Below are 57,671 nucleotides of genomic sequence, written 5' to 3'. Positions count from 1 at the left end.
TTTCGTAATATTGCAGCGCGCGCTGCTCCAGCGTCAGATTGTCCACGATGTAACCGCGCGGATCGAATTTTCCCGCGGTGCAGCCGGCCCAGAAATCGGTCCAGCGCTCCTCGAAGCCGGCGGGATCGGTGAACTTGAGCCCGCAGCGATCGTCCCAATAGGGCACCGACGAGACGGGCGCGAACTGGACGCGGTGCGGGTAATAGTCGGGATCCCGCCACGGACCGCCGGGATCCCAGGCGAACACCGGCACGCCGCAGGACAGCGCCTGCTGGTAGGCAATGCCCTGGCTCTCGTTCTGGCACAGGAAGATCATCGCGCGCGAGCGTGCCAGCGCGGACCGGTAGTCCTCCTCCCTGTAGCTGCCGTAACGCAGCTCGGTGAAGGAGCGGCCTTCCCTCGTCAGCCTTGCGCGAACCGGCTCGAGCAGCTCCGGCACGTGCCGCTCGCGATCCAGGCTGACCTTGTCGTAGATCAGGACGTCGACGGTCTTGTCGCGCGGGCGCGACGGCGCCCAATGATCCGTGTCGATGCCGACGGGCCAGGCTTCCGTCTCAGGCCAATGCGGCCGGTACATCTCGGCATACCACGGACCGGGCACCAGGAATTTCCTGACTGGAAGCCGCCTGAACAGGTCAGGATCGTCGAACGGATGGTTGTAGGCACAAACGCCAAGCAGGATCGGGTTCTTCCACGCAAACTTGTCGAGCAGGAAGGCGCGGCCGATGATGCAGGCGACCTCTTCCTGATGCTGCGCGATGTAGCCGTAGTCGTTGACGCGATAGCGGATCCCGAGCCGGTCGAGCCCGGCGCAGAGATTGAGGAACACGCGCAGCTGCCCGCTCATGCGCGGCTCACCAAACAGCATCTTGCGCGCCATGCGACGCAGGTGGCGGTCGCCGGGAAACCAGCGATCGTCCTTGTCCTCGTAGAACAGGTTGAGGATCATGTCGTCGGGATCGTAGTCGAACGTCTTTGCGGGCACTTTCATCCATCCGCGGCATCAGGGCCGGTAGTTTCGCACGAGACCGGCTGTCGTACCTGTCGAAATCAGCGACAGACTTAACGCCCCGGGTTTAACGCTAATCTACGAAACCGATCATTTCGGCCGCGTTCGCAACACCGATCTGGTTCTTATCTGGGTATCATCTGCGCACGCCAGGATCGCGGCTGCAGGCCGCCTGGTTAACAGATCATTAAACACGATGAGCCCTCGCTTGCCTCTCGCCGAAGCCATGCTCGATGCAGCGACTACAGCCCCAGTGGCGGCGGACGCGCGTGCGACGTCGCCTGCCGTGTCGGTTGTCATCCCCGCGAAGAATGCCGCAGCCTATATCGGCGAAGCCATCGAGAGCGCGCTCATGCAGGGCGGCGTCAGCGAGATCATCGTCGTCGACGACGGCTCGACCGACGGCACCGACGCAATCGTCCGCGCCATCCGCGAGCCGCGGCTGCGCCTGATGCGGAACGACGCCAGCGGCGTGTCGGCCGCGCGCAACCTCGGTGCCCGCAACGCGCGCGGGGACTGGCTGCTCTTCCTCGATGCGGACGATCGCCTGCGGCCCGACGCGGTCAAGACATTGCTGGCGACGGCCAGGACCGCTCCGCAGGCGGTTCTGGTCTACGGCGACTACAACACCATCGACAGCGCCGGGCGATCGATCGGCCGCCGCGGTCTCTTGAAAGGACGGCTCAAGCCATCGGGCAATGTGCTGGAACGGCTCGCCGGCGGCAATTTCATCGTCAACGGCGGCATCATGCTGATTCGCGCAGATGCCTTCCACACCAGCGGCGGCTTCGACGCTTCACTGCGCTATTGCGAGGACTGGCACTGCTGGTGCCGGCTCGCCGCAACGGGCGAGTTCGCCTATGCGCCCAAGCTTCTGCTCGATTATCGGCTGCACACAGCCAATACGATGAATGCGGCAGCGCGGACGCCACAGGATTTCTTCCCGGCGGTGGCGCGCGTGTTCGGTGACGAGCTCATCCTAGGCAAGCTGCCGTCAGGCGCGGCAGCGCGGCTGCGGCAGGCGGCCGAGATCCATCTCGTCACCTATGCTGCGACGCAGGCGGTCCGCTTCGGGCGATATCGCGAGGCGCTTGCCTATCTCGGCATGGTCGGGCAGCGATCGCTCAAGGCGATGCCGCGGTCCGCGATCAAGATCGCGCTTTCCTGTCTTGGGATCTAGCGTCGCTGCGCCAACCCGTCAGGAGGGGATCTTCGAGGCCTGATAGGGCTTCGGATCGAAGCCGAAAGCTGCGAGCGCGGACCCGACAGCCACCAGCAAGGGATGCATCGCCACGACGGCCTTCGATGACGTCAGCAGGCGGAACGAGCGGATCAGAGACAGCGGCAGCCGTCCGAGCGTCTGCGCAAACAGGCGCGCCCGTGCCGACGCACCGTGCGCGGCCTTGGATCGCACACGATAGTTGATGACGCCGATGCGCAGGCCCCGCCTGGCGATCCAGCCGAAGCCAGTGCGGCTTTGCGGCACGGTCTCGGTGATGACGGCTTCCGCGGTCCAGTGGAAGATCATACCGGCATTGCGGCCGCGATAGAAGAAGTCGCAATCGCCGCCACCGAGAAAATTGAACTGCAGATCGAAGGCGGGGCTGCCGAGCCGCTCGAACGCAGCGCGCGTGATCAGGCAATTGCCGCAGCCATAGATCATCGGCACAGCACCGGTGTAATCGTAGGCAGGGCAAAAGGCGGGATGACGCGCGAGCCAGGGCTGGCTGTCATCGTCAAACACGGGCAGCACCGGTCCGCCGACGATGTCGGCACCGGTCGCCTCCGCCGTGCGAACCATCAGCTCGAGCCAATCGGGCGAAGCGATCTCGTCGTCGTCGATCATCAGGAAGCGGGTCGCGGCGGGAAACACCGCCTGCGCCGTCTCGAACGCGGCGTTGATCGCCCGGCAATTGCCCTGCCGCTTCTCGACCAGACAGATGCCCTGGAGTTTGCCTGACACGAGGTATTCCGCAGCCACCGGCGCGCTCGCGCGTGCTGCCGCATCGTTCTCAACCATGACCACCGCGAATGAGCGCGGGGTGCGCTGATTGACCAGCGAATCCAGCGTCAGCCGCAGATGTTCAGGTCGGCGGAAACAGGGAATGCAGACGACGATGCCGACCGAGAGGTCGATGACGCGCGAACTCGCCGCGATCTCCCTGAAGGGATCGCGCAACCTTTCCGAGATCCGGCTGGCGGACAAATCTGTCGGGATCAGCGTCATTGCGGTCTCAATGCCTGAGATATGTTGAGAAAGCCCTGCCTCGACTGTCCCGCGACGGCACCGCCGCACGGGACAGATGCGTCCCAATATGAGCGGCCTGCCCGCGTGATCAAATTGCACCGCGACGGCGATGTCGCGTCGGTGAGGCGTCCTATCATGCGCTTCGTCGCTTTAGCGTATTTTTCCGGCAGATTGCTTCGCGCCTCTGCAATTCGCAGTCCATCACGCGCCAGAAGCGCACGCATGGACGATGCCGTAGTTAACGTGGGGTCCGATTAACCCGGCTGTAAGCACCGCGATCGGTGATGCCCCGCGGCATCGGATTTGCTCTTCGAGGCCGCGCGATCTTTCCTGTAAATTTAAGTCGAACAAGCGCGGTTGGAAACAATGGGCAAGTCGGCCACGATCGATTTCGCGACGGCGACGCTGCCGAAGCTCGAAGCGTTCGACGGCGCCGCCGTGCTGCAGATGTCCGGCGCAGCGACTGTCACGTCGTTGTGCGGAGGCGCTGAGCCATGCGTGCGCTGATCGGCCGTCAAGCTACGATGCCGGACCGGTGCGCGCCGCCGGGCACGCATGGTAAAGAACCGTTAATCACTGGAGGGCTGCCGGCACCGGGGCGGCGCAACGACGCAGCAGAGGCGGCGTGCCCTTAAACGCTTTGTTTGCCATTTCGGTGAATAGTCCCTCAATGAGTATGGTTAATTTTCCCTGTTGCGTTGATTGCGCACCTATATCCCCGGTGCGAGGCGTAAAGCGAAGAGTAACCCCTCAGCCCGCGACCGTTGCAATGAAAGCTGGGGACTATGCTTGACTACAACCAGCCGATCGATCGGGCCAAAAATCCGACCGGGTCGGAAGCCCCGCGGCGGAGATCCGAGTCCAGCTTCAACGTGCTGGAGCTCGCCAGCCTGCTGTGGCGGCGCAAGACCGCGATTGCCTCCGCCGCACTGATCGGCGCGTGCCTCGCCGTCGCCGTCGGCAAGAGCCTGACACCCCGTTACACTGCGACCGCGCAGCTCTATGTCGATCCGCGCGAGCTTCAACTGGTCGATCGCGAGCTGACGCCGCGCGCGCAGGACGTCTCCGGCATGTCCATGCTGGTGGAGAGCCAGGCGCGCCTCATCACCTCCAACAGCGTGCTGCTGCAGGTAATCCAGCAGGCGGGTCTCGACAAGGATCCGGAATTCGGCGGCAGCGACGGCAAGAGCCTGGCTGCCTCCTTGCTCGGCCTGGTCGGCCTCCAGCTCCGCACGCCTTCCGCTGCGGAAGCCAAGGAGGTGCAGCTCGCCGCGCTCGACGCGCTGAACAGGCACATCACGATCCGCAAGACCGAAAAGAGCTTCATCGTCGACATCGAGGTCTGGTCGACCGATCCGGCGAAGGCGGCGATGCTGGCCAACACCCTGACCAACGCCTACCTCACGGAATCCCGCAACTCCCAGGCCATGGCGGCGCGGCGCGCCACCAGCGAATTGTCGGGCCGGCTGAAGGAGCTGCGCGAGCGGCTGCGCAATGCCGAGACCGCGCTTGCCAACTACAAAGCCCAGAACAATTTCGTCGGCACCCAGGATTCGCTGATCTCCGATCAGCAACTCTCCTCCAGCAACCAGCGCCTGTCCGCGGCCCGCGCAGCGACGATGGACGCCCAAGCTCGGCTGGACCAGATCGAGGCCAACAAGCGGACCGCCGCGGATGCGGGCGCAATCCCCGAAGCGCTGCAATCGCCGACCATCGCCAATTTGCGCGCGCAATATGCCGACGCCCGCAAGAAATATGCGGAGCAGACCGCCGAACTCGGACCCCGCCACCCGGCGCTGCGGCAGACCGAGAAGCAGGTCGAGGATCTCAAGCGCACCATCAACGAAGAGATCGATCGCTTCGCACTGTCCGCCAAGAACGACCTGACCCGCGCCCGCGATTACGAAGCCTCGCTCAACCGGGCGCTGGAGGTGCAGAAGCGACAGAGCGTGCAGCTGAGCCAGGCGGCGGTGCGCCTGCGCGAGCTCGAGCGCGAAGCCGACGCCAGCCGCGATGTCTACCAATCCTTCCTCAAGCGCTCGCGCGAGACCGAGGAACAGGAAACCCTGAACACCTCGGCCGCCCGCGTCATCGGCGAAGCCACCATACCGCAACGCCGCTCGTTCCCGCCGGGCATGGCCCTGTTCGCGATGATCGGCTTCGGCTTCGGCGCGCTCGCCGCCATCTTCTGGTTCGTCGCGGCCGAGCATCTGTTCAACGGCACGACCACCCCCGAACCGAGCCGCCGCGAACGCAAGCCTGCGCCCGGAATTGCGATGCCTGAGGTCGAAGCCACCGCGCCTCCGCCCGCGCTCGCGCTGGTCGAGAAGCCGCTGATCGCCCGGCTCCAGGAGGCGGACGTGATCCGCACGCTCGGCGCGATTCTTGCGACCGGCAGCGGCGTCGACCTGACCCGAATCGGCTGGCCGACACTCCGGCCCGGATTTCCGTTGACGACGCTGCTCAACGCGCTGCGCGACATGCGTGCGGCGACGGCGCGCCGCGCCGGCAGCAAGACGATGCCCGTGATTGCGCTGGTCGGAGCCGGCCAGACCTCGGGGCGCAGCGTGACCACGTTGAACTTCGCGCTCGCGGCCGCGCGCGACGGCAGCCGCGTGCTGATGATCGATGCCGACCATCAATCACACGCGCTCTCGAACAGGATCAAACGCCCAGGCAAGACCGAAACCGGCAAGGTGGGCTGGCTCTCGATCGTCAGCAAGGCCGCGCGCGAGATCAAGACCGTGAACGGCATCTCGGTGCTGCCGGCGACCAAGACCGATGCCGACAGGGCCACTGAGTCGATCCGCAAGGCAATTGCGCAGGCGCGCGCGGCCGGCGGTTATGACCTCGTCATTCTCGACGGTCCCGCGATGCCGCTCTCGGCCGCCGGCCGCAAGCTGCTCGATGTAGCTGACGCGCTGGTGGCGGTGCTGCCGACCAGCCACGACATCAACGACAGCATGGAAGAGATCCTGACCGCGCTCGGCGCCGCCCAGCGCAAGCTCGTCGGTGTCGTGCTCGACGAGCTCACCCCGGCAACCCAAACGCTCCAGCGAGGCAAACAATATGCTTGAGCGCCGCGTCAATCTCGAAGGTCGGGCCGCAACCGCCGACGTGCCCCGGATCACTATCGGTGGCCTGCGCATGGCCGCGCTCGACCTGGAAGCCACCGCCGACTTCATGATCGCGGCGACCGATCAACGTCACCGCATCAACCGGCCGCTGTACCTGACCTCCGCCAACGGCGAGGTGCTGGCGCGCTGCTCGACGGAGCCGCAGATCGAACGCCTGTTCCGCGGCGCCGATCTGATCAATGCCGACGGCCAGCCGCTGGTGGCGGCCTCGAAGCTGCAGTCCTGGTTTCCATTGCCGGAGCGCGTTGCCACGACCGACCTGTTCCATGTCGTCGCGCGCAAGGCGGAGGTGACCGGTCGCACCTTCTACATGTTCGGCGCCAGCGAGGAGGAGAACGCCGCGGCCGTCAGGCGTGTCCAGAACATGTATCCGAGGCTCAAGATCGTCGGATACAGCCATGGCTATCTCCATGGCGAGGCGCTGCGGGCCAAGGTCGACGAGATCAACGCGCTGGCGCCCGACTTCCTGTGGGTGGCGCTCGGCGTCCCCAGCGAGCAGGCTTTTGTCGAGGAATACACGCCGCGGCTGACCAATGTCGGCATCATCAAGACGTCAGGCGGCCTCTTCAACTTCCTGTCGGGCAGCCGCTCCCGCGCGCCGCGATGGATGCAGAGGGTCGGGCTTGAATGGGCCTGGCGTACCTGGCTCGAGCCGCGCCGTCTGTTCTGGCGCTATTTGACCACCAATCCCCGCGCGATCTATCTTCTCTTCAGCCGCAACCCGCCGATCAATCGCTGAGGCCTAAAGCGCGATGTGATTAGGATGAATCACAATCGCGCTTTTAGGTTATTGTTTGAGCATGATCTTTTCGGAAAACCGCTGCACACTTTTCCGGATCATGCTGTAGCGCATCCGCCTCGATTGCGTTGCGCAGCCGTCAGACGATTGCGCGTTTCAACACCGGTCGCGCCTCGTCCACGGCCAAGTCCGTCTCCGGCTGGAGCGGCGGCGCGATCGGCAGCTCGATCGGCCGCAGCAGCTCGGCCACCTGCTTGGCCGGCAACGGCTTGGAGATCAGGAAGCCCTGCATCTCGTCGCAGCCATGGGTGCGCAGGAACGCTTCCTGCTCGGCATTCTCGACGCCCTCGGCAACCACCGTCATGCCGAGCGCCTTGCCCATGCTGATGATGGCCTGCGCGATCGCCTGGTCCTCCGAATCCTGCGGCAGGTCGCGCACGAAGGAACGGTCGATCTTGATCGTGTCGATCGGGAAATGCTTCATCAGCGACATCGACGAATAGCCGGTGCCGAAATCGTCGATTGCCAAGCGGATGCCGCGGCTCTGGATCGCGTCGAGCACCTTCAGCGCACGCCCGACATTGCGCATCATCATGCTCTCGGTGACCTCGAGCTGGAGCAGCACCGGCGACATGCCGGACGCCGCCAGCGCTTCGTCGACGTCCTGCAACAGATGCTCGTCGGCGAACTGCCGCGGCGACAGGTTCACCGCCATCGACAACGGCAGCAGGCCGCGGCGCTGCCAGGCCATCGCCTGCGCGCAGGCTTCGTTCAGCACCCAGCGGCCGATCGGCACGATCAGGCCGGTTTCTTCCGCGAGCGGGATGAACTGCGCCGGCGAGACGTTGCCGAGATCGGGATGGTTCCAGCGGAGCAGCGCTTCCACGCCGGTGATCTGCCCCGTCTCCATGTCGACCTTGGGCTGGTAGTTCAGCGAGAACTGCTTCCGTTCGAGCGCCCGGCGCAACGCGCTTTCGAGCGACAAACGTTCGATCGACTGCGTCTTTACTTCCTTGGAGAAGAGGCGATAGCCGTTCTTGCCGTCTTCCTTGGCGAGGTACATCGCCATGTCGGCGTTCTTGGTCAACGTCTGTGCATCGGCGCCGTTGGCCGGATACATCGCGATGCCGATCGAGGCCGTGGTGTGGCATTCGTGACCGGCGAGCTCCATCGGCTCGGCGAGCGCGGCGAGCAGCCCGGCGGCGATGCGCTGGACATCGTCGATCTCGCCGCACTGATCGAGGATCACCACGAACTCGTCACCGCCGAGGCGCGCCACAACGTCGCTGGTCCGTAGCGCGCCGCGCAAGCGATTTGCCACCTCGAGCAGGAGCAAATCGCCGGCCTCGTGCCCGAGCGAGTCGTTGATGACCTTGAAGCGATCGAGATCGATAAACAGCACTGCGAAGCGCTGATCATGGCGCTGCGCGTCGTCGATCGCTTCGCGCAGCAGCCCGTTGAAGGTCTCGCGGTTCGGCAGATCGGTCAGGCTGTCGTGCGAGGCGAGGTATTCGATCCGCTCGTCGGCTTTGTTCTTCTCGTCGGCGCGATCGAAATTCTCCATCGCGAAAGAGACGTTGTCGGCGAGGCGCTGCAACAACTCGACGAACTCGGATGTGAAGGTGTCCTGTTCCGTCGACATGTAGATCATGACGCCAACGGCCTTGTCGTGCGTGATCAGCGGAAATGCCGCGCCGGAGCGCGCGCCATCGGTGCGGACGACAGCATGGAAGGCGCTGACGCGGCTGTCGTTGACATAGTCGTTAACGATGCAAGGCTTGCGCGTGCGGAACGCCGTCCCGCTCATGCCCCGCCCCTCGGGTCGGCCGGCGTCGACGGAGAGACGGACATTGCGGGTGGTCCCGGCGGAAGGTCCCGCGGCTGCCACGATCGCGAGCTGATCGCTGTCGGCACTGGCGAGCGCAATGGTCGTCGAGGTAAACTTGCCGCCGGTGGACGCGGCCCGGCAGACGAGCTCGAACAGCTCAGCGCGAGACTTGGCGCGCACAATCGCTTCATTGGTGGCGCTGAGTGCCGCGAACATGCGCGTCAGGCGCTCCTTCTGCGCTTCGGCCCGCGCACGTTCGTCGGCCCGATCGAAATTGTCGAGCGCAAAGGCGACATTGGCCTGCAGCCGCTGCAGCAGCTCGACAAATTCCGGCGTGAAGGTGCCGCGCTCCGGCGAGTTGAACACGAATACGCCCTCGATACGGTCGCCGTTGAACAGCGGCAACGCCGCGGCTGATCCGATGCCGTGGCGGCGGGCATTGTCCGCCCAGGGCTTGATCCGGTCGTCGGACAGCACGTCATTGCTGATGCAGGGCTGGCGGGTACGGAAAGCCGTTCCGGTCAACCCGCGGCCTTCGGGCACCTGATCCGAGGTCGAAAATCTGAAGTTGCGAACCGCATCTGCGTTCGGACCGTAACAGGCGGCGACGCGGAGCAGCTCGGCCTTGTGATCGACCAGCGCGATGGCGGCCGAGGTGAATTTGGCGCCTTTCGCCGTTGCTTCGCAGACGAGATCGAACAGCTCGGCACGCGAATGGGCGCGCAGGATCGCCTCGTTGGTCGCGCTCAGCGCCGCATACATGCGCGCCAGGCGTTCCTCCTCCTCGGCGATCCGGGCCTTCTCGGCCTCGCGGTCGAAATTGTCGATCGCAAAGCAGACATTCTCGGCGATGCGCAGCATCAACCCGACGACTTCGTCATCCTTGGCCCAGGACTGGCTGAGGAAGGCCAGGATGACGCCGATGCTTTGGCCGTGCTTGACCAGCGGCGCCGCGACAAGCGCGGCGACGCCGGTGTTGACGTTGGGCTGCTCCCACGGCGTTCCCTTGGTGCGACGCGCGAGATCGCGCTCGACAATGGGCTTCTGTGTTCGAAACACCTCGCCGGAAATGCCGCGGCCGTAGGGATTGTCGGGATCGGTGGAGTAATGGGTCCGCGCCGCGATCTCCAGATTCTCGCCGGTGCCGGCGACGGGCTTCAACCAATGCGAATCCGGCTCCTTCAGCAGAACGAAGGTCGCCAGCGACTTGCCGCCGTGCACGGAGGCGTCGCACACGAGCTGATACAGCTCCTGCTCGTTCTTTGCACGAAGGATGGCTTCGTTAGTCGCGCTGAGCGCGCCGAACATGCGGTTGAGCCGCCGCGTCGTCCGCTCGCTGGCCTGCCGCGCGGCCTCGCGCGCAAAATTCTCCAGCGCGTAGGAAATGTTGGTCGACATGCGCTCGAACAGCGACACCATCTGCTCGTTCAGCGAGTTGGCCTCGCTGCGGGTCACGTACAGCACACCGACGCTGCTGCCGTTACACAGAAGCGGTAACGCCGCCGCGGCGCCGATATTCGCTTTGGTCGCGCCCTCACGCCATGCCAGCGAGCGCGGATCGTTCAGATAGTCGTTGCTGATGCAGAGCTTCTGCGTGCGAAACGCTTCGCCGCCGACACCCAAGCCCTCGGGCGCGCCGGCTTCGGTGGTGATCTTGAGCGCGCGCAGGCGAGCCACATCGTCGCCACGCCCGGCAGCGAAACGCAGGTGCTGGCCGTCCGGCTGCACCAGGAACACGGCGACGGCCATGAAGTCTCCGCTGGAAAACCCGGCGTCGCAGACCATCTGGTACAGCTCCTCCGGCGATTTCGCGTAGAGGATCGCTTCGTTAATGGCGCTCAGCGCCGCAAAGGTGCGCGCGAGTGACGTCGACACGGTCTCAACTCCCGGGCATTTCTGCCGATTTTTCCCGGGTACCTTATGAATAGGGATCGCCTAAATGGTCGTTATTGCGGCAGGGAAACCGCCAATCAGAGTGAACGAGCAGCGAATGCTAGCTGAAAAATGTCCGGGAATAACGCCGCGCGGCAGGAGCCTTCGACCAAAGGCGCGCTCTGTTTACGAATTTGCAGCCCTGTATTGGTTTACGGGAGATTGATATCGCACCTCCGCTTTGAGACGATGGCATCCAACAACAGGTCCGTTAAAGGCACGAAAGCCGAGGAAACGCCATGCCGATCGTCAAGGCCGACCGTCTCACGCGCGTCAGCGCGGCGCTGCTCCGAGCCGCCGGCGCCTCCGAGGACTTCCAAATCGCCCTCGATCTGTCCTGACACATCCGGAGACAGCAGCATGGACAGGCAGATGGTCCTGGTCGGCTTCCTTCAGGCGCAGAACTGCACGAACTTGCCGAGCTCGTGGCGGCATCCGGACTCGCGCAGCGACTTCATGTCTGCGGATTATTACCAGGAGATCGCGAAAATTCTCGAAGCCGGCAAATTCCACATGGCCTTCTTCGACGATCGTCTCGCCATGCCGGACCGCTACGGCAACGACCACGCCCACACCGTCGAATACGGCATCCGCTGCGTGAAGATGGATCCGATTGTCGTGCTGACCACGATGGGCATGGTGACCGACAAGCTCGGCCTGGGGGCAACCTGCTCGACCACCTATTACGAGCCGTTCGACGTCGCGCGCCGCTTTGCCACGCTCGACCTGATGTCGGGCGGGCGCGCGGGCTGGAACGTCGTGACCTCGCTCAACGACGGCGAGGCGCTCAATATGGGACGGGACTCCCATCCCGAACATGATTCCCGCTACGACAAGGCCGACGAATTCATGGAGGTCGTGCTCGGCCATTGGGACACATGGGAGGACGGCGCGCTCATCATGGACAAAAAGACTGGCCGCTTTGCCGATCCGACCAAGGTGAAGCGGCTCGATCACAAGGGCGCGGCCTTCAAGTCCCGCGGGCCGTTCACCGTGCCGCGCTCACAGCAGGGCCATCCCGTCATCATCCAGGCCGGCGCATCCGGCCGCGGCCAGCGCTTTGCCGGACGGTGGGGCGAAGTCATCTTCACCGCCGCGCGCAATCTCCAGGGCGCCAAGGACGGTTACGCCGCCGTGCGCAGCGAGGCCGCCAAGGCCGGCCGCGATCCTGATCAGATGTTCCTCTGCAATCTGACCACTCCGGTCTGCGCTGCGACCCAGGCGGAGGCGGAAGACAAGATGGCGCTGATCAACAAGCTGCCGCTGGAGATCGACGCGCTGTCGCTGCTATCCGAAGCGCTCAACTACGATTTTGCTTCCAAGGGTCTCGACGAACCGCTGACGACGGACGACCTCAGGAGCATGCAGGGCATTCTGGGCATCCGCGACGGCGTGCTGAAGGCTTCGGGCAAGAGCAACCCGAGCGCGCGCGACTTTGTCACCTTCTCCGGCCGCGGCCACGTGCATGACGCCATGGTCGGCGGCCCCAAGGAAATCGCGGACAGGCTGGAAGAAATGTTCGTCGAGCGCGGCTGCGACGGCTTTGTCATCGCGGCGACGTACGTGCCCGGCTCCTATGCCGATTTCGCGCAGCATGTCGTGCCGGAGCTGCAGCGGCGCGGCCTGTTCCAGAAGGACTATCGCGGCAAGACGCTGCGGGAGAATCTCGGCTTGACGCGCCCGGCCGCCGGTGCCTGGAAAGTGCAGCCGCACGATGCCGCAGAATAACAACAAGGACAGAACATGCGCTGGCTGAAATTCACCGCCTCCGGCAAGACCTCCTGGGGCGTGGTCGAAGGCGATCAGGTGATAGCGGTCGACGGCGATCCCCTCAGTGAATGGCAACGCACGTCGCGCACGCATCCGCTGTCGAAGGTGAAGATCGAGCTGCCGCTGATCCCCCGCACCTTCTACTGCGTCGGGCTGAATTATCTGAAGCACCTCAAGGAAGCCGCCGACAAGGCCGGTACGGTGCCGGCCGTGCCTGATCGCCCCGAGATCGGCTACCGCGCCCAGAACGCGCTGATCGCGCATGACGAGGATGTCGTGATCCCGTCGTTTGCGACGGAGAAGATCCATTACGAGGGCGAACTCGTGGTCGTCATCGGCAAGAAAGTGAAGCATCTCACCGAAGCGAACGCGATGGAATGCGTGTTCGGCTACACCATCGGCAACGACGTCAGCGAGCGTTCATGGCAGAGGGCCGATCGCAGCCTGTGGCGCTCGAAGAATGCCGACACGTTCAAGCCGATGGGTCCCTGGATCGAGACCGAGGCTGATCTTGCGACGATGGAGACCATCGTGCGCGTCAATGGCAAGGAGACCAACCGCTTCGCGACGAACGACATGATCTTTGGCGTGGTGCCGTTCCTGGTCGAGCTGACCAAGTATTTCACCCTGTGGCCGGGTGATGTGATCTGGATGGGCACCGATGGCGCGTCACCTGACATCAAGCACGGCGATGTCGTGGAGATCGACATCACGGGTATCGGGACGTTGCGGAACAGGTTTGTGCGGGAAGGAAAGTAATCGACAGTGGCGCAGGGCGGGCAAAGGCGCTCTTGCGCCGTGCCCACCATCATTCTCCACCATGAAATAACGTGGGCACGCTTCGCTTTGCCCACCCTACGGCACCCCCGTGCCTCAAAACGGCAGCGCGACGCTGGTCTTGATTTCCTTCAGCACCACATTGCTGCGGACGTAGCGAATGCCGGGGATGCGGAACATGAACTCGTCGAGAAAACGATTGTAGGCCGCCATGTCCTGCACGACGACGCGCAGGTGATAATCGGCATCACCGGTGGTCGCAAAACACTCCAGCACCTCGCGGCGCGTCGTGACGCGCGAGACGAACTCGTCGACGAATTTGGCGTCGTGCCGCTCCAGCGAAACATGGAGGATGGCCGACATCGCAAAGCCCGCCTGCTCGCGCGCGATGAGGGCGGCATAGCCGCGGATGACGCCGCTGTCCTCGAGTGCGCGCACCCGGCGCCAGCAGGCCGAGGTCGACATGCCGACCTCATCGGCGAGCTGCTGGTTGGTGGCGCGACCGTCCTTCTGGAGATGAGCGAGAATCCTGATGTCCTGGTCTTCAATCATCGAGGGCCTCAAATTGATAAACTATACCACATTTTGGTCAAACTAGCAAAAATCTACCGATATCCCAGCTTAACTGGGAAAAAAAGGTAAGACCTACCAGTCCCCCCGGCCTAACCTTCGCTATCGGCAGGATGCCGCGCGAGGTCCACCATGGACGCCATTCCGTCACTCGATGCCTACGAGCTCTCCGACCGCTACGATCGCGAGGAGGGCCGCGTCTTCCTTACGGGCACGCAGGCCATTGTCCGCATCGCGCTCGATCAGGTGCGACGCGACCGTGCGGCGGGGCTCAACACCGCCGGCTTCATCTCCGGCTATCGCGGCTCGCCGCTCGGCGGCATCGATCTCGAACTCTGGCGCATCCAGCAGCGGCTTGAGAAAGACCGCATCGAATTCCTCCCCGCGGTGAACGAGGACCTCGCGGCAACCGCGGTGCTCGGCTCGCAACAGGTGGAGACGCAAGGAGAGCGCGAGGTCGATGGCGTGTTCGGGCTGTGGTACGGCAAGGGCCCCGGCGTCGACCGCTCTGGTGACGCGCTCAAGCACGGCAACGCTTACGGCTCCTCGCCACATGGCGGCGTGCTGGTCGTCGCCGGCGACGATCATGGCTGCGTGTCGTCCTCGATGCCGCACCAGTCCGACGTCGCCTTCATGAGCTGGTTCATGCCGACGCTGCACCCCGCAAGCGTCCACGAATATCTTGAATTCGGCGAATATGGCTATGCGTTGAGCCGCTTCTCCGGCATGTGGGTCGGCTTCAAGGCGATCTCGGAGATCGTGGAGTCAGGCGCCTCCGTCGTGCTGCGCCCGCCGCGCCTTTTTCGCACACCCGACTTCACGCCGCCGCCTGATGGCCTGCACTATCGCTGGCCCGATCTGCCGGGCCCGCAAATCGAGGAGCGGCTGGAGGCGAAGAAACACGCGGTGTACGCCTTCGCAAAAGCCAATCCGATCGATCGGCACATCTACGACATTCCAAACGCCACCTACGGCATCGTCACCACAGGCAAGGCGCATCTCGACCTGATGGAGGCGCTGCGGCTGATGGGCCTCGACGAGGCCGCCTGCCGCAGTATCGGCATCGATATCTACAAGGTCGGCATGGTCTGGCCGCTGGCGCTGCACGACGCCATGGATTTCGTGAAGGGCAAGCGCGAGATCCTCGTGGTCGAGGAGAAGCGCGGCATCATCGAGAGCCAGTTCAAGGAATATTTTTACGACTATCCCGGCAGCAAGCCCGAGCGCATGGTCGGCAAGCATGACGAAAACGGCGCACGACTGATCTCCTGGATCGGCGAGCTGTCGCCACGCGCCCTGGCTGGCGTGCTCGCCCGCCGGCTCGATCCGATGTTTCCAGGGCTCAATCTTGCCGCGCGTGCGGCCGCCCTGATGCCGGAAGCTGCGCGCACGATCAACGTCCTGGGCGCAACACGTACGCCGTATTTCTGCTCGGGTTGCCCGCACAACACCTCGACAAAAGTGCCCGAGGGCTCGAAGGCGCTGGCCGGCATCGGCTGCCATTTCATGGCGAGCTGGATGGACCGCGAGACCTCGTCGCTGATCCAGATGGGCGGCGAGGGCGTGAACTGGGCGGCATCGTCGCGATTTACCGGCCACAAGCATGTGTTCCAGAATCTCGGCGAGGGCACCTATTACCACTCCGGCTCGATGGCGATCCGTCAGGCGATCGCTGCGAAAGCCAACATCACCTACAAGATCCTGTTCAACGACGCCGTCGCCATGACCGGCGGCCAGCCGGTCGACGGCCCCGTCAGCGTCCATGCCATCGCGCACAGCGTCCGCGCCGAGGGTGTGACGCGCATCGCGCTGGTATCGGACGACCCCGCGCAGTTCTCGCCGGCGAACCTACCTGATGGCGTCACCATCCATCCGCGCGAGGAGATGGATGCGGTGCAGCGCGAGTTGCGCGAGGTCTCCGGCGTCTCCGTGCTGATCTACCAGCAGACCTGCGCCACCGAGAAACGGCGGCGGCGCAAGCGCGGGCAGATGGCCGATCCCAAGCGCTTCGCCTATATCAACGACCTGGTCTGCGAGGGCTGCGGCGACTGCTCGGTCGAGTCCAACTGCCTCAGCGTCGAGCCGAAGGAGACGCCGTTCGGCCGCAAGCGACAGATCAACCTGTCCGCCTGCAACAAGGACTTTTCCTGCCTTAACGGCTTCTGCCCGAGTTTCGTGACGGTCGAAGGCGCGACGCGGCGGAAGAAGAGCGCCAGCCAGATCGACGCGATCGGCCGCGCCGCCATGCTCCCCCTCCCCTCTTCCGCAACACTCGACCGGCCTTACGACCTGCTCGTGACCGGTGTCGGCGGCACCGGCGTGATCACGGTCGGCGCGCTGATCGGCATGGCCGCTCATCTCGAGCGACGCGGCGTCTCGGTGCTGGACTTCACCGGCTTTGCCCAGAAATTCGGTCCCGTGCTGAGCTACATCCGCCTGGCCGCAAGCCCTGAGGCGCTGCATCAAGTCCGTATCGACCAGGGTGCAGCCGACGCGCTGATCGGCTGCGACCTCGTGGTCAGCTCGTCGCCGAAGGCCTCCGGTACCTATCGCCGCGGCACGCGCGCGGCGATCAACACCGCAGAGATGCCGACAGGCGACGTCGTCCGCCTCCGCGACGCCGATCTCGCCTCGCCTGCGCGCCTGCGCGCCATCCGGCAGGTCATCGGCAACGACAATGTCGACAGCATCGACGCCAATGCGCTCGCCGAGCGCCTGCTCGGCGATGCCGTTTACGCCAATATCATCATGCTGGGCTTTGCCTGGCAGCGCGGACTGGTGCCGGTCTCGCTATCGGCGCTGCTGCGCGCAATCGAGCTCAATGCTGTCGCGATCGAGCGCAACAAGCAGGCCTTTGCGTGGGGCAGGATCGCTGCCGCCGATCCGGGCTTCCTGCCGCAGACGAAAGAAGCGCCGAAGGCCGAGACGCTCGACCAGATCATCCTCAGACGCTCCGATTTCCTCACAGCCTACCAGGATGACGCCTACGCGGCGCGCTACCGGGCGCTGGTCGGAAAAGTCCGCGAGGCCGAAGCCGGGCTCAACAGCGAGGCGCTGACCGAAGCCGTCGCGCGCGCCCTGTTCAAGCTCATGGCCTACAAGGACGAATATGAGGTCGCGCGTCTGCACATGCAAAGCGGCTTCCTCGATGAGCTGAAGCGCGAATTCGAGGACGGCTTCAGCGTGCAGTATCATCTCGCGCCGCCATTTCTGCCGTCCGGTCACGACGCGCGCGGCCGCGCGCGCAAGCGCGCTTTCGGCCAGTGGATCCAGCTGCCGCTCGCGGTATTGGCGCGGCTCAAGGCGCTGCGCGGAACGCCGTTCGATCCGTTCGGCTATGCGGCCGAGCGGCGAACCGAGCGCGAGCTGATTGCCTGGTACGAGAGCATCATCGCGCAAATGCTCGGCAAGCTCGACGCAGCTCATCTGCCCGATCTCATCGCCATCGCCAAAGCGCCGATGGAGATCCGCGGTTATGGGCCGGTGAAAGACATCGCCATCGCGAAAGTGAAGCCTGAGGTCGAGCAGCTGCTTGCGCGTCTTGCCGCATCTTCGCCGGCAACGATGCGCGCCGCCGGTTGACGCCATTCCCGATGGCGTGTTCGGGCGATTGCCGCCGTCGCGCCGATGCCTTCGTAGGGTGGGCAAAGCGCAAGCGTGCCCACCCTTTCTATCAATCGGAAAAGACGTGGGCACGGCGCTTTGCGCCTTTGCCCACCCTACGAATGTCTGCGTCTCACGAATACGGATTGATCAGCTTCTGCTGCTCGGCGCTGTGATGCACCAGCATGTCGATGAAGGTCCTGACCTTCGCCGACAGGTGATGGCGATGCGGATAGACCGCGTTCATCGACAGCTCGACGGTCCGGTATTCCGGCAACAGGCGCACGAGGCGGCCTGCTTCAAGGTCGTCCTGAATGAGAAAACCCGCCATCAGGCAGACGGCGGCACCTCCCAGTGCGACCTTCCGCAGCGCTTCTCCGCTGTTGGTGACGAAGCTGCCTGAAATGCGCACCGACGCCGGTGCACCCTTGCGATCGAGGAAGCGCCACTCGTCGCCAAAGGGATAGTTCAGGTGACGACCGCAATTATGCGCAGTGAGCTCGTCGAGCTTCTGCACCCGGCCGTGCTTCTCGATGTAATCGTGGGAACAGCACAGCACGTGACGCCAGGTGGCCAGGCTCCGGACAATCAGGCTGGAATCCGGCGGCGGGATCATACGCAGCGCAACGTCGTAGCCTTCCTCGATGAGATCGACGTCGGCTTCGCCCATGCGTAGATCGACCTTGAGCTCCGGATAGGCCGACAGCAGCTTCGCCACCACCGGGGCCACGAATGGCACCATATGGGTGGCGACATGGATGCGCAGCGTTCCGCGCGGGGCCGACTGCAATTCGCCGGCGATGTCGTCGGCCTGTTCAATATCGGCGAGGATCTGGACGCAGCGGTCGTAATAGGCCTTGCCGATCTCGGTCAGGTTGACCTTGCGCGTGGTGCGATGAAGCAGCCTCACCCCGAGCCGCTCTTCCAGCGCCTGGACGTGATTGCTCACCATGGTGGTCGACATGTTGAGCTTGCGGGCTGCTGCGGAGAAACCGCCGGTCTCGGCCACCCGGCTGAACACTTCAATGCTGGTCAATCGGTCCATGGCACCACCTCGGCAGCAATCGCGCGACAGGAACGGCAATCGCTCTGGGGCAGTCGCGAGCCTCACCGCGTAGAGATCAGGCACCAAGCCGGCGGCCCCGATTATCCACCCTGAATGGATAATCCTTCCAGAATTTTGCCAATTATCACTTGCCCCGGCAAGACCGATAGTCTCAGCGAGCCGACCGGAGAGCGCCATGTCTGAAATGCCCCGCACCGAGACCTTCCAGCAAGCTACTGAAATTACGCGTGATTACGCCAAGGCGCCGGCAACAATCGCGGCCCGCAAGATGGTTCGACGCGCGGCCCTGATGCTCGCGCTCCTCGCCGGCGCTGCAACCATGGCCTATTATGGGCACGACTACTGGACCACCGGCCGCTACCTTGAAACGACCGATGACGCCTATGTGAAGGCGGATTCCACCATCATCGCCCCGAAGGTCTCCGGGTATATCGCGAAGGTGCTGGTCGGCGACAACGCGAAGGTCAGGGCCGGCCAGGTGCTGGCCCGGATCGACGACCGCGACTTCAAGGCAGCGCTCGGCCAGGCCCGCGCCGACGTTGCGGCAGCGGAAGCCTCCGTGCGCAACCTCGACGCCCAGCTCGAGCTGCAACAGCCTGTGATCGCGCAGAGCACCGCCGACGTCACGGCTGCCGATGCGAATCTGAAGTTTGCGCAGGAAGAGCGGGCCCGCTACGACGAGCTCATGAAGTCTGGCTCCGGCACGATCCAGCGCGCGCAGCAGACCGATGCGGCGCTCCGCGCCAGCAACGCGCAATTGCAGCACGCCCAGTCGGGCCTGGTTGCCGCACAACGCAAGGTCGACGTGCTGACCACCCAACGTGCGCAGGCCATTGCGCAGCTCGATCACGCTCGCGCGGTGGCCGATCAGGCCGAGCTGAACCTGTCCTACACCGAGATTACCGCGCCTGTTGACGGCACCGTCGGCGCCCGCAGCCTGCGGGTTGGCCAGTACGTGCAGGCCGGCACGCAGCTGATGGCGGTGGTTCCGCTCGATGCGGTCTACGTCGTCGCGAATTTCAAGGAGACCCAGCTCACGCATGTTCGCGCGGGCCAGCCGGTCGAGCTGCACGTCGACAGTTTTCGCAATCGCACGCTGCATGGCCATGTCGACAGCCTTTCGCCGGCCAGCGGGCTTGAATTCGCGCTGCTGCCTCCCGACAATGCGACTGGCAATTTCACCAAGATCGTGCAGCGCGTGCCGGTGAAGATTGTACTCGACGATCACAGCCTCACGGGCCTGCTGCGCCCCGGCATGTCGGCGGTACCGACGGTCGATACCAAAGCAACGGTAGTGGCCGAGCGCGAGACAGCCAGGCGCCTCGCCGACAACGCGCCGCGGCCAAACGGAGGCTGATGTCGCGGAGGATCGCGCGGGATTGTCAAGTTGCCTGATGATCCTTCCCGGACTTCCCTTGTTATCGAAACGTCCCGACGAACACATCCTGTCTCCTATCAGAGACGAGGCTTCCATGAGCACGCTTCAACCGACACTCGATGCAGCATCGGCTGCCAACCTCCCGGCCGCGCAAGCGGCAGCCGCAACGCCTGTCGTGTCCGCGAAAACCTGGATCGCCGTGGTCGGCGCCACGCTCGGCGCCTTCATGGCGGTGCTGAACATCCAGATCGTGAACGCTTCGCTCGCCGACATCCAGGGCGCGATCGGCGCCGGCATCGACGACGGCGGCTGGATCTCGACGTCTTACCTGATCGCCGAGATCGTGGTGATCCCGCTGTCCGGCTGGCTCGCGCAGGTGTTCTCGATCCGCATCTATCTGCTGACCAACGCGATCCTGTTCTTGGGCCTGTCGGCAGCCTGCGCGCTGGCGCCGGACCTGCCACAAATGATCGTGCTGCGCGCCGTGCAAGGGTTTACCGGCGGCGTGCTGATCCCGATGGCCTTCACGCTGATCATCACACTCTTGCCGCGTGCCAAGCAGCCGGTGGGGCTTGCACTGTTCGCGCTGTCGGCGACGTTCGCGCCGGCGATCGGCCCGACGATCGGCGGCTATCTCACCGAGAACTTTGGCTGGCAGTACATCTTCTACGTCAACCTCGTGCCCGGCGCGATCATGGTCGGCATGCTCTGGTATGCGCTCGAGCCCAAGTCGATGAAGCTGTCACTGCTGCGCGACGGCGACTGGGCCGGCATCATCACCATGGCGATCGGCCTCTCCGCCCTCCAGACCGTGCTGGAAGAAGGCAACAAGGACGATTGGTTCGGCTCATCCTTCATCGTCAAGCTCAGCGTGATCGCAGCCGTGGCGCTGACCGTATTCCTGATCATCGAGCTGACCGTGAAGAAGCCGCTGTTGAACCTGCGCCTGCTGGCCCGCCGCAATTTCGGCTTCGGCATGCTCGCCAATTTCCTGCTCGGCGTCGCGTTGTACGGCTCGGTTTTCATCCTGCCGCAATATCTGGCGCGCATCCAGGGCTACAATGCCGAGCAGATCGGCACGGTGCTGGCCTGGACCGGATTGCCGCAGCTGGCGCTGATCCCGCTGGTGCCGCGCCTGATGCAGAAGTTCGACGCGCGGATCATCATCGCCATCGGCTTCGTGCTGTTCGCCGGCTCGAACTTCATGAACATCTTCATGACCAACGATTACGCCGCCGATCAGCTGCTCTGGCCCAACGTCGTCCGCGCCGTCGGCCAGGCGCTTGTCCTGGCGCCGCTCTCGGCGGTCGCAACATCAGGCATCGAAGCTGAGAACGCGGGATCGGCGTCCGGCTTGTTCAACATGATGCGCAACCTCGGCGGCGCCGTCGGCATCGCGCTCCTGCAGACCGTGCTGACCAAGCGCGAACAGTATCACTCCAACGTGCTGATGCAGTCGGTCTCGGTGTTCGAGCAGGCCACCCGCACGCGGCTGGAACAACTCACGCAGTATTTCATCAATCACGGCGTGCTCGACCGAGCGGATGCGTCACATCGCGCCTATGTCGCGATCGGCCATGTCGTACAGAAGCAGGCCTATATCCTCGCCTTCAGCGACACGTTCTATCTGCTCGGCATGGCGCTGATCGTGGCCCTGATCGCGGTTCTCTTCCTGAAGAAGTCCGGCCATGTCTCGGCCGGGGAAGCCCACTGACCCCAAGCCAAAGGAGAACGACCATGAAGCCCCGCATGAATTTCTACCAGGCCGCCCCCGATACGATGAAGGCGCTGATGGCGCTGGAAGAGCAGATCCAGTCGACCGGACTTGAGAAGTCGCTGATCGAGCTCGTCAAGATTCGGGCTTCGCAGATCAACGGCTGTGCCTTCTGCATCAACATGCACACCGAGGACGCCCGCAAGCGCGGCGAGACCGAGCAGCGCATCTATCTGCTCAACGCCTGGCGCGAGTCTCCGCTCTATACCGACCGCGAGCGCGCCGCGCTTGACTGGACCGAGTCGGTGACGCTGATCTCCGAGACGCATGCGCCCGACGATGTCTATGAGCAGGTCCGTGCGCATTTCTCCGATGCGGAGACGGTGAACTTGACGGCGCTGATCGGCGCCATCAACGCCTGGAACAGGCTGGCGATCGCGTTCCGCGCGGTACATCCGGTGAAGGTGAAGGCGTCGGTGGCGTGAGCTCACCACAACGACGGTCTCGTAGGGTGGGCAAAGGCGCATTTGCGCCTTGCCCACCTTCTCTCCATGAATTCAAGAAGACGTGGGCACGCTTCGCTTTGCCCACCCTACGGTAGCGGAGCGTACCCCTTAAACCGCGGTCGCCTTGGCGAACTCCACATAGATCTCGCGCAGGCGCATCGCCATCGGGCCGGGCTTGCCGTCGCCGATCGTCTTGCCGTCGACGGCGATCACCGGCTGCACGAATGCCGAGGCCGAGGTGATGAACGCCTCCTTGGCGGCGAGCGCCTCGGCGACGGTGAAGGAACGCTCTTCGACGCGAAGCTGTCGCTCCTGCGCAAGCGCGATCACCGCCTTGCGGGTGCAACCCGGCAGGATCGCGTTCGAATTCTGTCGGGTGACGATGACGTCGTCCCTGGTCAGGATGAACGCCGTGGACGAGCCGCCTTCGGTGACGTAACCGTCTTGCAGCATCCAGGCTTCACCGGCGCCGGCTTCGGCCGCGGCCTGCTTCGCCAGCACCTGCGCCAGCAGCGCCACGCTCTTGATGTCGCGGCGCTCCCAACGGATGTCGGGGACCGTGATGACGTTGATGCCGGCCTTGGCCGAGGCGGCGTTGATAATGTCCTTCTCCGAGGTGAACATCACCAGGCTCGACTTGACGTCGGCCTGGGGGAACGGGAAGTCGCGACTCTTGTCGGCGCCGCGGGTGACCTGGAGATAGACGAGGCCGCTTTCGAGCTTGTTGCGGGCGATCAGCTCTTTCTGGATCTCGGTGATGCGCTCGAGCGTCTCCGGCAGCCTGAGCTTGATCTCGCCGACCGACCGCTGCAGCCGCGCCAGATGCGATGCGTTGTCGACCAGCTTGCCCTCCAGCACGGCCGAGACCTCGTAGATGCCGTCGGCGAACAGGAAGCCGCGATCGAGCACCGAGATTTTCGCGTCTGCGAGCGGGACGAATGAGCCGTTGACGTAGGCGATCGAGTCCAAGGCGGGTCTCCTGGCGGGAAAGTGGATTTGGGGCGCTTATACGCGAAACGGGGGCACCAAGCACCCTCGTTTCGTCATTCCGGGGCGGCGCGTAGCGACGAACCCGGAATCCATCTCACGCCATGGACTGCCGCCCGATGGATCCCGGGTTCGCGCGATGCGCGCCCCGGGATGACGACGGCTTAATGCGACAGAATCTTCGACAAGAACTTCTGTGCGCGGTCGCTTCTCGGCTTGCCGAAGAAATCGTCCTTCGGGGCGTCCTCGACGATCTCGCCGCGGTCCATGAAGATGACGCGGTTGGCGACCTTGCGGGCAAAGCCCATTTCGTGGGTCACGACCATCATGGTCATGCCTTCGCGGGCGAGATCGACCATGACGTCGAGCACCTCGCTGACCATTTCCGGATCGAGCGCCGAGGTCGGCTCGTCGAACAGCATCACGATCGGGTCCATCGCGAGCGCGCGCGCAATGGCGACGCGCTGCTGCTGGCCGCCGGAGAGCTGTGCCGGAAATTTCTGCGCCTGCTCCTTCAGGCCAACGCGCTCCAGGAGCTGCATGCCCTTGGCGACCGAATTGTCGTGGGCCCGGCCCAGCACCTTCTCCTGCGCAAGGCAGAGATTGTCGATGATCTTCAGATGCGGGAACAGCTCGAAATGCTGAAAAACCATGCCGACGCGCGAACGCAGCTTCGGCAGATTGGTCTTGGGATCGTTGACCTTCGTGCCATCGACACTGATGTCGCCGCTCTGGAACGGCTCCAGCGCGTTGACGCATTTGATCAGGGTCGATTTGCCCGAGCCCGAGGGGCCGCAGACCACCACGACCTCACCCTTGGTAACGCTGGTGGTGCAGTCGGTCAGCACCTGGAATGTCGGGCTGTACCATTTGTTGACGTGGCTGATTTCGATCATGACCGGCTTTACTCTAGCGGATGATGGCGATGCGCGCCTGGAGGCGGCGGACGCCGAAGGACGCGATACAGGAAATGGTGAAGTAGACGATTGCGGCAAACAGGTACATCTCGACCAGACGGCCGTCGCGCTGCGCGACCTTGCTGGCGGCGCCGAGGAAGTCGGTGATCGACAGCACGTAGACCAGCGAGGTGTCCTGGAACAGCACGATGGTCTGCGTGATCAGCACCGGCAGCATGTTGCGGAACGCCTGCGGCAGCACGACGTAGCGCATGGTCTGCGCGTAGGTCAGGCCGAGCGCGCTGGCCGCGGCCGGCTGCCCGCGCGAGATCGACTGGATGCCGGCGCGCATGATCTCGGAGAAATAGGCCGCCTCGAACATGATGAAGGTGATCAGCGAGGAGGCGAACGCGCCGACGCTGATGGGTCGCGACGCTCCGGTCAGCCACTGTCCGATATAGGGCACCAGAAAATAGAACCAGAAGATCACCAGCACCAGCGGCAGCGAGCGCATGAAGTCGACATAGACGCCGGCGATGCGGCCGAGCACCTTGTAGCCGGACAGCCGCATCAAGGCGATCGCCGTGCCGAAGACGAGGCCGCCGAGTGCTGCGAGGCCCGTCAGCATCAGCGTGAATGTCATGCCCTCGTAGAACAGGTAGGGCAACGCGCGGATGATGACGCCGAAATCGAAATTGCTGAACATGGCGCTATTTCCCCGTGATGTAGCCGGGGATCGCGACCCAGCGCTCGAGGAAGCGCATCGCGGTCACGACGACGGCGTTGACGAGGAGATAGAGGATGGTCGCGGCCGTGAAGGCCTCGAACACCTGGAACGAGAATTCCTGCATCGAGCGCGCCTGCCCGGTCAGCTCGATCAGGCCGATGGTGATGGCAACCGCGGTGTTCTTGATGGTGTTGAGAAACTCGGAGGTCAGCGGCGGCAGGATGATCCGGAACGCCATCGGCAGCAGGATGTAGCGATAGCCCTGGATGGTGGTCAGCCCGAGCGCGGTGGCGGCCATCTTCTGCCCGCGCGGCAGCGAGGAGATGCCGGCCTGCAATTGGATTGCGACACGAGCCGACATGAAGAAGCCGATACCGATCGCCGCCGTCCAGAACGGGGCGTTCGGCAATTGCTTCAGCCACAGGCCGGCGGGCTTCGGCAACAGCTCCGGCAGCACGAAGAACCACAGGAACAGCTGCACCAGGAGCGGCATGTTGCGGAAGAACTCGACCCAGCAGAAGCCGAACCAAGTCGCCGCCTTGGACGGCAGCGTTCGCATCACGCCGACGATCGAGCCGAAGATCAGCGCGATGATCCAGGCGAGCACCGCCGTCTTCAGGGTCAACACCAGGCCCGACAGCAGCATGTCGAGATAGGTGCCGGTCCCCATCGGATTCGGCTCGAAGAAAATTCCCCAGTTCCAATGGTAGTTCACGTGTCCCCCGCGCGAACGCGCCCGTCAGAGGTGTCCCGGGCGCTTATGCAAATGTCCGGCCACTCCCTCCAGAATGGCCGGATTTTTTTACCTCTCCCCGCATCCGGCTGCGCCAAGGTTTCGGCGGACAAGAGCAGGGAGAGGCGAACGGCATCTTACTTGTAGTCGTCCGGATTCGGCGAGTCCGTCGGCTTGGCGAACTCGTTCTTCAGCTCGGGCGAGATCGGCGTGTTCAGGTTCAGGCCCTTTGGCGGGATCTTCTGGGTGAACCATTTGTCGTAGATCTTTTCGCCTTCGCCAGAGGTGTAGAGCGCAGCCGTTGCCGCATCGACCACCTTCTTGAAGGGCGCGTCGTCCTTGCGCAGCATGATGCCATAGGGCTCGGGCTTGGAGAACGCATCCTTGGAGATGGCGTAGTCATCGGGCGACTTCGAGCCGGCGACGAGGCTGGCGAGCAGGATGTCGTCCATCACGAAGGCGACCGCGCGATCGGTCTCGACCATCAGGAAGGCTTCGGCGTGATCCTTGGCCGGGATGATGTTGGCGCCGAGGCCCTTTGAGACATTGGCTTCGGTGAGCTGCTTGATGTTGGTGGTGCCGGCGGTGGACACCACCGTCTTGCCCTTGAGGTCGTCGATCGACTTGATGCCGCTCGACTTCTTGAAGACGTAGCGGCTGGCGGTCAGGAAGTGGGTATTGGTGAAGGCAACCTGCTTCTGGCGCTCGGCATTGTTGGTGGTCGAGCCGCATTCGAGGTCGATGGTGCCGTTCGCCATCAGCGGGATGCGCGTGGCCGAGGTCACCGGGTTGAGCTTGACCTCAAGCTTGTCGAGCTTGAGCTCCTTCTTCACGGCGTCGACGATCTTGTAGCAGATGTCCATCGCGAACCCGACGGGCTTCTGGTTGTCGTCGAGATAGGAGAACGGGATCGATGAGTCGCGGAAGCCGAGCGTGATGGCGCCGGTGTCCTTGATGTTCTTGAGCGTGCCGGTGAGCTCCTCGGCCCCAGCCTGGCTCACAGCAAAGGTGGCGACCAGCGCGAGGCCGATGTGACGGAAATGTTTCACTTTTTCTCCCCTTTCGGATGATGCGGCCGGATGCAAGCACATCTCGGGCCGGATTAGAATGTGACTTTCGGCTGGATGCCAGCTCAGGTTAACGGGCGCGGTAATTCACCGAGATCCCAGAACAAGCCGGCCATGACCGTCAAGGCCTCTTCTGTCAACGGCAGCAGAATGTGCTCATTGGGCGCATGCTGGGAGCAGCCAGGATAGGAGTGCGGGACCCAGATCGTCGGCAGGCCCAGAATTTCCGAAAACACGTCGTTCGGCAACGAGCCGCCGAAATTCGGCAGCACCGCCGGCGCCTTGCCGGTGGTGTTGTGGACCGAGTCAGCCGCCCATTTGATCCAGGGGCTGTCAAAATCGGTGCGCGAGGCGGCGAAGCTCTGGGCCGCCCGCACCTCGACCATCGGAAAGCCCTTTGCGACGAGGTGCGCCCGGATAGCATCGATCAGGCCATCGACCTTGGTGCCCACCACGAAACGCAGTTGCAGCACGGCGTTGGCATGGCCGGGAATGGCGTTGGCCGGCTTCTCGATATTGCCCGACGACATCGCCAGCACTTCCAGCGTGTTCCAGGCATAGAGCCGCTCGGCCGCGGACAGCCCCTCCTCGCCCCAGTTCTCGGCAAGCTGTGGCTCGTCCGCGGTCGGCACCACCTGCACGTCCGCAAGATAGCTGCGGATCTGGTTGGTCAGCCGCGGCGGCTTCAAGGCCCCGAACTGGAGACGACCATGGCCGTCGACCAGCGTCGAAATCGCATTGACCAGGATGGTCGCGGGGTTGGCGAGCACGCCGCCCCAATTGCCGGAATGGTTGCCGCCGTCGCGCAAATTCACATCCAGATGAACGCGGATGCCGCCGCGGCAGCCCAGAAAAAGAGTCGGCCGATCCGCCGACAGCCGCGGGCCGTCCGAGGCCATGAACAGATCGGCCTTGAGCGCATCGCGATTGAGATCGCAGACCTTGCCGAGATCGGGCGATCCGATCTCCTCGCCCATCTCGACGATGAACTTGGCATTGAAGCCGAGCTTGCCGCCGCGGGCCTCGCGCACCGCGCGAAGCGCTGCCATGTTGATGCTGTGCTGGCCCTTGTTGTCGGCCGTGCCGCGGCCGTAGAGGCGAATGCCCGCCTTCGTCGTGCGCCAGGGATCGCGGCCCTCGCGCCACTCGCCTTCCATGCCGTCGACGACGTCACCATGGCCGTAGACCAGCACGGTCGGCGCGGACGCGCTCTCGTGATGCTCGGCAAACAGGAACGGCGACTTGCCGCTCGGGGATTCGACGATGCGGCTCTCGAAATCGAGCGCGGCAAAGGCCGGTACCATCTCCTGTTCCAGATAGGCGCGCAGCTCGGGACCGCGCGAGGCGTTCTGGCTCTCGGTCTTGTAGGCGACGCGGCGGTCGAGTTCGGAGAGGAACGCACCGGAATGGAAGTCGTCCCGGGCGCGGGCGATGGCGTCGGCTCTGGTCATCAGTATCGTCTTCAACGTCCTGGAACGAGGCAGCGTAGCGGACTACGCGGACGCTCGAAAGTGGCGGGGCTTGCGATTTCGTTCTTGCTCTCTTGAGCCTGACTTGCCAAGGGCGGGTGTGCCGCCGATTTTGGCCTTGCCAAGCTCGAGACTTCTATTCTTGGCCCTTGCCAAGGGCCAATTATATGCAAGAACTTCGCCAAGTTGGGGCGCACGTCTACCATTCAAAGAGCGCTCAGTACAGGGCGCCGAGGGACCAGCATGGCCAAGCAAATCAGGCTCAACGCATTTGCGATGAACTGCGTCGCGCATCAATCGCCCGGGCTGTGGACCCATCCGCGCGACCGCACCGCCGAATATAACCGCCTGCCCTACTGGATCGATCTCGCCAAGACGCTGGAGCGCGGCCGTTTCGACGGGTTGTTCCTGGCCGACGTGCTCGGCGTCTATGACGTCTATGGCAACAGCCCTGACGCAGCCTTACGCAATGCAGCACAAACGCCGTCGAACGAGCCGCTGCTGCTGCTCTCGGCGATGGCGGCGGTAACGAAAAATCTAGGCTTCGGCGTCACCAGCAATCTCTCCTTCGAGCCGCCCTACCCGTTCGCGCGGCGGATGTCGACGCTCGACCATCTCACCGAGGGCAGGATCGGCTGGAACGTCGTGACAGGCTATCTCGACAGCGCCGCGCGCGGCGCCGGCAAGGACAAGCAGACCGGACACGACGACCGCTACGACATCGCCGACGAATATATGGAGGTGGTCTACAAGCTCTGGGAGGGAAGCTGGGAGGACGACGCCGTGCTGCGCGATCGCAAACGCGGCATCTTCACCGATCCCTCAAGGGTTCATCGCATCAACCATGAGAGCGCGAACTACCGCGTCAACAACACCATTCATCTGAGCGAGCCGTCGCCGCAACGCACGCCCGTGCTTTATCAAGCAGGCACCTCGCCGCGCGGCCGGCAATTCGCGGCAAAACACGCCGAATGCGTATTCATGTCGGGACCCTCGGCCAAGATCATCGCGCCGCGCGTCGCCGCGATCCGCGAGGAGGCCGCCAAGCTCGGCCGCAACCCGGCCGAGATCCTGATGTTCAGCATGATGACGATCATCCTCGGCAACACCGAGGCTGAAGCCGCGGCGAAATATGCCGACTACCGCTCGCATATCAATCCGGAAGGCGCGCTCGCCCTGATGTCGGGCTGGACCGGCATCGACTTCTCCGGCTACGAGCTCGACCAACAGGTCCGTCACGTCCAGAACGATGCCGGCCGCAGCGCGCTCGACAACGTCACCCGCGGCGACCCCGACCGCCTCTGGACCGTGCGCGATGTCATCGAGCATGTCGGCATCGGCGGTGCCGGCCCGGTCGTGGTCGGCACGCCCGAGAGCGTCGCCGACAAGATCGAGGACTGGTTCGAGAGGACCGACGTCGACGGCCTCAACGTTGCGTTTGCGATCTCGCCCGGCGATTTCGAGGATATCAGCGATATGCTGGTGCCGGAGCTGACCAGGCGCGGGCGGTACAAGAAGGACTACGCCAAGGGCACGCTGCGGGAAAAGCTGTTCGGCGACGGCCGGGCGCGGCTGAATGCGCCGCATCCGGCGGCGGGGTATAGGGTGGGGAGGAAGGAGTAGTCGCCGCACACGCGCTGTCATGCCCCGGCTTGACCGGGGCATCCAGTACGCCGCGGCCTGTCGAGTAAATCACGACTGCCTCGGAGTACTGGATCGCCCGATCAAGTCGGGCGATGACAGCTGAGAGTGTGGCGGCATTCGCACGACCGCCTACACCTTCCCGTCCACCATCACCTCGATCAGCTTCGTCCCCGGCCGGCCGAACGCCGACGTCAGCGTGGCCTTCAGTTCGCGGGGATCGCTGACCTTGATCGCCTCGCAGCCGAGCGCCTTCGCGGCGCCCGCAAAATCGACCGGCGGATCGACGAAATCCATGCCGACATAATTGTCGTCGCCATGGAAGGCCAGCAGGCGCTGCTTGATGATGCGGTAGCCGCCATTGTTGGCGATGACGACGTTGAGCGGCAGCTTGTGATGCGCGGCGGTCCACAGCGCCTGGATCGAATACATCGCGCTGCCGTCGCCGGAGAAGCACACCACCGGGCGATCCGGATTGGCGATGCTGGCGCCGACCGAGGCCGGCAGGCCCCAACCGATGCCGCCGGAGGCAAGGCCATGATAGCCATAGCGATCGCGGTGTGGACGCAAGTTGGTGATCTGGCGGCTCGAGGTGAGGCCTTCGTCGACGAGGATGGCATTGTCAGGCATCGCCTCGACCATCTGCAGCACGAGATAGTCAGGATCGATGGGGTTGCGGCGCGCGCTCTTGCCGATCTGCTCGACCAATGCGGCACGCCGCGCTGCCCAGTTCTTCGGCGCAAGCTCGGCCAGGCGCTGTTTCGCGCGGCTCGCCAGCGACGCGCCGCCCATCTCCTTCAGCACCGGGATCAGCGCGCGCAGCGTTTCCTTCACATCCGCCTTCAGCGCGATCTCGGCGCCGTAGTTCTTGGCGATCTCCCAGTCGACGAGACCGATCTGCACGATGCCGAGGCCATCAGGCAGCGCGTCGACTTCGCTATAGACCGACATGCGCAGGGGATCGCCGCCGAGCGCGATCAAGAGATCATAAGGCGCCAGCGTATCGCGCGCGACCTTCTGCACGCGGGCCAGCGTGCCGACGAAACTGGGGCTCTCCGAGAGGAAGTGCGCACCATAGGGCGTCGAGGATTGATAGGCCGCGGCGCCGAGCAGCTCGGCGAGTTCGGCGGCTTCCTTCAGCGCATCGCTCTTCACCACCTCGTCCATGGTGACGATGACAGGGCGCTCGGCCTTGAGCAGCCGTGCGGCAAATGCTCTGAGCGCGTCATCCGACGGCTTCACCCGCGTGTCGATGCGGGTGGTGCGACCGAGATCGATGCCGGCTTCGCTGTTGAGAATGTCACCAGGCAGCGAGATGAACACCGGCCCGGTCGGCGGCGTCATCGCGACCTTGGCGGCACGGCGCACGATGCGCGGAAGGTCCTCCAGCCGCGTCACTTCGACCGCCCATTTCACCAGCGGCTCGGCCATGCGCACCAAGGGGCCATAGAGCACCGGCTCCATCAGGCCATGACCCTGCTCCTGCTGGCCCGCGGTCAAGATCATCGGCGTGCCCGTGAACTGGGCGTTGTAGAGCGAGCCCATGGCGTTGCCGAGGCCCGGTGCGACATGGACGTTGCAGGCGACGAGCCTGCCGGAGGCGCGGCTGTAGCCGTCGGCGATCGCGACCACCAGGCTCTCCTGCATCGCCATCACATAGGTGAGGTCGGGATGGTCCTTCAGCGCATGCATGATCGGCAGCTCGGTGGTCCCGGGGTTGCCGAACAGATGCGTGATGCCCTCGTCCTTGAGCAGCGCGAGAAAGGCGGAACGGCCGGTGATCTTGTTCTTCATGTTTCCTCCAGGAGCGGACGTTGCCGCAAGGACGCAAGACATGATGGCCGAACTTTCGGGGCGCGCGCAAGGAAGCGCGGTCATGGCTGCGTTGCGCGTGAGCAGCGAACTGCGCTCTCGTGTCCCGGACGCGGGCGCAGCGCGTAGCGGTGCGGCGCAGAGCCGGGACCCAGATTCGCGCGGAGTTCGTTGATGCATGGCCCGGCTCGGCAGTGCGGCACCTCGCGCCGCACTGCGTCCGGGGTACGAGAGCGGGGCGTTACATCTCCTCGCGCCCGAGCTCGAATGGATCCTCGCCGCTAGCGCGCTTCTTCTTTTTCGAGCGCTGCCAGACCACGCCCGGAAAGCCCTTCAGCGGTACCAGCGGCTCGCCGGTATAGGCCCATTCCTGCAGCTCCTCGATAGCGATGTGATAGAGCGGTTGGCGCCCGGTGCGCTCTTTGAAGAGGGCGCGGGGAATATTGACCATGTGCGGGCCGCGCGGACGCTCATAAGTGATCGGCGTACCGCAATGCGAGCAGAAGCTGCGCGCGGTCTTGGTCGCCTTGTCCTCGTAGCGGGTCAGCGCGGTCTTGCCGGACGTGATGCGAAAGCGCTTCTTCCAGCTGCCGACATAGGTCGCGTAGGCCGCGCCATGAGCGCGACGGCTGGCGGCGGAATGATCGTGCCAGGCCCAGCGCGCGGGGACGTCGATCTCGAAGGTGACCTTGCCGCAAAGGCATTGGCCCGTAGCGGTTCCTGCGGCGGCTGCGGCTTTGGCCATGGTAGGTCTCTCCGTCATCATTGCGAGCGCAGCGAAGCAATCCAGACTGTTGCCGCGGAAAGATTCTGGATTGCTTCGCTGCGCTCGCAATGACGGAATTTGTGGGTGCGGTCGCGCAACAAATCAAGTCGGTCATTCCGGCGCGATGCGGAGCATCAAGCCCGGAATCCATTCCACCTCAAGGTATGCGGCCTGATGGATTCCGGGCTCGCGACTTCGTCGCGCCCCGGAATGACGGAGGAGAGTGTCTACGCCGGCGCCAGCTCGTCGTAAGCAGGGTAGTCCGTATATCCCTTCTCCTCACCGCCATAGAAGGTCGCGCGGTTGTACGGCGTGATCGGGTAGTCGTGCTCGAGACGCCGCGGCAGATCCGGGTTGGAGATGAAGATGCGGCCGAAGGCGATGATGTCGGCGTGGCCTTCGGCGATGGCGGCATTTGCGGTTTCGCCCGTGAAGCCGCCGGCGGTCATCAGCACGCCGCTATAGTGCGGGCGGAACAGCACCATGGCGGAGGGCACGTTCTCCCAATGAACGTCGGCGCGGCCGGCGCCGCTGGAGCGTGGTTCGATCAGATGCAGATAGGCGAGGCCGAGCTTGTCGAGCGCCTTCACCACATGGGTGTAGAGAGGCATCGGATCGGGCTCGGCGGAATCATTGGCGATGCCATGCGGCGACAGCCGCACGCCGACGCGGTTCGCGCCCCAGACGTCGATCGCGGCCTGCGTGACTTCGAGCAGCAGGCGCGTGCGGTTTTCGATCGAGCCGCCATATTGATCGGTGCGCTGGTTGCTGCGCGACTGCAGGAACTGCTCGAGCAGATAGCCATTGGCGCCGTGGATCTCGACGCCATCGAACCCGGCGGCGAGCGCGTTCTTCGCGGCCTGCCTGAAGGCCTCGACGATGCCCTTGACCTCGTCTGTCTCCAGCGCGCGCGGCGTCTCGTAATCGGCGATCTTGCCGTCGGCCGTCATCGCCTTCATGCCCTCGGCCCTGATCGGGATCGCCGAGGCCGAGACCGGAAGCTCACCGCCGTGAAAGGAAGAATGCGAGACGCGGCCGACATGCCAGAGCTGGAGGAAAATGATGCCGCCCTTGGCGTGCACGGCATCGACCACTTTGCGCCAGCCGGCGACTTGCGCCTCCGTATAGATGCCCGGCGTTGCCGGATTGCCGCGGCCCTGGGAGAGCACCGGCGAGGCTTCGGCGATGATAAGTCCGCCCTTCGTCGCGCGCTGGCCGTAATATTCGGCATTGAGCGGCCGCGGGGCGAAACCGTCGCGCTCGGCGCGCATGCGCGTTAGCGGCGCCATCGCGACGCGATGCGCAAGCTGGTACGGACCGACCTGCAACGGTTGAAACAACGCCGGAAACTTCATGGGGACCCCGAATAGCTATGGAAGGATGCGGAACATATAGCGAGGGGCAGCCACCGGAGAAGGAGCCGCCCCTCACAAAAGCAGACATTCCCTCGCGCGGAACGTGAGAGAACAAGCCTTACGCCGTCTTGATCCAGACGGCCTTCACGTTGAGATATTCCTCGACGTGCTGCTTGCCGGATTCACGGCCGTAGCCGCTCATCTTGTAGCCGCCGAACGGCACGGCCGGATCCATCGCCTGGTAGCAATTCACCCACACCGAGCCGGCGCGCAGGCGCTTGGCGACCGCATGCGCCTTGGTGACGTCACGCGTCCACAGGCCGGAGCCGAGACCAAAGGTGGTGTTGTTGGCACGCTTGACCAGTTCGTCCATGTCCTTGAACGCAATCGCGGAGATGACTGGGCCAAAAATCTCCTCCTGCGCGATGCGCATGTTGTCCTGGACGCCCGCGAACACCGTCGGAGAGACGAAGAAGCCTTTCGACAACGCACCTTCGGTGACGCGGCCACCGCCGGCGAGCGCTCGCGCGCCTTCCTTCTGGCCGATGTCGAGATAACCGGTGACGCGCTCGAGCTGCTGCTCGGAGACCAGCGGGCCGATCTGCACATTAGGATCGAGGCCGTTGCCGACCTGCAGCTTCTTGCCGAACTCGGCGACGCGGCCGACGAACTCTTCGTAGATGGCCTGCTCGACGAACAGGCGCGTGCCGGCGCTGCAGATCTGGCCGGAATTGGCGAACACCGCCATTGCCGCTCCCGGTACGGCGGCATCGAGATCGGCATCGGCGAACACGATATCAGGCGACTTGCCGCCGAGCTCGAGCGAGACGCGCTTGAGGTTGCCGGCCGACGCACGAATGATCGACTGTCCCGTGATATGCGAGCCGGTGAAGGCGACCTTGTCGACGTCATGGTGCGAGGCGAGCGCGGCGCCTGCGGTCTCGCCATAGCCGGGCACGACATTGACGACGCCGGGCGGAATGCCGGCTTCCATCGCGAGCTCGGCGATGCGCAGCGAGGTCAGCGGGGCTTCTTCCGCCGGCTTCAGCACCACGGTGCAGCCGGTCGCGATCGCCGGGCCGATCTTCCAGATCGTTGCGGTGAGCGGACCGTTCCAGGGAATGATGGCGCCGACGACGCCGACAGGCTCCTTCAGCGTGTAGGAGAAGATCTCGCCGGGCAGCGAGTTCTCGATGGTCTCGCCGTGAATCGCCGTGGTCTGGCCGGCGTAATAGCGCAGCATGCCGACGGCGCGCAGGCGATAGGCGCGGGTGCGACTGAGCGGTGCGCCCATGTCGAGCGTATCGAGCTGCGACAATTCGTCGAAATTCTTCTCGACGAGGTCGGCGAGCTTCAAGAGCAGGTTCTGGCGTTCGAACGGCTTGACCTTGCTCCAGGGGCCCTCGAAGGCGCGGCGGGCGGCCGCGACCGCACGGTCGATGTCTTCCTTGTCGCCTTCGGCAACGGTTGCGAGCAGTTCGCCGGTTGCGGGGTTATGGGTCTCGAAGCGCTTGCCGGACGCGGCATCCACCCACTTCCCGTCGATCAGCATTTGCTTGTAGGACCCGTTGGCGAACGGATGGCGCGTGATCGGAATAGCCTGCGACACAGCCATGTCTGCACTCCCTGCGTTTATGATTTTGATGGGCTCGATCTGGCCGGGATCGTTCGGTCAGGCAGAATACAGCGAGGCCTGAAAGGCGTAAAGTCGGCGGGGAACGAAGCCCTGCCATGCCGACTTGTGCAGGGTCGCGCGATGCCATGCTATAGCTCGATCAAGAGCAGATCCCGGAGAACAGCCATGCCGCATCCTGTCATCGCCGAGGGCAATGTTGCCGTGATCACCGGCGGCGCGTCAGGCATCGGTCTCGCCGCAGCTACGGCGTTCGCACGCGCCGGGATGAAGGTGTGCATCGCCGATGTCGATGAGGCGAGGCTGGCGGAAGCCGCAACAAGACTGTCATCGATCGCAGGCGCGGCGAACGTGATGACATCAGTGACCGACGTCAGCCGGACCGAGAGCCTGACGGAACTGGAACGCGCCGTAGGCGCGCATTTCGGCGGCACGGACCTCTTGATGAACAATGCCGGCATCCAGCCGGGCAGCACGATGTTCGGCGAGCCGGACCATTGGCAGCACATCATCGGCGTCAACATGTGGGGCATCATCAACGGCGCGCGCATCTTCGCGCCGAACATGATCGCGCGCGGCAAGGCAGGCCTGATCATCAACACCGGTTCCAAGCAGGGCATCACCACCCCGCCCGGCGATCCCGCCTACAACGTCTCCAAGGCCGGCGTGAAGACGTTTACCGAGGCGCTCCAGCACGAGCTGCGGAACACCAGGGATTGCCACATCACAGCGCATCTCTTGATCCCCGGCTTTGTGTTCACCGCCCTCACCGCCAAGGGCCGCACCGAAAAGCCTGATAGCGCCTGGACGCCGGAGCAGACGGTGGATTTCATGCTGGCGCGGCTTGAAGCCGGCGATTTCTACATCCTCTGCCCTGACAACGACGTGCCGCGCGCGCTCGACGAGAAGCGCATGCTGTGGGCCGCCGGCGACATCGTCGAGAACCGCCCGCCGCTGTCGCGCTGGCATCCGGACTACGCCGATGCGTTCGCGAAGTTCGTGAAGGACGGCTAAGCGAGACGCTTACAGCGTCTCTTGCTTGTGCCCGCAATTCTTGCAGGCGAACTTGACCCGGCTCTGGCCTTTTTCCGCCTGGACCCGGTTTGGCGCGCCGCATTTGCCGCAGACCGCCTCGATGCGGGTGGTGCCCTGCTTCACGACGATGGTTTTCTTTTCCATCGATTCGCGGATCAGGCGCTCGGCCTCTTCACGCAGGGATTGTTTCGACAAAGCTGGTCTCCGCCTCTGGAAGCGCGAGAGCCATATCGTAGTTGCGTTGGAATCACAATCGGCAAGCTGAAACATTGCGACCGACGGAGGGGTCTCAGACCTCGACAATCACATAGCTATCTTCGACATGGACCGGAAATGTCTCAGCGACATACGGCCCCTTCTGCAATTCCTCGCCGCGTTCCACCGCGACCGGATAGGACCGGATCTTGAACCGCTTCGGGTCGAACCAGGACTGGCCGTTGCGCATGTCGAACTCCCAGCCGTGCCAGGGACAGCGCAGCATCTCGCCAACGCGCGAGCGCTCATAGACGCCGGGCTCTGGCGAGGTCAGCCGCGCCACGCAAGCCGCTTTCTCCAGCGGCGCGCCTTCGTGCGGGCAGCGGTTGAGCAGCGCGAAGAACTCCCCGTTGACATGGAACACAACGATATCGCGGCCGGCGACATCGACGACCTTGTTGCCGCCGGGCGGGATCTCTGAAGTCGACGCGACGATGTGACGGGCCATACCAATCTCAGAACTTGTAGACCGCACGTGCATTGGTGCTGAAGATCTTCTTCCGCTCGGCCTCGGTCAGCGGCGTCTTGAAGGCGAAGCGCGGGTCATCGAAGTCCCAGTGCGGATAGTCCGACGAGAACAGCAGCCGGTCGATGCCAACCCATTCGATCAGCGCGCGCAGGTGCCGCGCCTCGTCGGGCTCATCGATCGGCTGCGTCGTGAACCAGAAGTTTTCACGCACATATTCCGATGGCTTGCGCCTGAGATGCGGCACCTCGCTGCGGAACCGCTCGAAATGCTGGTCCATCCGCCAGACCGCCGACGGAATCCAGCCGAAACCGCCCTCGATGAAGACGATCTTCAGTTTCGGGAAGCGCTCCGGCACGCCTTCGATCACAAGGCTCGCGAGCTGCGCCGCAATGGTGTGGGCGTTGGACTGGTGCTCCTCGACATAATAGGACGGCCAGCCGCCGCCGGTCGGCGCGTGGCCGCCATAGCCGCCGACATGGATGCCGAGCGGCAGGTCGAGCGCCTGGGCGCGCTCGTAGATCGGCCAGTAGCGGCGGCGCCCAAGCGGTTCGTTGGCGCGCGGCGAGACGTTGATCTGGATGTATTCGCCCGTTTTGGCGCAGCGCTCGATCTCGGCAATCGCCAGATCCACCCCGTCCTGCCCGACGAGGATCGAGGCCTTCAGGCGCGGATCGCGATGCGACCAGAACGCCAATTGCCAATCATTGATGGCGCGCTGAATTGCGGCGCCGAATTCGAGATTCTGCTGCGAGAAGATGAAGAGATCGAGCACCTGCAGGATGCCGAACTCGACATCGAGCGGATCGAGATGCTGCTTCTGCATGAAGGCGAGATCGGAGCCGGGTGGCCCGCCGGTCGGCGGCCAGGCATCACGCCGCGCGATCAACGGCGAGGAGCGCGGATAGGGCGTGGTGAAGAGATAGGGCGTGCGCAGATGGCTGCCATATTCCTTCATGTGCTGCTGCCAGCGTTTTGGCAGGAACTCGTTGAGATCATCGTGAGAATGCAGGCTCGGATGCACGTCGCAATCGACGATGCGCAGCCTCGAAGCAGCGGGCTTTTCGTCGTCGCGCAGCGGGCGGTCGATGACTTCACTCATGCGAACCTCCTGAACTAGTTAACCAGCGACAACCGCGGAAACGTCTCCAGCGGATTGTCGACGCACATTTTCGCAATGATGCTCTTTGGCAGATGCGGCGGGATCGGATCGTCGCCGTCGAACTGCCAATGCGGATAATCGGACGCGAACAGGAACATTTTTTCCGAGCCGATCTGGTCAATGATCTCCTCGACGCTTCTGGCATCACCGGGTGCATCGAACGGCTGCATGGTGACGCGGAAATTGTCACGGATGATCGCGGCCGGCTCGCGCTCGACCCAGGGCACCTCGACGCGCACGCCGCGCCAGGTCTTGTTGGCGCGCCACATGAAGGCCGGCAACCAACTCACGCCTGATTCCATCAGCACGACCTTGAGACCGGGGTATTTGCCGAACACGCCCTCATAGATCAGGCTCAAAATTTGCGCCTGAAACGCCTGCGCCTCGACGAAGTAATATTCGTAGCGGTGCGAGGGCCAGCCGGCCGAGCTCGGTGCCTGGCGATATTGCGTGCCGGCGTGAATCGCGAGCGGCAACTTGTACTTCTCGGCGAGCTGATAGACCGGCCAGAAATGCCGCCGGCCCAGCAAAGTCTCGCCCTGCGCCAGCACCAGGATGGACACGAACCTGTTGTCGCCGGCGCGGCGTTCGATTTCCTCGACCGCGAGGTCCGGCGCCTGCATCGGCACGACAATCGACGCGCGCAGGCGCGGGTCCAGCGACAGCCATTCGGCGGCGATCCAATCGTTGATGGCCTTGCAGAAGTCGGCCGCCATATAGGCATCGAACACGGCCTGGGCGCCGTAGAGCACGTTGAGGATGGCGTGGCTGGCGCCGAGCTGGTCGAAGGCGCCCTTCTGCACCATGGCGAGGTCGGAACCCGGCCTCGTGCCATTGGCCGGCCGCCAGTCGGCGCGGCCCGACAGCGGCATGCTGGGCGGATAAGATGTCAGATCGAGGCCGTCGATGGCGCGGCTGACCACCTGCTCTTTCCAGTGATCGCTGAGATAGGGCAGCAGCGTCGTGCGCGTGCCACCAACCGCCGGATGGATGTCGCAGTCGATCCGCGTCACCGCCATGGATGGTTCCTCGGGCCTTCTTTGTTGGCGGCGTTCTCTGCACCGCTTGTGCAGAGTGCTCCGGCCGATGCCATGGCGCAAGGCCGCAGACCTGTGCGATCCGTCATGGCTCGGTTGCATTTCGCAGGCGCGATATGCGGATCAAACGCGCGGTGGATGCGCCGGCGCCCACCGCGTCAGATTGCAAGCCGCTTCCAGGCGTTCGGTTCACGCGGCTTTGGAGACCTCCATCAGCAGCCGCTCGGCCTTGGCGTCCTCGATGCGGTTCATGAGTCGGCTGCTCTCGTGGTTATCACGCACGGTCTTGGTCAAGGTGACGCAGGTCTGGATCAGCATCACGATGCCCATGGTAAGGTAGCCCTTCATCCAGAGATCGATCGGCAGGAAGAAGACGCCGAGGCCGACGAGGAAGGCGGAGGCCGCGAAGGACACGTAAGTGAAGGTCACCCAGGCGCCACTGTGGGGTTGGCCGTTCTGGTTCATGGTCGTCTCCTGTTGGTTCCGATGATGAGTGGGCTCGAGATCAGGCAGTCGGTGTGCGCCTGGACTTCAACCGCGCCAGCACGTCCTCCGCAGTTGTCTTGAGCCGGGGGCCAAAGCCCTGCTCGGCGAGTTTTTCGGCGGTGGCGAGCGGGCCGTTGGCCGCATCAAGCTCGACCAGCGCATCGTCGGCGGCCTGAGCCTCGATCTGCCGCTCGCGCAGCCGCCGCAAGGTGCTCTCGGCCTCGGGCAGCGTCGACTCGTAAGGACGCGCTGCCTCGATGCCGCTGCGACGGAGCGAGCGCACCGCCTCCGAAGCGCGGGCGACACGGCGGCCGCGATCGAGCTCGGTGATACGGGCCTGCGCGATCGCGACATGGCGCTTCAACCGGGCAATCTCGGTTGCGAACAGCGCCCTCGCCGTCAGCGCCGCGTCACGGTCAGCCTCGAGGCCCGCGATGGCTTCGGCGGCCTCCTTGGCGAGATCCTCGCGGCCACCATCGAGCGCCGCCACCGCGCGGGTCTCGAGGTCGGCGATTCGGGCGTTAGTTGCTTCGAGCTTGCGGCCTTCCTGCTGATCCTGCGCGATCGCCAGCGCCAGCGTCCGCTTGCTGCGCTCGACGGCCGCAGCCGCATCGCGCATCTGCTGGTCGAGGATCAGCAAGGCCGAGCGGTCCTCCAGCTCCTCACCGGCGGCGGCCACGCTGCCGCGGAAAAGTGTGACAACGGTCTTGAACATTGCTTGCTCCCTGTTATGAGCATCGCTCACAGAAGCTTTGTAGCACATGTTGAGCATCGCTCAAGAAAAATTTGAGCGATGCTCACGAAATTGGTCGACACATGACTAAAGCCCTGGAGCGGCGAGAGAAATTGCGGACCGAACTGATCCTGGCAGCGGAGCGGATGATCGCGACCCGCGGATTGGCGGGGCTGAAAACCCGCGATCTTGCCAGCGAGATCGGCTGCGCCAACGGGGCGGTCTACAATCTCGTCGCCGACGTGGACGAGCTGATCCTGCGGGTCGGCTCCCGCACACTGCATCGACTGGACGACGCGCTCAGCGCCGCGGAAGCTATTGGCGAGCCCGCGCCGCAGGAGAGGCTGGTCCGCATCGCGATTGCCTATTGCGATTTCGCTGCGGAAAATCTCCAGCTCTGGCGCGCGCTGTTCGAGCATCGCATGGCGGCCGACAAGATCGTCCCGGACTGGTCCGTTGACGACCAGATGCGACTGTTCAGGCATATCTATGTGCCGCTCGCCGCTCTGTTTCCCGGACGCAGCCCGGAGGATCTCGGCATCACCGCGCGCAGCCTGTTCTCGGCGGTGCACGGCATGGTGGCGCTCGGACTGGAGCAGAAGCTGGTCGCCGTGCCGCTACCGGCGCTGCGCAAGGAGATCGCCGGCCTCGTGCGCGCGATGATCGACGGATTGATCGCGCGGGCAGCGTAGCGGTCGCGAGGCGTAGCGAGGCCAAGGGCGGAAATCCAAGGGCGGCGGTTGACTAAAATTTCGCCTGTCACATCATGCCCGGTGTGCTTAGTTTTGCCGCGTTTCGTCCTCCCCTCCTTTCGGAGTTCCCATGTCCCTCCTCATCCGCGGCGGCACCGTCGTCAATCATGATCATTCGCGCCGGGCGGACGTGCTGATCGAGGGCGATAGCATCGTCGCGATCGGCGCATCGATCGCAGCGCCGACGGGCGCGGAGATCCTCGACGCCGGCGGCGCCTATATCATTCCGGGCGGCATCGATCCGCATACCCATTTGGAAATGCCGTTCATGGGCACCGTCACCGCCGACGATTTCGAATCCGGCACGAAAGCGGCGCTGACCGGCGGCACCACCATGGTGGTGGATTTCTGCCTGCCCGATCCCGGCCAGTCGATGCTCGCCGCCTATCAGGAATGGCGTCACAAATCCGAGAAGGCGGCGAGCGATTACGGCTTCCACATGGCGGTGACGTCGTGGTCGAAACAGATCTATGACGAGATGGAGACCGTGGTCAAAACCTACGGCATCAACACCTTCAAGCATTTCATGGCCTACAAAGGCGCGCTGATGGTGAACGACGACGAGCTCTACAACTCGTTCGCGCGCTGCGCCCATCTCGGCGCCATGCCGGTCGTGCACGCCGAGAACGGCGACGTGGTCGCGCTGATGCAGGAAGCCTTGATCGCGCGCGGCGTCACGGGTCCGGAAGGACACGCCTATTCACGGCCGCCGGAGGTCGAGGGCGAAGCCACCAACCGCGCCATCATGATCGCCGACATGACGGGCACGCCGGTCTATATCGTGCACACCAGCTGCCGCGAGGCCCACGAGGCGATCGCCCGCGCGCGGGCCGCCGGCAAGCGCGTCTATGGCGAGCCGCTGATCCAGCATCTCTTGCTCGACGAGCGTGAATATCAGAACAAAAACTGGGATCATTCGGCGCAGCGCGTGATGTCGCCGCCATTCCGCGACAAGTCGCACCAGGACAGTCTGTGGGCAGGCTTGCAGTCCGGCTCGCTGCAAGTGGTCGCGACCGACCATTGCGCCTTCACGACGGAGCAGAAGCGGTTCGGCCTCGGTGACTTCAGAAAGATCCCGAACGGCACCGGCGGCCTCGAAGATCGCCTGGCGCTGCTCTGGACCGCCGGCGTGGCCACGGGTCGTCTGACCAAGGAAGAGTTCGTCGCGGTCACCTCGGCGAACATCGCCCGCATTCTCAACATCTATCCGCGCAAGGGCGCGGTCGCCGTCGGCTCGGATGCCGACATCGTGGTGTGGGATCCGAAGGCGACGAAAACCATCAGCGCAAAGCGGCAGATGAGCCGGATCGACTACAACGTGTTCGAAGGCTTTGCCTGCACCGGCGGTGCGGCCGCGACACTTTCGCGTGGTCGCATCGTTTGGAAGGATGGCGATCTGCGTGCCGAGGCCGGCGATGGCCATTATGTCGAGCGGCCGGCGTTCTCGCCGGTGCACGTCGCGAACTCGACCTGGAAGGAGCTGACCGCCCCGCGCGGCGTCGAGCGCGGAGCGGTGACGCCGTAGCGGGCCCGCGTCCCTCGACCAAGGTCCGAGCGCTGGTCGATTTCCTGTCCGAGGAGCTGAGATAGCGGCACGCAGATGCGACGCCGTGAAGCGCAGCTGATGGCATGCGCCTTGCCTCTTTAGGGCGCAGATCCCTACGCAAAAGAGGCTCCGATGAGCGCATCACCTTTTGATATCAATCGCCGCGATTTGGTGCTTGGCGGGCTGAGTGCCGCCGGTATCGCAGCATTTGCTCCACGTCTCGCCTCGGCGCAGGGGCGCAGCGAGACGCTGCTGGTGGTGCAGGAGCTTGGGCCGAACTCGCTGGACATGCAGGGCGTCGGCTCGAACCAGACGGTGAACGGCCTGTCCTGGAATTGCTATGACCGACTGCTGACCTACGCGTCGAAGACGCTGCCCGACGGCACATTATCTTACGACCGCGAAAAGCTCGCGCCGGAGCTCGCCGAGAGCTGGGAGGTGGCCGCGGACGGCATGTCCTGTACTTTCAAGCTGCGCAAGGACGCCAAATTCCACGACGGCACGCCGGTCACGGCCAAAGACGTCAAATGGTCATTCGACCGTGCGGTGAAGGTCGGCGGCTTCCCGACCTTCCAGATGTCGGCGGGCTCACTCGAAAAGCCGGAGCAGTTCGTGGTGGTCGACGATCACACCTTCCGCATCGACTATGTCCGCAAGGACAAGATGCTGCTGTTCAACGTCGCCGTCGTCGTGCCTTTCATCATCAATTCCGAGCTGGCGAAGAAGAACGCGACGGCGGAAGATCCGTGGGCGCTGGCGTGGCTGAAGAACAACGAGGCCGGTGGCGGGGCTTACAAGATCGAGAGCTGGAAGCCGGGCAGCGAGACCGTGCTGGCGCGCTTCGACGACTGGAAGAGCGGACCGCTGCCGAAGGTCAAGCGCGTCATCGCGCGCGACGTCCCCTCTGCCGGGACCCGCCGCGCCATGCTGGAGCGCGGCGATGCCGATATATCGAGCGGCTTTGCGCCGCGCGATTTCGAGCAGATCATCAGGGAGGGCAAGGTCAAGGTCTCGGCCGTGCCGATCCCGAACGCACTCTGGTACGTCGCACTGAATACGGCCAAGCCGCCATTCGACAATGCCAAGCTGCGTCAGGCCATCGCCTGGGCTATGCCTTATGAGCAGATCCAGAGCAGTGCCTTCTTCGGCCGCGCCGTTCCCATGTATGGCGGCGCGGCAGAGGTCTCAAAGCCGGTCTGGCCACAACCGTCTCCTTACGTCACCGATCTCGACAAGGCCAAGGCGCTCATGAAGGAGGCCGGTTTCGAGTCCGGCCTGGAGACGTCGCTGTCGTTGGACACGGGCACGGCCACCGTCGGCGAGCCGACCGCGATCCTGATCCAGGAAAGCCTCGCCAAGATCGGCGTCAAGACCTCAATTGAAAAGATCCCCGGCGCGAACTGGCGCACGACGCTGAACAAGAAAGAACTGCCGCTCGCGCTCAACCGCTTCAGCGGCTGGCTCGACTATCCCGAATATTACTTCTACTGGAATTTCCACGGCAACAATTCGATCTTCAACATCTCCTCCTACCAGAACAAGGAGATGGACGCGCTGATCGACAAGGCGCGCTTCACCACTGACGCCGCTGAGTACGACAGGTGCGTGAAGGATTTCATAGCGCTCTGCATGCGCGACGTTCCCGTCATTCCGCTTAACCAGCCAATCCACGACGTCGCCATGCAGAAAAGCGTCAGCGGCTACGAATTCTGGTTTCACCGCGAGCCGGACTATCGTCAGTTCGCGAAGGGTTAGTTCTTTTCGATCACGCGGACGGCGCCTGAAGCCGCCCGCGCCTGCGCGATCGGAAAACCCCGTTCCAGCCGCGCCGCGCTTGCGCGCAGCATGGCCGCATCGAGCTTGCCCTGCCGCGATCCGTCGAGCGCACAGCCGAAGATCCGGTAGAATTGCGCGCCGTCATAGGCGACCAGGAGCAGGTCGACGCCGGCGTTGACGGCCTCGACCACGGCTTTGCAGACGTCGTGCTGATAGATCGCACCCATCACGAGGTCGTCGGTCGTGACCAGGCCCTGGTATTTCCAAGTGCTGCGGATAATGCCATCGACGACACGTTTCGAATGCGAGGCGGGGCGATCAGGATCGACAGCAGTCAGTGTGATATGGCCGACCATCAGCGCACTGTGCGACTGCGACAGCACTTCGCGGAACGGCAGCCAGTCGGTCGCTTCCAGCTCCCTGACCGGCGTATCGAGGTTGGCGCTGAAATGGTGTGTGTCGGTGCGCACACGTCCGATGCCCGGGAAATGTTTGAGCGTGGCGCCCACGCCGGACGCTTCAAGTCCGCGAATGTAGGCAGTAGCGATCGTGCTGACGACGGCGGGATCTGTAGCAATCGCCCGCTGGCCAATCAGCGTATGAAAGTCGAGGCGGTTGCGGCGCTGCGGCGGCTTCAGATCGAGTACGGGCGCAAAGTTGAGGTTGACGCCAAGGTTGGCGAGTTCGCGGCCATGGATGCGGCCGAACTCTTCCGCCCTGGCCTGCTGGTCTTCTGGAGCAAGCCCGGAGAGCGTCGCCAGGGCCGGCACTTTGGTCAGCGGCGGCGCGAGATGGCCGACGATGCCGCCCTCCTGGTCCGCGGCGACGATCAGGGGCGGCAGGCCGGTAGCACGCCTGATATCTTGGAGCGCCGCGATCTCGGCACGCAGCGCATCGACCGACCGGCCACGGATGTTGTGCCGGGTGACGTAGATGCCGCCGATCAGACCCTGTTCAGCAAGGCGCGCGACCTCTGGAAAAGAGGAATAGCCGACCATGAAGTGCGACCCGAGCTGACGCGCCTCGACCGCGTCAGCGCCGAGCACGTCGAGCTTGCGCAGCTCGAAGCTGAAATGCGCCGCCGCCATCAGCATCGGCGGCAAGCACCAGAGCATGACGAGCAACCTGCCGGAAAGGCTGTGCCAGCGCCCGCGGCGAAGGAGCAGGATGGCGATCGCGATGCTCGCGATGATAAGCGCGATGTTTCCACCACCACGCAGCGGGACCAGATAAGGATCGTTCTTGTTCGCGGCCGCGAACGCGACGACAGGCGCGGCACACCATAGCAAGATCAGGCCGGTACGACGGAGGAATTGCATGATGCGTTACGTCCGAGGAATGGCGGATGATCCGCACCTATCAAAGCGATTTGCGCTGCGCGAGAGGCAAAAGCGCGCCTGCACGAAATCTGCAAAAGACTCCTGAAACGGTGCAGACGTTGATCCCGCCTTCTGCACATCTGCCGTGCAGATTCGTGATGCCACCCATCACGAAAGGTGTTCTGGACATGACGAGCCTGGCTTCGACGATCGCGGCGGACATCCAGCCGATCAGGCAATCCGCAATTTCAGCCAAGCTTGGCTGCGCGCTGGCGCTGGCTGCGCTCGCCGACTGGCTGTTCTATGACCATCGGATCGGGCTGTCGCTGACGCTGTTTGCGGTCGCGACGGTCTGCATGTCGATGCTGTTCAATTATGCCGCGCTTGATCGCCGTCGCGCCATGATCGGGGCCGTCATCCTCGTTGCAGGCCTGATGCCGGCGATCGAGGAGCTCAACGCGCTGTCCTTCCTGATTCTCGCGGCGGCGCTCGCCATTGCCCTGCTGTTTGCGACCAGCCCGGAAACGAGCGGGCTCGCCGATCGTGCGCGTGCACTGCGCAACTTCTTTCTGTTCGGCCCCTTCAGGGTCTTCCTCGAAGCGCTTCAGGTCTTCAACATGTCCGCATTCACCCGTGGCATCGCACTCTGGCTGCTGCCGGCGACGCTCGGCACCGTCTTTGTCACCCTGTTCGCGGCGGCCAATCCGGTGATCGAGCAGTGGGTGTCCCTGCTCAACCCGAAAATCATCCTCGATCATGTCAGCCCCCCTCGCGTGCTGTTCTGGACCATGATGCTGGCGCTGGTCTGGCCGTTCATCCATGTGCGCTGGCGGCGCAGGCAGCTTGTCATCACAGACGTCGCCGAGCCCCCCGTGCCACCGCCACTGCCGCCCGTCGTCTCGGTCGAATTCCTCGGCCCCTCCACCATCCTGCGCTCGCTGATCCTGTTCAATCTGCTTTTCGCGGCGCAGTCCATTCTCGACGGCCTCTATCTCTGGGGGCATGTGGCGTTGCCCGCCAAGATGACTTATGCGGCTTACGCCCATCGCGGCGCCTATCCGCTGATCGCGACCGCGCTGCTCGCCGCCGCCTTCGTGCTGGTCGCAATGCGTCCGGGCGGGCCGGCAGAGAAATTCACCGTGATCCGCGCGCTAGTCTATCTCTGGGTGGCGCAGAACGTGCTGCTGGTCGCCTCGTCCATCCTCCGCCTCGATCTCTACGTGGACATCTACATGCTGACCTATTGGCGCATCGCGGCCTTCATCTGGATGGGGCTGGTGGCGCTGGGGCTCATCCTGATCGTTGCGCGCATCGCGCTCGACAGGTCGAACCGCTGGCTCGTCGGCGCCAACCTGATCGCGTTAACGATGGTGCTGTATAGTGCCTCTCTGGTGAACTTCGATGCGTTCATTGCCGACTACAATCTGAAACACAGCAGTGAAATGGGAGGGAACGGCGTGAAGATCGATGCCAACTACCTCCTCGCATTGGGCCCGCAGGCGCTGCCTGCGATCGACAAGGTGATCGCGCTACGCGGCGGCGATTACTGTCTTGCGGGAGGTCGGGATCGACTTGTAGAAGGTCAACGGCGGGACCTGACCTGGCGGGCCTGGGGCTTTCGGAGCTGGCGGCTGCAACGCAGGCTCGACGCGCAAGCCTAGAGCCCGCCGAGCAATCAGCCGGCAGGGTGAGCGGAGAGAGACTTGGCGCATCGCATTCTCATCGTGGACGACGAGGGCCACATCCGCGAGGTCATCCGCGTTGCGCTGAAGAAAGCCGGCATGGACGTGGTCGAGGCCCGCGACGGCAAGGAGGCGCTTCTCCGCTATGCCGCTGACAAGCCCGATCTGATCGTGCTCGACATCGGCATGCCCGAGTTCGACGGGCTCGACGTCTGCCGCGAGATCCGCAAAGTCTCCGACGTGCCCATCCTGTTCCTGTCGGCGCGCGACGAGGAGATCGACCGCATCCTCGGCCTCGAGATCGGCGGCGACGACTATGTGACAAAACCGTTCAGCCCGCGCGAGCTGGTGGCGCGGGTCAATGTCATCCTACGCCGGCTCGGCACGCGCAACGGCGAGGGCAAGGCTGGTCCCGCCGCGCTGTCGCAAGGCGGACTACTGATCGATCCCGAGCAGCACGTGGCGTCCTTCGCTGGTACGCCGCTGAAGCTGACGGCGATCGAGTTCGGCATCCTGCGCGCATTCCTGACCCGGCCAACGTCGGTGTTCAACCGCGAGCAGCTGATGCGGGCGGCCTACCAGCTCAACATCCAGGTCTCGGACCGCACCATCGACAGTCACATCCGCAACATCCGCGCCAAACTCGCGGCGCTGGCTTGCGACAACGTGATCGAGACCATTCACGGCGTCGGCTTCAAGCTCGGCCGCTGCGAGAAAGAGGCATGAGCGCTCCGCCTGACAAATGGCGGCCGTCGCTCGGACTCGTGATCTTCGCGGTGCTCGCGACCGTCGCCGTGCTGCCGCTGGTCGGCCTGTTCTTCTTCCGCCTCTACGACAACCAGCTGATCCGCCAGACCCAGGCCGAGCTGATCGCGCAGAGTCGCGTGCTGGCGACGATCTATGCGCAGGAGGTCACGGCACGGCTCGACGGCGGCTTGATGCTCGGCGCCGAGGTGGCGCCGAACGTGCTGCCAGATCCCGGCGATCAGTTCACGCCGATCCGGCCCGCGCTCGATCTCACCGCCAATGATCTGTTGCGACGGCGGCCGGACGCTATGCCCCCATCCCGGCCGGCGCAGCAGGCTTACGTCGAGATCGGCGCCAAGCTGTCGCCGATCATCCGCGAGACGCAGAAGGTGACGCTGGCGGGGTTTCGCATCCTCGATCCGCAAGGCGTGGTGATCGCGGGGCGGCAGGAGGTCGGACAGTCGCTTGCGCATATCGAGGAGGTCGCGGACGCGCTGCACGGGCAGTACCGCGCGACGTTGCGCAACCGCGTGCCCGACAAGCCGCCGCCACCGATCTATTCCTTCAGCCGCGGGCTTGGCGTGCACGTATTCTCGGCCATGCCCGTCATCGTCAACAACCGCGTCGCCGGGGTGATCTATACCACGCGGACGCCGAGCAACATTTTTGACCATCTCTATCAGGAGCGCGCGAAATTCGTGCTGGCGGGGCTGGCCGTGATCCTCGGCACGATCGCGATCGGCCTGGTATTCTCGCGCACCATCACGCTGCCGATGCGCGAGTTGATCGACCGCGCCGCCAGAATCGGCCGTGGCGACCGCGAGGCGTTCCAGCCGCTCCGGCACTACGGCACGCGCGAGTTCGCGCAGCTATCGCACAGCTTTCTCGGCATGGCCGAGCAGCTCGCAAGGCGCTCCGACTATATCGCGACATTCTCGGCCCATCTCACCCACGAGCTGAAATCGCCGCTGACCTCGATCAAGGGCGCGGCCGAGCTGTTGCAGGATTCGTTTCAGGGCAAGCCCGATGGCCTGACGCCGTCAGAGCAGCGGACCTTCATCGCCAACATCCTCTCCGACACAAAGCGGCTGGAGGCGATGGCGCAGCGGCTACGGGAGCTGGCGCGCGCAGAGAGCCTGCCGCAGAACGAGCGCACCGAGCTTGCGCCCGTCATCGCCGACCTCAGGAGCCGGTTTCCGGGAAGCGTCATCAAGGCCAGCGGCAGCCTGGACCGGGCGATCGGCATGTCGGCCGAGAAGGCGCTGATCGTGCTGTCGCACCTCGCCGACAACGCGGTGCGGCACAAGGCAGGGACGATCAGGCTGGAGGCTGTGGACGAGCGGACGACGCTCAAGCTGACAGTCAGCAATGACGGTGAGCCGATCTCGGCGCCAAACCGCGACAGGATCTTTGACGCGTTCTTCACGACCCGCCGCGATCAGGGCGGGACCGGCATGGGCCTTGCGATTGCTCGCTCGGTGATGGCGAGCCATGGCGGCTCGATCAGGCTCACGCCGGCCGACGACGGCGTCGCCTTCGAGCTTCAATTCCCTGTTGCCTAGATGGCGAACACCCAGGCGGCGACGATGGTGCCGATGGTGACCAGACCTGCGATGGTCCAGCCAGCGGCGTATTCCAGCTCAGGATGACCAGTCGCCCGCATGATCTCTGCCGGATCGGCGGTATGCTTATCTGCCATGACAGCCTCGCACGTGTTTCCCCGTGTCTTGGATAAGTCGCACCAGCCGCGATTAGGTTCCATCACGGACGCGCGAATGGCAAAAAAGTCGAAAACAACCCCATGCACAGTAGAACGAACTCGCGCGCCCATCCGCCGGGGTGCACCGCGCCCATGCACGCTCTGCGATTGCGACGAGCCAACTACGTCAGATCGATTGGCGCATTGCTGGGGGCGCGCCTTCCGACAGGCTGACGCGATTGTGAGACGCGCACTACATGATCGGCTTTGCCGCAGCGGCATCCCGCTGCTAGGATGCAACGCGTCGTTTTACTATTTTAGGTTTGATCTATTTCCGTGCCGGCTTTTTCGGCCTGATCACCGCGATCCATTTTCGAACACCTGAACACTTTCGAACCGACAGGACCCGCGTCCGCAATCCCGATTTTCCAGCGCGCCACCCCCGTACAAGGAGGAAATACTATGTCCCCTAGTGCAACAGCCCACATGGTCCAGCTTCCCAACTCTGTCCATCAACTGCCGACAGGCTCGAAGGCGATGCGCCGAACCAACGGCCAGCGCTGGATCGAGCTGACGGTCGGCGTCAAGCGATCGACCGATCTGCCTGATCTGTCCGATCTCGACAAGAAGCTCCCCAAGGATCGCAAGTACATGACGCGCGACCAGCTCGCGAGCAGTTACGGCTCCGATCCCAAGGCCATCAAGGCGATCGAGGATTTCGCCAGGGCGCATAAGCTGGTCGTCACCCGCAACGAACCCGCCGCCGCGCGGCTCGGCATCGCCGGAACGGTCGACGACGTCAGCAGCGCCTTCGGCGTCACGCTGTTCGACTATTCCCATCCGCATCTCGGCGATTTCCACGCCCGCACCGGTCCGGTGCACGTCCCGGCCGAGCTCGGCGATGCCATCACCGGCGTGTTCGGCCTGAACAACCACCGTGTGCTCCGCCGGTCGCGCCATTCGGCGACCAGCGCCAAGCCGGATTTCGCAAGCTCGGTGCGGCACTGGTTCATTCCGACCGAGCTCGCAGGCATCTACAATTTCCCCAACATCGATGCGAGCAGGCAATGCATCGGCCTGCTCGAGTTCGGCGGCGGCGTGGAGACGCCTGACGTCGCGGCCTATTTCAGCAAGATCGGCGTTCCCGCGCCGGAGGTTGCCGTCATCGCGGTCGACGGCGTCTCGACTGATCCTTCCGGCGATCCGGACTCGACCGGTGAGGTGATGCTGGACGTCGACGTCGCCGGCGCGCTCGGCGGCGGCGCCAAGATCGCCACCTATTTCTCGACTTTCGACGAGAAGGGCCTGGTCGATTGTCTCGCCAAGGTCGTCAACGATTCCGACAATGATCCCTCCGTCGTCTCGATCAGCTGGGGCTGGGACGAGAACCAGGCCTTCAACAATGCCGGCGTGATCTGGTCACCCGCTGCGATCGACCATTGCAACCACAGCTTCCTCGCGGCGGCCCATCTCGGCATCACATTCTGCGTCTCCACCGGCGACGACGGCTCGGAAGCGCAGATGCAGGACGGCCGGGCCCATGTGAACTTCCCCGCGAGCAGTCCTTATGTGCTGGCCGTGGGCGGCACGACCTTGCACGCCCGCAAGAACGCCAACAAGCAGATGCAGATCGCCGAGACCGTCTGGAACGACGGCCCCCGCAGCGGCACCGGCGGCGGTGTCAGCGACATCACGCCGGTTCCGAACTGGCAGCAGGGCATCGTGCCGAAGTCGATCAATCCCGGGCACTTTGCCGGACGCGCGATTCCCGATGTGGCGGCCAATGCCGATCCGGCCACGGGTTATCTGACAATGTCGGCCGGCAAGCTCGGCGTCGTCGGCGGCACCAGCGCCTCTGCACCGCTCTGGGCCAGCCTGATCGCCCGGATCAACGCCGCGCTCGGCGCACGCTCGGGCAATTTCAATGCCCTGCTCTATTCCAAGTTCGGCCCCGCTGGCGTGCTGCGCGACATCACCGTCGGCCACAACGATACCGGTGGGCTGCTCGGCGGCCATTACCAGGCAGGCCCGGGATGGGACGCCTGCACCGGCTGGGGCGTGCCCGACGGCAACAAGCTGCTCAATGCCCTTCAGGGCGGCCCGAGCAGCTAGACGAGCGGGATCTGGCGCAGGGGGACGAGCTGCCTGCGCGGCGCGCAGATAGCCCGGCCGCATCCATCCGATGCGGCCGGCCGCGTCTGCGGTGCAAGTCAGGTCAATTCTTCCTCGATCCTGCGATCGGCATTGAAAACCTTGCTTGGAACTCTCACGCGCGGGTCTTGGTAGATTTCCCAAAGCGCCGTCATCACGTCCTCACCACCCAATGTGAGCGCTGCGACCCGGTCCAGAAATGCCATGTGGTCGTCCTTGATGGTGTCGGACGGCGCGGGCATGATTCCCCAAACGTCCCAAGGCAGCATCTCGACCCGGTTGAGCGAAGCGAGGTCGCGGATCAGGTTCTGTGCGATCCACCACAAGCCCTGTTCCTTGATGATCGAGAGGCCGAAGAGGTTCGGATCGGCGCGGCCCGCACGACATTGCTGCCAAGCGTCGCCTGCGAGGACGAAGCGGTCGTGCGGCACATCGGTCGGATCGAAGTCGATTCGGAAGGCCTCCCGCTGTACATCGTCGAGCTGTGCATCGACGAGCACCCAGCGGCGCTCGGATCTGTTCCAATATTCCGCGACCCAATGATCTTCGAAACGGCCTGGGTTGAAATAAGTGCCGAAGCCGCACCGCGTCCGCGCGGGCACACCTTGTTCGCGCAGGATCGCGGTGATGAAAGTCGAGAAGTGCCAGCACACGCAGGGCATCCGCTGTTCGGGCGCACGGCGCTGATGAAGCGGCTTCGGGTTACGCCTTTCGATTTCCTCGATCATCCGGGCGACAGGGCGGACATTCGCAACATCGCGATTTTCGCCGGAGAGCTTCAGCTGGTAAAGCCAAGGCGCGATGTCGCGATGAATCAGCAGCCCTTGGACGATTTTACATAGCGACGCGATGTCATGAGGCAAACTCCGCAGCGCCGATGCTGCATTGCCGGTGCCGTTTATCGGGTCATTTCCAAGATAAAAATCCTGAGCTCGGGCCATCCGGTTCCTCCTCAATAGATCCGCCCTGCCACCCAACAAATACGCCGTACCAGACCGCGTTGCTTGATCGGAATTGCGGCGGTCGGCGGTCGGTAGCGAGTTTCTTGGTATCCGCGCGCAGCCAGGGTCCGCTCCTACACCGAACCTCTGAAAGCTCGCTCTCCCCGGACCGTGACCATAGTCTTCCCCCGGATGGGAAATCTGTCATAGGCTGCGCTTGTCTGGCAGCAAAGCCGCGACGGAATGGGAAAACGCCAATGAAGATCACGATGCCGGTCTGTGCCGTTCTTGTCCTTGGCGCCGCCCATGGCGCCGTCGCCAAGGACGCCGGCACCTCGCCCTCCAAAATCTCCGGCTCCACGGCGCTGGCCCTCGCCGGCGTCATCGCGCCGCTGTCGCCGACGCTGTCAAGCGCCGAGAAGAAGGCGGTGGCGATGCTGTTCGCCGCCAATGCCGACATTCCCTACAAGAAGCCTGTTGTCGTGACCGCGGACAAGATCGTCTGCCGCACCGGCAATGTCGACATCACGTTGCGCAATTGCGAGGTGACCTTCGGCAAGAAGGTCAGGACCGTGAACGGTCCCACCGCCAACGAGATCTTCGCGACCGAGGCGCTGGCCGGCATTCCGCCTGATGGCGCGGCGGGATCGAATTTCGAGAGCCTGAGCAAGCTGAGCTGCACTATCGATCCCAACGCCATCAGGCAGAAGGACGGCAGCGGGGCGGATTGCACGTTCCAGCCGGGGAATTGAACCGGGGGCGAATGTGCCGTGAAATCGCCGCAAGAAAGACCAACAAGATAAGGCGAATTGAAAAGACAGGCTAAAGCGACCCACCAATATGGGCGCGGAGGGCCGGCCCCCTGATGATGAAGAATTGTCTCGCATTTTTGCTCCTCCTGACCATGACCGCGGCCTCCGCACATGGTCCGTTCCCGGCGCGACCGGCCGCACCATCCGATCTGGTTCGGACCGGCCTCACCGATAGCGACACCACCGCCGGCGGTGTCGCGCGGCTGTGCGAGCAGGTCTCCTTCTCGCGCGGCCTGCGCTATGGCGGCAGCGAGGCCAACGTGCTCGACGTCGCGACCAGCGACACCACCAAGGCGGACACGCCGCGCCCCGTGCTGCTGATCGTCGCCGGTGACACCTTCACCGGCGATCGCGGCGCGCCGGAGCTGTCCCGCGACATGCAGGACGCCGCGATGTGCTTTGCGGCGCGCAACGGCATGATCGGGGTGCGCGTCAACTACCGCCTCGCGCCCGCCGCCACCTGGCCGTCGGGCGCGACCGACGTGGCGGCGGCGCTGTCCTGGGTCCACGGCAATATCGACCTGTTCAACGGCGATGCCCGCGAGATCGTCGCGGTCGGCTACGGCGCCGGCGCCTTCCATGTCGCGAGCCTGCTCGCGCATCCCGAGCTCCAGGCCGACCGCGCCGATGTCGCCGCCGTGGTGCTGGTCTCAGGCACCTATCGCGCCGGCAAGGACGCCAGTGACAGCGAGAAGGCCTATTTCGGCAATGACGCCGCTCAATATGACAAGCGCTCGGTCTATCCCGGCGTCCTCAATGTCGACGAGCCGATCCTGCTGGCCTGGGCCGCCAACGATCCCGCTGATATCGTGGCGCAGGGCGAGACCCTGAAGAAGACGCTCTGCGGCGCCGGCCATTGCCCGCGCGCGACCCTGCTGCGCGGCCACGACGGCATCGCGGCGGCGTTCGGGCTGGATGGTTCCGGCGACAGTCTCGCCGAGCCGACCCTGCTGCTGGTGCATCAGCTCGAGGCGCGCGGGCTGCCGTAGGGTTTGCGGGCTGCCCAGCGTCTTGGTCGGGCTCTACGAACCCGGCCGCGACGGTCAGGATCTCACCGTCACCCTGAGGTGGCCGCTTCTTCAGCGGCCCTCGAAGGGCGACGGCCCGGCTCTCTCCGCTCGGCAGCAGCGGGGCCGTTCATCCTTCGAGGCTCCGCCCGCGTTGCGCTGCATCGCGGGCTTCGCACCTCAGGATGACGGTTCGCGAACAGCCCGTCAGCACGCCTGCCGCTTTCATCGCGCTCGCAGCCACACGATTGCCAAACGCTTGAGATAGATCAACGCACCCGGATGCAGGGTGAGCCGAGTTCGTTGGGGGCCAACGACAAGGTGTCGAGCATGCGCGTCACCGGCAGACTGCTGTTCGTTTTGATCGCGGCGCTCGCCTCGCTCGGGGCCATGTCGCAGCAGCGTTCGGATCAGCCCGATTCCGACCCCGGCTCCGACAAGGAAATCCGCATCGGCAACATCGTGCCCTATTCGGGGCCGCTCTCGGAATTCGGCGCGATCGGCAAGGCGGAAGCGGCCTATTTCGACATGATCAACGATCGCGGCGGCATCAACGGCCGCAAGGTCCGCTTCATCAGCCGCGACGACAATTCCGATCCCGCCACCGCGCTGCAGCTGACGCGCGATCTCGTCGAAAAAGACGACGTGCATCTGATGTTCGGGTCGTTCGGCACGCCGGGCAATCTCGCCACGCGCTGGTACCTGAACGAGAAGAAGATCCCGCAGCTGTTCGTCGCCTCCGGCGACGAGGAGCTGAGCCAGGCCAAGGCGTTTCCCTGGACCATGGGCTGGCAGCCTCCGTTCCGCTCGGAGGGGCGCATCTACGCCAACTACATCCAGGCCTATTATCCCCGCAAGAAGATCGTCGTGCTCTGGCAGAACGACCAGTTCGGCCGGATGCTGTACAAGGGCATCCAGGAAGGTCTCGGAGATCTGAACCGACACGTCCTGGTCGACGTCGCCTTCGACATCAATGACGAGCATCTCGAAGGCCACGTCGCAATCCTCAAGCGCGCTGACGCCGACATCTTCGTGTTTCTCGGCGTGCCGTCGACGGCGGCCAAGGTGATCGGCCTCGCGGCGTCGCTGAAATGGCACCCTGTCTTCATCGTCAACGATGCCTCCGCCTCGATCGCCAACGCCATGGCGCCGGCGGGGCTGGAGAATTCGGCCGGCGTGATCTCGGCGGCGTTCCTGAAGGATCCGAGCGATCCCGCCTGGAAGGACGATCCGGCCATGAAGGACTGGTTCGCCTTCATGGACAGGTACCACAAGGTCGAAAGCACCAATAACAGCGCCGCGCTCTATGGCTACGCGGCGGCGGAGGCGCTGACCAAGGTGCTGAAGCAATGCGGCGACGACCTCTCGCGCGAGAACATCATGCGCCAGGCGGCGTCGCTGCGGGACTACCATCCCTCCGTCGCACTGCCCAATATCAGGATGAACACGTCGCCGGAGAACTATCTGCCGATCCGGCAGATGCGCCTGGTGCAGTTCGACGGGCGGTCGTGGCAGCCGTTCGGGGCGGTGATCGAGACCGCGTTTACGGAAGGCGCGGCGCGTTAAAAGCATTACGCGCACCATTTGCTGAGCCACCCCTCTCCCCCCGCCCTCCCCCACAAGGGGGGAGGGAGCGCAGTGTGCCCCGCGGCGAGAGTTGGGCTCATCGCCTGCAAACTTTAGATCAAGTCATTCGCCGAGAGAAAGGTGCGTTCCCTCCCCCCTTGTGGGGGAGGGCTAGGGAGGGGGTGCCACACGGGGACTCTATCGAGCAGAAAGCTCGCATCCTCACGCAGGCTTCAGCGACGCCAGCGCGCTTTCCAGCAGCGAGCGCACGCGTGCGGCATCGCCTGATTTCACCACGGCCGGGTCGAGGTACAGCTCCAGCCCCGGCGCGCGTTCGGTGATGACGCCGCTCTTCTCAGCTGCCGCATCGCTCAGTGCGTCGACCGCATAGGGGATGACCTCGCGGCTGATGCCCTTCATCGTGATCGCGGGCAGCGCATGGGCACGAACGATGTCGCTGACCAGCGCGAAGGTTTCGTAGCTCAGCACGATGCCGCCGGGCTCGGCAATTGACTGCAGGCGGGCGGCGAGGTTCGCCTCGGCACCGATGATGGTGTAGTCCATGCGATCGCTGCTGCCGAAATTGCCGACATTACAATAGCCGGAATTGATGCCCATGCGCGAGCGGAACGGCTGCTCGATGCCGGCCGCGCGCCATTTCGCATTGAGCTCGGTGAGGCGCTGCTGCATGCGCCAGGCCATCTGCAGGCAGGCCTGCGCGTCAGCGCGGTCGCCCCTGGTCTCGGGATCGCCGAAGAAGATCAGCATGGCGTCGCCGATGAACTTGTCGACGGTGCCGCCATGCTCATGCGCAATCGCCGACATCTCGGTGAAATATTCGTTGAGCAGCTGGGTCAGCAATTCCGGCTGCAGCCGCTCGGTGGTCGCGGTGAAATTCTGGATGTCGGAGAAGAAGATCGTGAGCTTCTTGCGCTCGGTGTGGATGGTGACGTCCTTCTGGCCGGAGAAGATGCTCTTGTAGACCTGCGGCGGGATGTAGCGCGATATCTTCATCGACAGCGAGGCGAGGAAGTCGTTGGCGGATTCCAGCTCCCGGTTCATGCCCTTGATGCGGCTGGCCTGGCGACGCTGGAGCGAGAGAAAAGACAGCCCGCAGCCGGCCGCGATCAGGAAAT

The 57,671-nt window shown here is 64.1% G+C and carries 47 protein-coding genes (2 of these 47 only partly in view); 22 read left to right on the top strand and 25 right to left on the bottom strand.

Annotated features, from left to right (window positions below; all coding sequences use genetic code 11):
• On the bottom strand, positions 1-985 hold the 5' portion of the coding sequence (locus HYH07_RS10565) for a glycosyltransferase family 1 protein (protein ID WP_220002432.1). 83 nt of this gene lie to the left of the window's left edge; 985 of the gene's 1,068 nt are visible here — the first part of the coding sequence; the start codon lies at positions 983-985; its stop codon lies off the left edge, out of view.
• Between the two features lie 250 nt (positions 986-1,235).
• On the opposite strand from HYH07_RS10565, the gene HYH07_RS10560 reads away from it, so the two are divergent.
• Positions 1,236-2,189 carry a glycosyltransferase gene (locus HYH07_RS10560; protein WP_228749392.1) on the top strand — a complete coding sequence of 318 codons (954 nt, stop codon included), beginning with the start codon at positions 1,236-1,238 and terminating at the stop codon, positions 2,187-2,189.
• Positions 2,190-2,207: 18 nt separating this feature from the next.
• On the opposite strand, the gene HYH07_RS10555 is transcribed toward HYH07_RS10560, so the two are convergent.
• Positions 2,208-3,236, bottom strand: a complete 1,029-nt coding sequence (locus HYH07_RS10555; RefSeq protein WP_220002430.1) for a glycosyltransferase family 2 protein — start codon at positions 3,234-3,236, stop codon at positions 2,208-2,210.
• Positions 3,237-3,623: 387 nt separating this feature from the next.
• On the opposite strand from HYH07_RS10555, the gene HYH07_RS10550 reads away from it, so the two are divergent.
• The 3 genes from HYH07_RS10550 to HYH07_RS10540 all read left to right on the top strand — a co-directional run bounded on the left by HYH07_RS10550 (position 3,624) and on the right by HYH07_RS10540 (position 7,133).
• Positions 3,624-3,764 (top strand): hypothetical protein, encoded by a 141-nt coding sequence (locus HYH07_RS10550; protein WP_220002429.1) that lies wholly within the window; start codon positions 3,624-3,626, stop codon positions 3,762-3,764.
• A 278-nt stretch (positions 3,765-4,042) separates the two neighbouring features.
• Positions 4,043-6,334 (top strand): exopolysaccharide transport family protein, encoded by a 2,292-nt coding sequence (locus HYH07_RS10545; protein ID WP_220002428.1) that lies wholly within the window; start codon positions 4,043-4,045, stop codon positions 6,332-6,334.
• Complete coding sequence (locus HYH07_RS10540; RefSeq protein ID WP_220002427.1) at positions 6,327-7,133, top strand: WecB/TagA/CpsF family glycosyltransferase; 807 nt, start codon at positions 6,327-6,329, stop codon at positions 7,131-7,133. Before HYH07_RS10545 ends, HYH07_RS10540 begins: the two co-directional genes overlap by 8 nt.
• Positions 7,134-7,272: 139 nt before the next feature.
• On the opposite strand, the gene HYH07_RS10535 is transcribed toward HYH07_RS10540, so the two are convergent.
• The gene (locus HYH07_RS10535; protein WP_220002426.1) at positions 7,273-10,836 is read right to left on the bottom strand and encodes an EAL domain-containing protein; all 3,564 of its coding nucleotides are present in this window, start codon (positions 10,834-10,836) and stop codon (positions 7,273-7,275) included.
• A gap of 417 nt (positions 10,837-11,253) precedes the next feature.
• Here HYH07_RS10535 and HYH07_RS10530 point away from each other — a divergent pair, with 417 nt between their 5' ends.
• Both HYH07_RS10530 and HYH07_RS10525 read left to right on the top strand, forming a co-directional pair.
• The gene (locus HYH07_RS10530; RefSeq protein ID WP_220002425.1) at positions 11,254-12,621 is read left to right on the top strand and encodes an LLM class flavin-dependent oxidoreductase; all 1,368 of its coding nucleotides are present in this window, start codon (positions 11,254-11,256) and stop codon (positions 12,619-12,621) included.
• A 15-nt stretch (positions 12,622-12,636) separates the two neighbouring features.
• Positions 12,637-13,422 (top strand): fumarylacetoacetate hydrolase family protein, encoded by a 786-nt coding sequence (locus HYH07_RS10525; protein ID WP_220002424.1) that lies wholly within the window; start codon positions 12,637-12,639, stop codon positions 13,420-13,422.
• Positions 13,423-13,536: 114 nt separating this feature from the next.
• On the opposite strand, the gene HYH07_RS10520 is transcribed toward HYH07_RS10525, so the two are convergent.
• Positions 13,537-13,992 carry an Lrp/AsnC family transcriptional regulator gene (locus HYH07_RS10520; protein ID WP_220002423.1) on the bottom strand — a complete coding sequence of 152 codons (456 nt, stop codon included), beginning with the start codon at positions 13,990-13,992 and terminating at the stop codon, positions 13,537-13,539.
• A 150-nt stretch (positions 13,993-14,142) separates the two neighbouring features.
• Between HYH07_RS10520 and HYH07_RS10515 the strand changes: the two genes are divergently transcribed.
• Complete coding sequence (locus tag HYH07_RS10515) at positions 14,143-17,592, top strand: indolepyruvate ferredoxin oxidoreductase family protein (RefSeq protein ID WP_220002422.1); 3,450 nt, start codon at positions 14,143-14,145, stop codon at positions 17,590-17,592.
• Positions 17,593-17,746: 154 nt separating this feature from the next.
• Here the strand turns inward: HYH07_RS10515 and HYH07_RS10510 are convergent, their stop codons facing one another.
• Entirely contained in the window at positions 17,747-18,658 is a 912-nt protein-coding gene (locus HYH07_RS10510) for a LysR family transcriptional regulator (protein ID WP_220002421.1), read from the bottom strand.
• Positions 18,659-18,854: 196 nt separating this feature from the next.
• Here HYH07_RS10510 and HYH07_RS10505 point away from each other — a divergent pair, with 196 nt between their 5' ends.
• The 3 genes from HYH07_RS10505 to HYH07_RS10495 all read left to right on the top strand — a co-directional run bounded on the left by HYH07_RS10505 (position 18,855) and on the right by HYH07_RS10495 (position 22,256).
• Positions 18,855-20,036: an HlyD family secretion protein gene (locus tag HYH07_RS10505; RefSeq protein ID WP_220002420.1), complete on the top strand. Its 1,182-nt coding sequence runs from the start codon at positions 18,855-18,857 to the stop codon at positions 20,034-20,036.
• A 115-nt stretch (positions 20,037-20,151) separates the two neighbouring features.
• Complete coding sequence (locus HYH07_RS10500) at positions 20,152-21,771, top strand: MDR family MFS transporter (RefSeq protein WP_220002419.1); 1,620 nt, start codon at positions 20,152-20,154, stop codon at positions 21,769-21,771.
• Between the two features lie 23 nt (positions 21,772-21,794).
• Positions 21,795-22,256, top strand: coding sequence for a carboxymuconolactone decarboxylase family protein (locus HYH07_RS10495; protein WP_220002418.1), 462 nt, complete (start codon positions 21,795-21,797; stop codon positions 22,254-22,256).
• A 129-nt stretch (positions 22,257-22,385) separates the two neighbouring features.
• On the opposite strand, the gene HYH07_RS10490 is transcribed toward HYH07_RS10495, so the two are convergent.
• The 6 genes from HYH07_RS10490 to HYH07_RS10465 form a co-directional block, all read right to left on the bottom strand.
• Entirely contained in the window at positions 22,386-23,246 is an 861-nt protein-coding gene (locus HYH07_RS10490) for a D-amino-acid transaminase (protein WP_220002417.1), read from the bottom strand.
• 182 nt (positions 23,247-23,428) lie between these two features.
• The gene (locus HYH07_RS10485) at positions 23,429-24,160 is read right to left on the bottom strand and encodes an amino acid ABC transporter ATP-binding protein (protein WP_220002416.1); all 732 of its coding nucleotides are present in this window, start codon (positions 24,158-24,160) and stop codon (positions 23,429-23,431) included.
• A 13-nt stretch (positions 24,161-24,173) separates the two neighbouring features.
• Positions 24,174-24,866 carry an amino acid ABC transporter permease gene (locus HYH07_RS10480; RefSeq protein WP_220002415.1) on the bottom strand — a complete coding sequence of 231 codons (693 nt, stop codon included), beginning with the start codon at positions 24,864-24,866 and terminating at the stop codon, positions 24,174-24,176.
• A gap of 4 nt (positions 24,867-24,870) precedes the next feature.
• Complete coding sequence (locus HYH07_RS10475) at positions 24,871-25,602, bottom strand: amino acid ABC transporter permease (protein ID WP_220002414.1); 732 nt, start codon at positions 25,600-25,602, stop codon at positions 24,871-24,873.
• A gap of 155 nt (positions 25,603-25,757) precedes the next feature.
• Positions 25,758-26,711 (bottom strand): amino acid ABC transporter substrate-binding protein, encoded by a 954-nt coding sequence (locus HYH07_RS10470; protein WP_228749366.1) that lies wholly within the window; start codon positions 26,709-26,711, stop codon positions 25,758-25,760.
• Positions 26,712-26,752: 41 nt separating this feature from the next.
• A complete protein-coding gene (locus HYH07_RS10465; RefSeq protein ID WP_220002412.1) occupies positions 26,753-28,138 on the bottom strand; it encodes a M20 family metallopeptidase in 1,386 nt (461 codons plus the stop codon).
• Positions 28,139-28,399: 261 nt separating this feature from the next.
• Between HYH07_RS10465 and HYH07_RS10460 the strand changes: the two genes are divergently transcribed.
• On the top strand, positions 28,400-29,779 hold the full coding sequence (locus tag HYH07_RS10460) for an LLM class flavin-dependent oxidoreductase (protein WP_220002411.1): 1,380 nt from the start codon (positions 28,400-28,402) through the stop codon (positions 29,777-29,779).
• Positions 29,780-29,929: 150 nt separating this feature from the next.
• Here the strand turns inward: HYH07_RS10460 and HYH07_RS10455 are convergent, their stop codons facing one another.
• The 4 genes from HYH07_RS10455 to HYH07_RS10440 form a co-directional block, all read right to left on the bottom strand.
• Entirely contained in the window at positions 29,930-31,591 is a 1,662-nt protein-coding gene (locus HYH07_RS10455; protein WP_220002410.1) for a thiamine pyrophosphate-binding protein, read from the bottom strand.
• A 259-nt stretch (positions 31,592-31,850) separates the two neighbouring features.
• A complete protein-coding gene (locus HYH07_RS10450; RefSeq protein ID WP_220002409.1) occupies positions 31,851-32,354 on the bottom strand; it encodes a GFA family protein in 504 nt (167 codons plus the stop codon).
• A 248-nt stretch (positions 32,355-32,602) separates the two neighbouring features.
• A complete protein-coding gene (locus tag HYH07_RS10445) occupies positions 32,603-33,730 on the bottom strand; it encodes an alkene reductase (protein WP_220002408.1) in 1,128 nt (375 codons plus the stop codon).
• A gap of 118 nt (positions 33,731-33,848) precedes the next feature.
• The gene (locus tag HYH07_RS10440) at positions 33,849-35,345 is read right to left on the bottom strand and encodes an aldehyde dehydrogenase family protein (protein ID WP_220002407.1); all 1,497 of its coding nucleotides are present in this window, start codon (positions 35,343-35,345) and stop codon (positions 33,849-33,851) included.
• Positions 35,346-35,531: 186 nt separating this feature from the next.
• Between HYH07_RS10440 and HYH07_RS10435 the strand changes: the two genes are divergently transcribed.
• Entirely contained in the window at positions 35,532-36,377 is an 846-nt protein-coding gene (locus HYH07_RS10435; RefSeq protein ID WP_220002406.1) for an SDR family NAD(P)-dependent oxidoreductase, read from the top strand.
• Between the two features lie 9 nt (positions 36,378-36,386).
• Here HYH07_RS10435 and HYH07_RS10430 read toward each other — a convergent pair whose 3' ends face one another.
• From HYH07_RS10430 to HYH07_RS10405, 6 genes are all read right to left on the bottom strand, one after another.
• Complete coding sequence (locus HYH07_RS10430) at positions 36,387-36,593, bottom strand: hypothetical protein (protein ID WP_027562959.1); 207 nt, start codon at positions 36,591-36,593, stop codon at positions 36,387-36,389.
• Between the two features lie 94 nt (positions 36,594-36,687).
• Positions 36,688-37,101, bottom strand: coding sequence for a Rieske (2Fe-2S) protein (locus HYH07_RS10425; RefSeq protein WP_220002405.1), 414 nt, complete (start codon positions 37,099-37,101; stop codon positions 36,688-36,690).
• A 7-nt stretch (positions 37,102-37,108) separates the two neighbouring features.
• A complete protein-coding gene (locus HYH07_RS10420) occupies positions 37,109-38,221 on the bottom strand; it encodes an amidohydrolase family protein (protein WP_220002404.1) in 1,113 nt (370 codons plus the stop codon).
• A 14-nt stretch (positions 38,222-38,235) separates the two neighbouring features.
• The gene (locus HYH07_RS10415) at positions 38,236-39,300 is read right to left on the bottom strand and encodes an amidohydrolase family protein (RefSeq protein WP_220002403.1); all 1,065 of its coding nucleotides are present in this window, start codon (positions 39,298-39,300) and stop codon (positions 38,236-38,238) included.
• 207 nt (positions 39,301-39,507) lie between these two features.
• Positions 39,508-39,783, bottom strand: a complete 276-nt coding sequence (locus HYH07_RS10410) for a YiaA/YiaB family inner membrane protein (protein ID WP_220002402.1) — start codon at positions 39,781-39,783, stop codon at positions 39,508-39,510.
• Between the two features lie 40 nt (positions 39,784-39,823).
• A complete protein-coding gene (locus HYH07_RS10405) occupies positions 39,824-40,519 on the bottom strand; it encodes a PspA/IM30 family protein (RefSeq protein ID WP_220002401.1) in 696 nt (231 codons plus the stop codon).
• Between the two features lie 101 nt (positions 40,520-40,620).
• Here HYH07_RS10405 and HYH07_RS10400 point away from each other — a divergent pair, with 101 nt between their 5' ends.
• The 3 genes from HYH07_RS10400 (at position 40,621) to HYH07_RS10390 (ending at position 44,590) form a co-directional block, all read left to right on the top strand.
• Positions 40,621-41,229, top strand: coding sequence for a TetR/AcrR family transcriptional regulator (locus HYH07_RS10400; protein WP_220002400.1), 609 nt, complete (start codon positions 40,621-40,623; stop codon positions 41,227-41,229).
• A 130-nt stretch (positions 41,230-41,359) separates the two neighbouring features.
• A complete protein-coding gene (gene hydA / locus HYH07_RS10395) occupies positions 41,360-42,814 on the top strand; it encodes a dihydropyrimidinase (RefSeq protein ID WP_220002399.1) in 1,455 nt (484 codons plus the stop codon).
• Between the two features lie 153 nt (positions 42,815-42,967).
• Complete coding sequence (locus tag HYH07_RS10390) at positions 42,968-44,590, top strand: ABC transporter substrate-binding protein (RefSeq protein ID WP_220002398.1); 1,623 nt, start codon at positions 42,968-42,970, stop codon at positions 44,588-44,590.
• Here the strand turns inward: HYH07_RS10390 and HYH07_RS10385 are convergent.
• Positions 44,587-45,930: a glycoside hydrolase family 3 N-terminal domain-containing protein gene (locus HYH07_RS10385; protein WP_220002397.1), complete on the bottom strand. Its 1,344-nt coding sequence runs from the start codon at positions 45,928-45,930 to the stop codon at positions 44,587-44,589. The genes HYH07_RS10390 and HYH07_RS10385 overlap by 4 nt on opposite strands.
• Before the next feature lie 188 nt (positions 45,931-46,118).
• Between HYH07_RS10385 and HYH07_RS10380 the strand changes: the two genes are divergently transcribed.
• The 3 genes from HYH07_RS10380 to HYH07_RS10370 are packed head-to-tail and all read left to right on the top strand — an operon-like array spanning position 46,119 to position 49,921.
• Positions 46,119-47,591 (top strand): DUF4153 domain-containing protein, encoded by a 1,473-nt coding sequence (locus HYH07_RS10380; protein WP_220002396.1) that lies wholly within the window; start codon positions 46,119-46,121, stop codon positions 47,589-47,591.
• A 42-nt stretch (positions 47,592-47,633) separates the two neighbouring features.
• Complete coding sequence (locus tag HYH07_RS10375; RefSeq protein ID WP_220002395.1) at positions 47,634-48,338, top strand: response regulator transcription factor; 705 nt, start codon at positions 47,634-47,636, stop codon at positions 48,336-48,338.
• Positions 48,335-49,921 (top strand): ATP-binding protein, encoded by a 1,587-nt coding sequence (locus tag HYH07_RS10370; RefSeq protein ID WP_220002394.1) that lies wholly within the window; start codon positions 48,335-48,337, stop codon positions 49,919-49,921. Before HYH07_RS10375 ends, HYH07_RS10370 begins: the two co-directional genes overlap by 4 nt.
• On the opposite strand, the gene HYH07_RS10365 is transcribed toward HYH07_RS10370, so the two are convergent.
• Positions 49,918-50,058 carry a hypothetical protein gene (locus HYH07_RS10365; RefSeq protein ID WP_167353997.1) on the bottom strand — a complete coding sequence of 47 codons (141 nt, stop codon included), beginning with the start codon at positions 50,056-50,058 and terminating at the stop codon, positions 49,918-49,920. The genes HYH07_RS10370 and HYH07_RS10365 overlap by 4 nt on opposite strands.
• A gap of 462 nt (positions 50,059-50,520) precedes the next feature.
• On the opposite strand from HYH07_RS10365, the gene HYH07_RS10360 reads away from it, so the two are divergent.
• Positions 50,521-52,170, top strand: coding sequence for a protease pro-enzyme activation domain-containing protein (locus tag HYH07_RS10360; RefSeq protein WP_220002393.1), 1,650 nt, complete (start codon positions 50,521-50,523; stop codon positions 52,168-52,170).
• Between the two features lie 98 nt (positions 52,171-52,268).
• Here HYH07_RS10360 and HYH07_RS10355 read toward each other — a convergent pair whose 3' ends face one another.
• On the bottom strand, positions 52,269-53,150 hold the full coding sequence (locus HYH07_RS10355) for a transglutaminase-like domain-containing protein (protein WP_220002392.1): 882 nt from the start codon (positions 53,148-53,150) through the stop codon (positions 52,269-52,271).
• A gap of 257 nt (positions 53,151-53,407) precedes the next feature.
• On the opposite strand from HYH07_RS10355, the gene HYH07_RS10350 reads away from it, so the two are divergent.
• From HYH07_RS10350 to HYH07_RS10340, 3 genes are all read left to right on the top strand, one after another.
• Positions 53,408-53,902 (top strand): hypothetical protein, encoded by a 495-nt coding sequence (locus tag HYH07_RS10350; RefSeq protein WP_220002391.1) that lies wholly within the window; start codon positions 53,408-53,410, stop codon positions 53,900-53,902.
• Between the two features lie 116 nt (positions 53,903-54,018).
• The gene (locus tag HYH07_RS10345; RefSeq protein ID WP_220002498.1) at positions 54,019-54,951 is read left to right on the top strand and encodes an alpha/beta hydrolase; all 933 of its coding nucleotides are present in this window, start codon (positions 54,019-54,021) and stop codon (positions 54,949-54,951) included.
• 348 nt (positions 54,952-55,299) lie between these two features.
• The gene (locus HYH07_RS10340; protein ID WP_220002390.1) at positions 55,300-56,535 is read left to right on the top strand and encodes an ABC transporter substrate-binding protein; all 1,236 of its coding nucleotides are present in this window, start codon (positions 55,300-55,302) and stop codon (positions 56,533-56,535) included.
• Positions 56,536-56,757: 222 nt separating this feature from the next.
• Here the strand turns inward: HYH07_RS10340 and HYH07_RS10335 are convergent, their stop codons facing one another.
• Positions 56,758-57,671, bottom strand: the 3' portion of a protein-coding gene (locus HYH07_RS10335; protein WP_220002389.1) for an adenylate/guanylate cyclase domain-containing protein. Its footprint extends 649 nt past the window's final position; the window shows 914 of its 1,563 coding nt (coding positions 650-1,563); the start codon falls outside the window, past its right edge; the stop codon is at positions 56,758-56,760.

It is taken from the genome of Bradyrhizobium sp. BR 10261 (assembly GCF_019455395.1).
GTDB lineage: Bacteria > Pseudomonadota > Alphaproteobacteria > Rhizobiales > Xanthobacteraceae > Bradyrhizobium > Bradyrhizobium manausense.
This window is presented reverse-complemented; position numbering and strand designations above follow the sequence as displayed.

Excerpts from the sequence above, each read along its gene's own strand:
- HYH07_RS10360 (WP_220002393.1), top strand. The coding sequence starts at position 50,521 with ATGTCCCCTAGTGCAACAGCCCACATGGTCCAGCTTCCCAACTCTGTC.
- HYH07_RS10350 (WP_220002391.1), top strand. The coding sequence starts at position 53,408 with ATGAAGATCACGATGCCGGTCTGTGCCGTTCTTGTCCTTGGCGCCGCC.
- HYH07_RS10560 (WP_228749392.1), top strand. The coding sequence starts at position 1,236 with ATGCTCGATGCAGCGACTACAGCCCCAGTGGCGGCGGACGCGCGTGCG.
- HYH07_RS10425 (WP_220002405.1), bottom strand. The coding sequence starts at position 37,101 with ATGGCCCGTCACATCGTCGCGTCGACTTCAGAGATCCCGCCCGGCGGC.
- HYH07_RS10540 (WP_220002427.1), top strand. The coding sequence starts at position 6,327 with ATGCTTGAGCGCCGCGTCAATCTCGAAGGTCGGGCCGCAACCGCCGAC.
- HYH07_RS10415 (WP_220002403.1), bottom strand. The coding sequence starts at position 39,300 with ATGGCGGTGACGCGGATCGACTGCGACATCCATCCGGCGGTTGGTGGC.
- HYH07_RS10400 (WP_220002400.1), top strand. The coding sequence starts at position 40,621 with ATGACTAAAGCCCTGGAGCGGCGAGAGAAATTGCGGACCGAACTGATC.
- HYH07_RS10500 (WP_220002419.1), top strand. The coding sequence starts at position 20,152 with ATGAGCACGCTTCAACCGACACTCGATGCAGCATCGGCTGCCAACCTC.
- HYH07_RS10520 (WP_220002423.1), bottom strand. The coding sequence starts at position 13,992 with ATGATTGAAGACCAGGACATCAGGATTCTCGCTCATCTCCAGAAGGAC.
- HYH07_RS10450 (WP_220002409.1), bottom strand. The coding sequence starts at position 32,354 with ATGGCCAAAGCCGCAGCCGCCGCAGGAACCGCTACGGGCCAATGCCTT.
- HYH07_RS10470 (WP_228749366.1), bottom strand. The coding sequence starts at position 26,711 with ATGTGCTTGCATCCGGCCGCATCATCCGAAAGGGGAGAAAAAGTGAAA.
- HYH07_RS10385 (WP_220002397.1), bottom strand. The coding sequence starts at position 45,930 with ATGCAATTCCTCCGTCGTACCGGCCTGATCTTGCTATGGTGTGCCGCG.
- HYH07_RS10365 (WP_167353997.1), bottom strand. The coding sequence starts at position 50,058 with ATGGCAGATAAGCATACCGCCGATCCGGCAGAGATCATGCGGGCGACT.
- HYH07_RS10515 (WP_220002422.1), top strand. The coding sequence starts at position 14,143 with ATGGACGCCATTCCGTCACTCGATGCCTACGAGCTCTCCGACCGCTAC.
- HYH07_RS10550 (WP_220002429.1), top strand. The coding sequence starts at position 3,624 with ATGGGCAAGTCGGCCACGATCGATTTCGCGACGGCGACGCTGCCGAAG.
- HYH07_RS10495 (WP_220002418.1), top strand. The coding sequence starts at position 21,795 with ATGAAGCCCCGCATGAATTTCTACCAGGCCGCCCCCGATACGATGAAG.
- HYH07_RS10555 (WP_220002430.1), bottom strand. The coding sequence starts at position 3,236 with ATGACGCTGATCCCGACAGATTTGTCCGCCAGCCGGATCTCGGAAAGG.
- HYH07_RS10445 (WP_220002408.1), bottom strand. The coding sequence starts at position 33,730 with ATGAAGTTTCCGGCGTTGTTTCAACCGTTGCAGGTCGGTCCGTACCAG.
- HYH07_RS10410 (WP_220002402.1), bottom strand. The coding sequence starts at position 39,783 with ATGAACCAGAACGGCCAACCCCACAGTGGCGCCTGGGTGACCTTCACT.
- HYH07_RS10435 (WP_220002406.1), top strand. The coding sequence starts at position 35,532 with ATGCCGCATCCTGTCATCGCCGAGGGCAATGTTGCCGTGATCACCGGC.
- HYH07_RS10380 (WP_220002396.1), top strand. The coding sequence starts at position 46,119 with ATGACGAGCCTGGCTTCGACGATCGCGGCGGACATCCAGCCGATCAGG.
- HYH07_RS10460 (WP_220002411.1), top strand. The coding sequence starts at position 28,400 with ATGGCCAAGCAAATCAGGCTCAACGCATTTGCGATGAACTGCGTCGCG.
- HYH07_RS10465 (WP_220002412.1), bottom strand. The coding sequence starts at position 28,138 with ATGACCAGAGCCGACGCCATCGCCCGCGCCCGGGACGACTTCCATTCC.
- HYH07_RS10480 (WP_220002415.1), bottom strand. The coding sequence starts at position 24,866 with ATGTTCAGCAATTTCGATTTCGGCGTCATCATCCGCGCGTTGCCCTAC.
- hydA (WP_220002399.1), top strand. The coding sequence starts at position 41,360 with ATGTCCCTCCTCATCCGCGGCGGCACCGTCGTCAATCATGATCATTCG.
- HYH07_RS10405 (WP_220002401.1), bottom strand. The coding sequence starts at position 40,519 with ATGTTCAAGACCGTTGTCACACTTTTCCGCGGCAGCGTGGCCGCCGCC.
- HYH07_RS10455 (WP_220002410.1), bottom strand. The coding sequence starts at position 31,591 with ATGAAGAACAAGATCACCGGCCGTTCCGCCTTTCTCGCGCTGCTCAAG.
- HYH07_RS10525 (WP_220002424.1), top strand. The coding sequence starts at position 12,637 with ATGCGCTGGCTGAAATTCACCGCCTCCGGCAAGACCTCCTGGGGCGTG.
- HYH07_RS10505 (WP_220002420.1), top strand. The coding sequence starts at position 18,855 with ATGTCTGAAATGCCCCGCACCGAGACCTTCCAGCAAGCTACTGAAATT.
- HYH07_RS10440 (WP_220002407.1), bottom strand. The coding sequence starts at position 35,345 with ATGGCTGTGTCGCAGGCTATTCCGATCACGCGCCATCCGTTCGCCAAC.
- HYH07_RS10510 (WP_220002421.1), bottom strand. The coding sequence starts at position 18,658 with ATGGACCGATTGACCAGCATTGAAGTGTTCAGCCGGGTGGCCGAGACC.
- HYH07_RS10420 (WP_220002404.1), bottom strand. The coding sequence starts at position 38,221 with ATGAGTGAAGTCATCGACCGCCCGCTGCGCGACGACGAAAAGCCCGCT.
- HYH07_RS10390 (WP_220002398.1), top strand. The coding sequence starts at position 42,968 with ATGAGCGCATCACCTTTTGATATCAATCGCCGCGATTTGGTGCTTGGC.
- HYH07_RS10370 (WP_220002394.1), top strand. The coding sequence starts at position 48,335 with ATGAGCGCTCCGCCTGACAAATGGCGGCCGTCGCTCGGACTCGTGATC.
- HYH07_RS10345 (WP_220002498.1), top strand. The coding sequence starts at position 54,019 with ATGAAGAATTGTCTCGCATTTTTGCTCCTCCTGACCATGACCGCGGCC.
- HYH07_RS10485 (WP_220002416.1), bottom strand. The coding sequence starts at position 24,160 with ATGATCGAAATCAGCCACGTCAACAAATGGTACAGCCCGACATTCCAG.
- HYH07_RS10355 (WP_220002392.1), bottom strand. The coding sequence starts at position 53,150 with ATGGCCCGAGCTCAGGATTTTTATCTTGGAAATGACCCGATAAACGGC.
- HYH07_RS10340 (WP_220002390.1), top strand. The coding sequence starts at position 55,300 with ATGCGCGTCACCGGCAGACTGCTGTTCGTTTTGATCGCGGCGCTCGCC.
- HYH07_RS10530 (WP_220002425.1), top strand. The coding sequence starts at position 11,254 with ATGGACAGGCAGATGGTCCTGGTCGGCTTCCTTCAGGCGCAGAACTGC.
- HYH07_RS10545 (WP_220002428.1), top strand. The coding sequence starts at position 4,043 with ATGCTTGACTACAACCAGCCGATCGATCGGGCCAAAAATCCGACCGGG.